Annotated in this window: 55 protein-coding genes (1 of these 55 only partly in view); 32 read left to right on the top strand and 23 right to left on the bottom strand. The window is 71.3% G+C overall.

Features of this window, described 5'->3' with window-relative positions:
• Positions 1-511: 511 nt before the first annotated feature.
• Positions 512-1,393: an LLM class F420-dependent oxidoreductase gene (locus tag Aut01nite_RS25045; protein WP_043522550.1), complete on the bottom strand. Its 882-nt coding sequence runs from the start codon at positions 1,391-1,393 to the stop codon at positions 512-514.
• Positions 1,394-1,939: 546 nt separating this feature from the next.
• Positions 1,940-2,164: a hypothetical protein gene (locus tag Aut01nite_RS25050; RefSeq protein ID WP_236642507.1), complete on the bottom strand. Its 225-nt coding sequence runs from the start codon at positions 2,162-2,164 to the stop codon at positions 1,940-1,942.
• Positions 2,165-2,577: 413 nt separating this feature from the next.
• Between Aut01nite_RS25050 and Aut01nite_RS25055 the strand changes: the two genes are divergently transcribed.
• Both Aut01nite_RS25055 and Aut01nite_RS25060 read left to right on the top strand, forming a co-directional pair.
• Positions 2,578-3,519, top strand: a complete 942-nt coding sequence (locus Aut01nite_RS25055) for a formylglycine-generating enzyme family protein (protein WP_052163180.1) — start codon at positions 2,578-2,580, stop codon at positions 3,517-3,519.
• 137 nt (positions 3,520-3,656) lie between these two features.
• Positions 3,657-4,142, top strand: coding sequence for an Hsp20/alpha crystallin family protein (locus Aut01nite_RS25060; protein ID WP_043522555.1), 486 nt, complete (start codon positions 3,657-3,659; stop codon positions 4,140-4,142).
• A 48-nt stretch (positions 4,143-4,190) separates the two neighbouring features.
• On the opposite strand, the gene Aut01nite_RS25065 is transcribed toward Aut01nite_RS25060, so the two are convergent.
• The gene (locus Aut01nite_RS25065) at positions 4,191-4,472 is read right to left on the bottom strand and encodes a hypothetical protein (protein WP_043522402.1); all 282 of its coding nucleotides are present in this window, start codon (positions 4,470-4,472) and stop codon (positions 4,191-4,193) included.
• A gap of 77 nt (positions 4,473-4,549) precedes the next feature.
• Between Aut01nite_RS25065 and Aut01nite_RS25070 the strand changes: the two genes are divergently transcribed.
• On the top strand, positions 4,550-4,738 hold the full coding sequence (locus Aut01nite_RS25070; protein ID WP_043522403.1) for a hypothetical protein: 189 nt from the start codon (positions 4,550-4,552) through the stop codon (positions 4,736-4,738).
• A gap of 146 nt (positions 4,739-4,884) precedes the next feature.
• Here the strand turns inward: Aut01nite_RS25070 and Aut01nite_RS25075 are convergent, their stop codons facing one another.
• On the bottom strand, positions 4,885-6,933 hold the full coding sequence (locus tag Aut01nite_RS25075; RefSeq protein ID WP_043522405.1) for a catalase: 2,049 nt from the start codon (positions 6,931-6,933) through the stop codon (positions 4,885-4,887).
• A 93-nt stretch (positions 6,934-7,026) separates the two neighbouring features.
• Here Aut01nite_RS25075 and Aut01nite_RS25080 point away from each other — a divergent pair, with 93 nt between their 5' ends.
• Positions 7,027-7,863, top strand: coding sequence for a P1 family peptidase (locus Aut01nite_RS25080; RefSeq protein WP_043522406.1), 837 nt, complete (start codon positions 7,027-7,029; stop codon positions 7,861-7,863).
• Here the strand turns inward: Aut01nite_RS25080 and Aut01nite_RS25085 are convergent.
• The gene (locus Aut01nite_RS25085) at positions 7,850-8,665 is read right to left on the bottom strand and encodes a MerR family transcriptional regulator (RefSeq protein WP_043522407.1); all 816 of its coding nucleotides are present in this window, start codon (positions 8,663-8,665) and stop codon (positions 7,850-7,852) included. The two genes, Aut01nite_RS25080 and Aut01nite_RS25085, sit on opposite strands and share 14 nt — an antisense overlap.
• A 57-nt stretch (positions 8,666-8,722) precedes the next feature.
• Here Aut01nite_RS25085 and Aut01nite_RS25090 point away from each other — a divergent pair, with 57 nt between their 5' ends.
• Positions 8,723-9,745, top strand: coding sequence for a TIGR03617 family F420-dependent LLM class oxidoreductase (locus Aut01nite_RS25090; protein WP_236642510.1), 1,023 nt, complete (start codon positions 8,723-8,725; stop codon positions 9,743-9,745).
• Here the strand turns inward: Aut01nite_RS25090 and Aut01nite_RS25095 are convergent.
• Positions 9,694-10,068, bottom strand: a complete 375-nt coding sequence (locus Aut01nite_RS25095) for a DUF427 domain-containing protein (protein ID WP_043522409.1) — start codon at positions 10,066-10,068, stop codon at positions 9,694-9,696. The two genes, Aut01nite_RS25090 and Aut01nite_RS25095, sit on opposite strands and share 52 nt — an antisense overlap.
• A gap of 15 nt (positions 10,069-10,083) precedes the next feature.
• Between Aut01nite_RS25095 and Aut01nite_RS25100 the strand changes: the two genes are divergently transcribed.
• Complete coding sequence (locus tag Aut01nite_RS25100) at positions 10,084-10,554, top strand: aminoacyl-tRNA deacylase (RefSeq protein WP_236642511.1); 471 nt, start codon at positions 10,084-10,086, stop codon at positions 10,552-10,554.
• 19 nt (positions 10,555-10,573) lie between these two features.
• On the opposite strand, the gene Aut01nite_RS25105 is transcribed toward Aut01nite_RS25100, so the two are convergent.
• The gene (locus Aut01nite_RS25105; protein ID WP_043522410.1) at positions 10,574-11,428 is read right to left on the bottom strand and encodes an SDR family oxidoreductase; all 855 of its coding nucleotides are present in this window, start codon (positions 11,426-11,428) and stop codon (positions 10,574-10,576) included.
• 131 nt (positions 11,429-11,559) lie between these two features.
• On the opposite strand from Aut01nite_RS25105, the gene Aut01nite_RS25110 reads away from it, so the two are divergent.
• The 5 genes from Aut01nite_RS25110 (at position 11,560) to Aut01nite_RS25130 (ending at position 16,550) form a co-directional block, all read left to right on the top strand.
• Positions 11,560-11,937: a winged helix-turn-helix transcriptional regulator gene (locus Aut01nite_RS25110; RefSeq protein ID WP_043522411.1), complete on the top strand. Its 378-nt coding sequence runs from the start codon at positions 11,560-11,562 to the stop codon at positions 11,935-11,937.
• A gap of 13 nt (positions 11,938-11,950) precedes the next feature.
• Positions 11,951-12,304 (top strand): UBP-type zinc finger domain-containing protein, encoded by a 354-nt coding sequence (locus tag Aut01nite_RS25115; protein WP_043522412.1) that lies wholly within the window; start codon positions 11,951-11,953, stop codon positions 12,302-12,304.
• Between the two features lie 101 nt (positions 12,305-12,405).
• On the top strand, positions 12,406-13,965 hold the full coding sequence (locus Aut01nite_RS25120) for a methyl-accepting chemotaxis protein (RefSeq protein WP_043522413.1): 1,560 nt from the start codon (positions 12,406-12,408) through the stop codon (positions 13,963-13,965).
• A gap of 92 nt (positions 13,966-14,057) precedes the next feature.
• Entirely contained in the window at positions 14,058-15,101 is a 1,044-nt protein-coding gene (locus Aut01nite_RS25125) for a GGDEF domain-containing protein (protein ID WP_052163182.1), read from the top strand.
• Positions 15,102-15,221: 120 nt separating this feature from the next.
• Positions 15,222-16,550: a cellulase family glycosylhydrolase gene (locus Aut01nite_RS25130; protein WP_043522415.1), complete on the top strand. Its 1,329-nt coding sequence runs from the start codon at positions 15,222-15,224 to the stop codon at positions 16,548-16,550.
• A 69-nt stretch (positions 16,551-16,619) separates the two neighbouring features.
• On the opposite strand, the gene Aut01nite_RS25135 is transcribed toward Aut01nite_RS25130, so the two are convergent.
• The 7 genes from Aut01nite_RS25135 to Aut01nite_RS25165 form a co-directional block, all read right to left on the bottom strand.
• Complete coding sequence (locus Aut01nite_RS25135) at positions 16,620-17,081, bottom strand: SRPBCC domain-containing protein (RefSeq protein WP_043522416.1); 462 nt, start codon at positions 17,079-17,081, stop codon at positions 16,620-16,622.
• A gap of 9 nt (positions 17,082-17,090) precedes the next feature.
• Positions 17,091-17,738 (bottom strand): dihydrofolate reductase family protein, encoded by a 648-nt coding sequence (locus Aut01nite_RS25140; protein WP_043522417.1) that lies wholly within the window; start codon positions 17,736-17,738, stop codon positions 17,091-17,093.
• A gap of 1 nt (position 17,739) precedes the next feature.
• Positions 17,740-18,078, bottom strand: a complete 339-nt coding sequence (locus tag Aut01nite_RS25145) for an ArsR/SmtB family transcription factor (protein WP_043522418.1) — start codon at positions 18,076-18,078, stop codon at positions 17,740-17,742.
• A 187-nt stretch (positions 18,079-18,265) separates the two neighbouring features.
• On the bottom strand, positions 18,266-18,754 hold the full coding sequence (locus Aut01nite_RS25150) for an SUKH-3 domain-containing protein (protein WP_043522419.1): 489 nt from the start codon (positions 18,752-18,754) through the stop codon (positions 18,266-18,268).
• Positions 18,754-19,422 carry an SUKH-4 family immunity protein gene (locus Aut01nite_RS25155; RefSeq protein ID WP_052163183.1) on the bottom strand — a complete coding sequence of 223 codons (669 nt, stop codon included), beginning with the start codon at positions 19,420-19,422 and terminating at the stop codon, positions 18,754-18,756. The genes Aut01nite_RS25150 and Aut01nite_RS25155 overlap by 1 nt, the downstream gene beginning before the upstream one ends.
• Before the next feature lie 258 nt (positions 19,423-19,680).
• Positions 19,681-20,751 carry a CaiB/BaiF CoA transferase family protein gene (locus Aut01nite_RS25160; RefSeq protein ID WP_043522420.1) on the bottom strand — a complete coding sequence of 357 codons (1,071 nt, stop codon included), beginning with the start codon at positions 20,749-20,751 and terminating at the stop codon, positions 19,681-19,683.
• 129 nt (positions 20,752-20,880) lie between these two features.
• Positions 20,881-22,044: an acyl-CoA dehydrogenase family protein gene (locus tag Aut01nite_RS25165; RefSeq protein ID WP_043522421.1), complete on the bottom strand. Its 1,164-nt coding sequence runs from the start codon at positions 22,042-22,044 to the stop codon at positions 20,881-20,883.
• 139 nt (positions 22,045-22,183) lie between these two features.
• Here Aut01nite_RS25165 and Aut01nite_RS25170 point away from each other — a divergent pair, with 139 nt between their 5' ends.
• The 3 genes from Aut01nite_RS25170 (at position 22,184) to Aut01nite_RS25180 (ending at position 25,119) form a co-directional block, all read left to right on the top strand.
• Entirely contained in the window at positions 22,184-22,786 is a 603-nt protein-coding gene (locus Aut01nite_RS25170) for a TetR/AcrR family transcriptional regulator (RefSeq protein ID WP_043522422.1), read from the top strand.
• A gap of 100 nt (positions 22,787-22,886) precedes the next feature.
• Positions 22,887-24,770, top strand: coding sequence for a propionyl-CoA synthetase (locus tag Aut01nite_RS25175; protein WP_043522423.1), 1,884 nt, complete (start codon positions 22,887-22,889; stop codon positions 24,768-24,770).
• A 49-nt stretch (positions 24,771-24,819) separates the two neighbouring features.
• A complete protein-coding gene (locus tag Aut01nite_RS25180; protein ID WP_052163185.1) occupies positions 24,820-25,119 on the top strand; it encodes a hypothetical protein in 300 nt (99 codons plus the stop codon).
• Positions 25,120-25,356: 237 nt separating this feature from the next.
• Here Aut01nite_RS25180 and Aut01nite_RS25185 read toward each other — a convergent pair whose 3' ends face one another.
• Complete coding sequence (locus Aut01nite_RS25185) at positions 25,357-27,150, bottom strand: alkaline phosphatase family protein (RefSeq protein WP_236642512.1); 1,794 nt, start codon at positions 27,148-27,150, stop codon at positions 25,357-25,359.
• Positions 27,151-27,277: 127 nt separating this feature from the next.
• Here Aut01nite_RS25185 and Aut01nite_RS25190 point away from each other — a divergent pair, with 127 nt between their 5' ends.
• From Aut01nite_RS25190 to Aut01nite_RS25240, 11 genes are all read left to right on the top strand, one after another.
• Entirely contained in the window at positions 27,278-28,909 is a 1,632-nt protein-coding gene (locus Aut01nite_RS25190) for an ABC transporter substrate-binding protein (protein WP_043522425.1), read from the top strand.
• A complete protein-coding gene (locus tag Aut01nite_RS25195) occupies positions 28,906-29,820 on the top strand; it encodes an ABC transporter permease (protein ID WP_043522426.1) in 915 nt (304 codons plus the stop codon). Before Aut01nite_RS25190 ends, Aut01nite_RS25195 begins: the two co-directional genes overlap by 4 nt.
• Before the next feature lie 6 nt (positions 29,821-29,826).
• On the top strand, positions 29,827-30,675 hold the full coding sequence (locus Aut01nite_RS25200) for an ABC transporter permease (RefSeq protein ID WP_043522427.1): 849 nt from the start codon (positions 29,827-29,829) through the stop codon (positions 30,673-30,675).
• A gap of 108 nt (positions 30,676-30,783) precedes the next feature.
• Positions 30,784-32,316, top strand: coding sequence for a nickel ABC transporter ATP-binding protein NikE (nikE, locus tag Aut01nite_RS25205; RefSeq protein WP_052163186.1), 1,533 nt, complete (start codon positions 30,784-30,786; stop codon positions 32,314-32,316).
• Positions 32,313-33,266 (top strand): LLM class flavin-dependent oxidoreductase, encoded by a 954-nt coding sequence (locus Aut01nite_RS25210; RefSeq protein ID WP_043522428.1) that lies wholly within the window; start codon positions 32,313-32,315, stop codon positions 33,264-33,266. The genes nikE and Aut01nite_RS25210 overlap by 4 nt, the downstream gene beginning before the upstream one ends.
• Positions 33,259-34,533: an LLM class flavin-dependent oxidoreductase gene (locus Aut01nite_RS25215; RefSeq protein WP_043522429.1), complete on the top strand. Its 1,275-nt coding sequence runs from the start codon at positions 33,259-33,261 to the stop codon at positions 34,531-34,533. The genes Aut01nite_RS25210 and Aut01nite_RS25215 overlap by 8 nt, the downstream gene beginning before the upstream one ends.
• A 25-nt stretch (positions 34,534-34,558) precedes the next feature.
• Positions 34,559-35,677: an LLM class flavin-dependent oxidoreductase gene (locus Aut01nite_RS25220; protein ID WP_043522430.1), complete on the top strand. Its 1,119-nt coding sequence runs from the start codon at positions 34,559-34,561 to the stop codon at positions 35,675-35,677.
• 121 nt (positions 35,678-35,798) lie between these two features.
• Positions 35,799-36,155 carry an effector-associated constant component EACC1 gene (locus Aut01nite_RS25225; protein ID WP_052163187.1) on the top strand — a complete coding sequence of 119 codons (357 nt, stop codon included), beginning with the start codon at positions 35,799-35,801 and terminating at the stop codon, positions 36,153-36,155.
• Positions 36,155-38,527: a caspase, EACC1-associated type gene (locus Aut01nite_RS25230; RefSeq protein WP_052163188.1), complete on the top strand. Its 2,373-nt coding sequence runs from the start codon at positions 36,155-36,157 to the stop codon at positions 38,525-38,527. The genes Aut01nite_RS25225 and Aut01nite_RS25230 overlap by 1 nt, the downstream gene beginning before the upstream one ends.
• A gap of 84 nt (positions 38,528-38,611) precedes the next feature.
• Entirely contained in the window at positions 38,612-39,583 is a 972-nt protein-coding gene (locus Aut01nite_RS25235) for an SMP-30/gluconolactonase/LRE family protein (RefSeq protein WP_043522431.1), read from the top strand.
• A 55-nt stretch (positions 39,584-39,638) separates the two neighbouring features.
• Positions 39,639-40,589: a LysR family transcriptional regulator gene (locus tag Aut01nite_RS25240; RefSeq protein ID WP_052163189.1), complete on the top strand. Its 951-nt coding sequence runs from the start codon at positions 39,639-39,641 to the stop codon at positions 40,587-40,589.
• Between the two features lie 22 nt (positions 40,590-40,611).
• On the opposite strand, the gene Aut01nite_RS25245 is transcribed toward Aut01nite_RS25240, so the two are convergent.
• The 4 genes from Aut01nite_RS25245 to Aut01nite_RS25260 are packed head-to-tail and all read right to left on the bottom strand — an operon-like array spanning position 40,612 to position 43,985.
• Positions 40,612-41,310, bottom strand: coding sequence for a GNAT family N-acetyltransferase (locus tag Aut01nite_RS25245; RefSeq protein ID WP_043522432.1), 699 nt, complete (start codon positions 41,308-41,310; stop codon positions 40,612-40,614).
• Positions 41,307-42,284, bottom strand: a complete 978-nt coding sequence (locus Aut01nite_RS25250; protein WP_043522433.1) for an ABC transporter substrate-binding protein — start codon at positions 42,282-42,284, stop codon at positions 41,307-41,309. The genes Aut01nite_RS25245 and Aut01nite_RS25250 overlap by 4 nt, the downstream gene beginning before the upstream one ends.
• A 28-nt stretch (positions 42,285-42,312) precedes the next feature.
• Positions 42,313-43,068, bottom strand: coding sequence for an amino acid ABC transporter ATP-binding protein (locus Aut01nite_RS25255; protein WP_043522434.1), 756 nt, complete (start codon positions 43,066-43,068; stop codon positions 42,313-42,315).
• A complete protein-coding gene (locus Aut01nite_RS25260; RefSeq protein WP_043522435.1) occupies positions 43,065-43,985 on the bottom strand; it encodes an amino acid ABC transporter permease in 921 nt (306 codons plus the stop codon). The genes Aut01nite_RS25255 and Aut01nite_RS25260 overlap by 4 nt, the downstream gene beginning before the upstream one ends.
• 180 nt (positions 43,986-44,165) lie before the next feature.
• Between Aut01nite_RS25260 and Aut01nite_RS25265 the strand changes: the two genes are divergently transcribed.
• The 3 genes from Aut01nite_RS25265 to Aut01nite_RS25275 all read left to right on the top strand — a co-directional run bounded on the left by Aut01nite_RS25265 (position 44,166) and on the right by Aut01nite_RS25275 (position 46,980).
• Positions 44,166-45,032, top strand: coding sequence for an ABC transporter permease (locus tag Aut01nite_RS25265; RefSeq protein ID WP_043522436.1), 867 nt, complete (start codon positions 44,166-44,168; stop codon positions 45,030-45,032).
• Positions 45,033-45,200: 168 nt separating this feature from the next.
• Complete coding sequence (locus Aut01nite_RS25270; RefSeq protein WP_043522437.1) at positions 45,201-46,235, top strand: taurine ABC transporter substrate-binding protein; 1,035 nt, start codon at positions 45,201-45,203, stop codon at positions 46,233-46,235.
• The gene (locus Aut01nite_RS25275) at positions 46,222-46,980 is read left to right on the top strand and encodes an ABC transporter ATP-binding protein (protein ID WP_043522438.1); all 759 of its coding nucleotides are present in this window, start codon (positions 46,222-46,224) and stop codon (positions 46,978-46,980) included. The genes Aut01nite_RS25270 and Aut01nite_RS25275 overlap by 14 nt, the downstream gene beginning before the upstream one ends.
• Before the next feature lie 218 nt (positions 46,981-47,198).
• On the opposite strand, the gene Aut01nite_RS25280 is transcribed toward Aut01nite_RS25275, so the two are convergent.
• Positions 47,199-48,224 carry a hypothetical protein gene (locus Aut01nite_RS25280; protein ID WP_043522439.1) on the bottom strand — a complete coding sequence of 342 codons (1,026 nt, stop codon included), beginning with the start codon at positions 48,222-48,224 and terminating at the stop codon, positions 47,199-47,201.
• Between the two features lie 277 nt (positions 48,225-48,501).
• Between Aut01nite_RS25280 and fxsT the strand changes: the two genes are divergently transcribed.
• Positions 48,502-51,879 (top strand): FxSxx-COOH system tetratricopeptide repeat protein, encoded by a 3,378-nt coding sequence (fxsT, locus tag Aut01nite_RS25285; protein WP_083998481.1) that lies wholly within the window; start codon positions 48,502-48,504, stop codon positions 51,877-51,879.
• Between the two features lie 34 nt (positions 51,880-51,913).
• Here fxsT and Aut01nite_RS25290 read toward each other — a convergent pair whose 3' ends face one another.
• Complete coding sequence (locus Aut01nite_RS25290; protein WP_161790579.1) at positions 51,914-52,090, bottom strand: hypothetical protein; 177 nt, start codon at positions 52,088-52,090, stop codon at positions 51,914-51,916.
• Positions 52,091-52,265: 175 nt separating this feature from the next.
• Between Aut01nite_RS25290 and Aut01nite_RS25295 the strand changes: the two genes are divergently transcribed.
• Positions 52,266-52,532, top strand: a complete 267-nt coding sequence (locus Aut01nite_RS25295; protein WP_043522440.1) for an effector-associated domain 2-containing protein — start codon at positions 52,266-52,268, stop codon at positions 52,530-52,532.
• Here Aut01nite_RS25295 and Aut01nite_RS25300 read toward each other — a convergent pair.
• Positions 52,485-54,275: an HEXXH motif domain-containing protein gene (locus tag Aut01nite_RS25300; protein WP_052163191.1), complete on the bottom strand. Its 1,791-nt coding sequence runs from the start codon at positions 54,273-54,275 to the stop codon at positions 52,485-52,487. The genes Aut01nite_RS25295 and Aut01nite_RS25300 overlap by 48 nt on opposite strands.
• A gap of 137 nt (positions 54,276-54,412) precedes the next feature.
• On the opposite strand from Aut01nite_RS25300, the gene Aut01nite_RS25305 reads away from it, so the two are divergent.
• Both Aut01nite_RS25305 and Aut01nite_RS25310 read left to right on the top strand, forming a co-directional pair.
• The gene (locus Aut01nite_RS25305; protein WP_043522441.1) at positions 54,413-54,706 is read left to right on the top strand and encodes a hypothetical protein; all 294 of its coding nucleotides are present in this window, start codon (positions 54,413-54,415) and stop codon (positions 54,704-54,706) included.
• 88 nt (positions 54,707-54,794) lie between these two features.
• Complete coding sequence (locus tag Aut01nite_RS25310) at positions 54,795-55,601, top strand: SAM-dependent methyltransferase (RefSeq protein WP_043522442.1); 807 nt, start codon at positions 54,795-54,797, stop codon at positions 55,599-55,601.
• A 270-nt stretch (positions 55,602-55,871) separates the two neighbouring features.
• On the opposite strand, the gene Aut01nite_RS25315 is transcribed toward Aut01nite_RS25310, so the two are convergent.
• A protein-coding gene (locus Aut01nite_RS25315) for a glycoside hydrolase family 13 protein (protein ID WP_043522443.1) crosses the window boundary here: on the bottom strand, positions 55,872-56,073 show its 3' end. It continues 1,472 nt past the right edge of the window; the window shows 202 of its 1,674 coding nt (coding positions 1,473-1,674); its start codon lies off the right edge, out of view; the stop codon is at positions 55,872-55,874.

The raw sequence follows: 56,073 nt of genomic DNA on the forward strand, positions 1-56,073 counted from the left end.
CCCGCGCGTGCCCCCGCCCCGCGCGTGCCCCCGCCCCGCGCGTGCCCCCGCCCCGCGCGTGCCCCCGCCCCGCGCGTGCCCCCGCCCCGCGCGTGAATGGGTCGGTCCTGCTGGCCGTGGATGTTGTTTGGCGGGTGGTCGGTGCTGGCTCAGCACATCCGAGCGCTGTAGGTCACCACGCAACCCCATAGCGCAGGTCCGTCGTGACTTGCGTTCAAATCGCGCCGCGCGTCACCACGCAACCCGTGCCGGTCGGTGCGTGGAGGGTCGTGGCGTGGAGGAGCGGGCGATGTCGTGAAGCGACGGGTCCGTCCGATTGCGGCGGATCTTGCCCGGCTGGTTGTCAGTGCTGGCTCCAAGGCGATCGAGACAGCACTGACAACCAGCCGGACGCGACGGTATCGAACTCGCTGGAGACGGGGGAGCCCTCGACGATCCGGCCGGATCGTCGAGGGCTCGCGTGTGCCGGGTCGCGGTTTGCGCCGTACCCCGCGAAGGGTTCGATCCCGGGTCAGGAGAACTGCGGGATGATCTCCTCGGCGAACCGCAGCAGCGGCTCGTGGTCGTAGGCGACCCGCGGGATGTAGACGATCACGTAGTTCGCGCCGGCCTCGACGAGCTTCTCCAGCTTGGCGATGTTGTCCGCGGTGGACGTCTCGAGGTCGAGGTTGAAGCTGGTCGACTTCTTGATCCGGTCGTAGTCGCGGCCCAGGTTGTCACAGTGGTCGCGCAGGATGGCGGCCTTCTGCCGGAAGATCTCCGGGTCGCCGTTGCCGAAGTTGGAGCCGTCGGCGTACTGCGCGACCAGCTTGAGGGTGACCTTCTCGCCGCCGCCGCCGAGCCAGAACGACGGGTGCGGCTTACGGACGCCCTTCGGCTCGTTGATCGGCTGGTCGATGTGGTAGTGCTTGCCCTCGAAGACCGGGCGCTCCTCGGTCCACATCTTGTGGACGATCTGGACGGCCTCCCGGAAGGCGCGCATCCGCTCCGGCACCTCGGCCCACTCGTAACCGTAGGCCTTCCACTCGTGCTCGTACCATCCGGCGCCCAGGCCGGCGTAGAGGCGCCCGTGACTGGCCACGTCCACCGTCGACGCGATCTTGGCGTAGAGGGCGGGATGCCGGTAGCCGTTGCAGCCGACCATCTGGCCGATGTTCACCCGGCTGGTGTCCCGGGCCAGGGTGGAGCTGACCGTCCAGGCCTCGAAGGTGGTGTTGATGGTGGGCTCGGGGACGGTGTGGAAGTGGTCGTAGACCCATACCGAATCCCACGGCCCGGCGTCGGCTAGCTTCGCCACCGCCGTCATCGCCTCGTACTGCTCGACCGGGTCGGCGATCTCGACCAGGTCCATCCGCCATCCCTGCGGCACGAAAACCCCGAAACCAATGCTCATGGCCATAACCTACCGATCGAGTGGGAGGAGCGCGCGCGGGCGCTCGCATCCGGGTCTGTGGACGTCGTCACGCCGGCTGCCCCGACGCGGCCCCTCTTCACCTCGGATGGGTGGCTCGTCACAGCCGGAACCGCTTTGACGGGCCGTGTCTCGGGCACTACAGAACCGCCATGAGCTCGCTGTACGGCAGGGAGGCCTTGCGATGAACATGAAGATGGTCCATCACGCCGGTGCGGTGGTCCCGGAGACGGCCGGTGTCCGCGTATGCGGCTCCTGTGGCCGGCCGGTGGCCGCGCGCGACCGGGCGGAGTACACGGCGGCCCGCGCCAGGCTCCTGCTCGACCGAGGTTTCTGCCTCTGTCCGCAGCCGCCGGCCGCTGCGGAATCCCTGGCGCGGGCGTCCGCTCCGGGTATCTGAGCGGATTCCGCCGGCGCTGAGCCGCACCACCCGGCGGTGAGGCCACCGGCCCGGCCGGAACACGTGATCCGCGGCCGGGCCGGGACACCGGCCGGCGCCGGGGCGGTGGGCGCTCGCGTCCGTGGACGTCAGGCGTTCGCGGCTGTCGGCGCGCGCAGAGAGAGGGTGGCGTGCACCTGAGCGAGCTGGGTGGTGGCGGTGAGCATCGCCAGGTCAGCGCTCGGGACGTGCGGTTCGTCCGAATGGTCGTCCTCGTTGATGTTGGTCTGGTAGTCGACCAGGCAGATCTGGTACAGGCGTTCGGCTTCAGCGGCGAGTTCCGCGGCGCGAACCGCATGCTGATCAGGTGTCATGCCGGCCACCTTCGCACACCGCCCGCGCCGGCTGTCACGGGCGTGCGGATCCACCGTGTGGCTTCTCCGGTCGTCGGCGTGCCGCGACTTCCGTCGGCGGGGTGGGGGTGTGGCGATGAGCCGGGTGGGTAGACCAGTGGCGTGCGTATCGGCAATATGGAAGTCCGGTTTCTCGGCGGCGGCGCGGGTTGCCTCGGCATGCTGCTCATCTCGATCCTGGCGTCGGTCGTGCTGACCGTCGTCGTCAACATGCTGCTCTGACCGAAGCCGGCCGCTCGCTGCCCGCGACGTGCCGGGGCGAGCCGGCGCCGCATTCCGTGGCCACGGCCGGGCCCTCCATGATCATGCGACGTGGTGGCTGCCGGGCGCACCCCGGCCGGGACCGGCGGCAAATCCTAGTTACCCTATGGGCCATGAGTTGCTGTACGCCGTCGTCCGGCCGATCGTCCGCCGTGTCGCCCATGCCGGCCCCCGGCGTGGGCGTGCACGCGATCGAGCAGGTCGCGGTGCCCGCCCAGACCTATGCGATGGGTGACGCGCACGGCGACGGCGTGCCGGGCGACGGCGAGCGACCCGTTCACGAGGTACGCGTCCCCGCGTTCACGATCGACGCCACCTCGGTGACCGTCGCCGACTTCCGCGCGTTCGTGGACGCCACCGGCTTCCGCACCGACGCCGAGCGCTACGGCTGGTCCGCCGTCTTCCATCTCGCCCTCACCGACCCGGACCGGGTCGCCGGCCGGCTGCACGGCACCCCGTGGTGGCTCGGTGTCGAGGGCGCGGACTGGGCGCACCCCGGCGGCCCGTCCGACACCGCCGCCGACGATCATCCGGTCGTGCACGTGAGCTGGGACGACGCGCGGGCCTACTGTGCCTGGGCGAACCGGCGCCTGCCGTCGGAGGCCGAGTGGGAGGCCGCCGCCCGTGGCGGCCTGCCCTCGCGGCGTTATCCGTGGGGTGACGAGCTGCCGGCCGAGAGGCATGCGCTGAACATCTGGCAGGGCGAGTTCCCGCTGGCCAACACCGGTGCCGACGGCTGGATCACCACGGCGCCGGTCCGTTCCTTCGAGCCGAACGGGTACGGCCTGTGGCAGCCGGTCGGCAACGTGTGGGAGTGGGTCGCCGACTGGTTCTCGCCCACCTACTACGCCCAGTCGCCCGTGGAGGACCCGCGCGGGCCCGCCGAGGGCGCGGCGAAGGTGATCCGTGGTGGCTCTTACCTCTGCCACGACTCATACTGCAACCGCTACCGCAACGCCGCCCGCTCGTCCAACACGCCCGATTCGTCGACCGGCAACACCGGCTTCCGTACGGTCGCTGAAAATCTTGGCGAGGGGCTGGCACTCGGTCGGTGACAGTGCTAAAAAATAACTCGTAGGCGCTGGTCAGAGATCTGGTGCAGATCGATCCGACCTAGCCACCTCGGCGAGAATTGTCAGCCGAGCGCCACGTGCCGCCGGAGAGCCCGGCGGCCGCATCGAGGAGGTTGATCGTGGTGCTGACTTTCGATCCTTTCCGCGAGTTCGACCGCCTGGCCGGTCAGATGCTGGGCACCCCCGGCGTCAGCGGCGCCGCCGCCGTGGCGATGCCGATGGACCTGTACCGGTCCGGTGACCACTTCGTCCTGCACTGCGACCTCGCCGGCATCGACCCGGGCTCGGTCTCCGTGGACGTGGACGGACGGGTCCTCACCATCAAGGCCGAGCGCACCGCCCGCACCGACGCGGACGTCCAGTGGGTGCGCCGCGAGCGGCTGACCGGCGCCTTCGAGCGCCGCATCACCCTCGGCGACGGCCTGGACCTGGCGAAGATCGACGCCACCTGGCAGGACGGCGTGCTGACCGTGACGATTCCGGTCGCCGAGGCCGCCCGGCCGCGCCGCATCGAGATCGCCACCGGCCGCGCCCCGGCGCTCACCACGTCCGAGCCGGCCACCATCGAGGGCGACACGACGGAGTCGGCAAGCGTCGTGAAGTGACGTGCACGTCGTGGCGCGGTGGGTGCCGCCGCGCCACGACGCCGTGACTCAGGCGTAACCGCAGCCGCTGATGGCGCCGTACTCCATGGGGTAGGGGTTGAACTTCAGGTAGCGGCCGTTGCTCGGATGGCGGTACCAGGAGATCGCGCGGTTGCCGCCGTAGGACTGGTAGGTGACCCAGTTGTCCGCCAGGGTGAGGTTCACGCCCGCCTTCGCGAAGGTGTTCGGCCCGCGAATGCCGGAGAAAGACGTCCATGAATCTTCATGGTGATCATTGACACGGAGATCATCGATGGAGGGAATGATCGTCGGCCGGACGGTGGAGATCATCGGCCGATGCGGCTGTTGCCGCGGATCGCGGGGACGAGGCATGGTTGCGGCTCCCTCTGAACTCTCCGGAGCCCGCCTTGCCCAGCCGCACCTTCCTCCAGGTGGCCGCCGTCGCCGTGCTCGTCTTCATCGGCGCCGCTCTGCTGGCCCTTAACGTTTCGCCGGCCGGAATCCTCGGCATCGCCGTGTTCGCCGTGCTGCCGCTCGCCTGGCTCACCGCGTTCTGCAGCCTCGCCGGGCTGGCCCTGGCCCGCATCCGGCACTGAGGCAGCCGCCGGGCTGGCCCTGGCGCGCATCCGGCACTGAGGCAGCCGCCGAGCTGGCCCTGGCCCGCATCCGGCACTGAGACAGCCGACAGGGCGGTGCTCAGCCGGCGTCCGGCTGAGCACCGCCCTGGTCGAAACGCCGGGTATCAGGAACCGGCGGACGATGCGGCCGGCTTGAGCAGCGGCACCCGCTCCCACACCCGGTGCCGGCCGAGCGCGGCGGCCAGGGTCTCCGCGTCCGGGTCCGGCAGGATGCCCGGGGCCTTCAGGTCGATGCCGGCGTTGGCCAGCAGCTGCTCGCCCTTGCCCCACACGCCGATCGGCTTGAGGTGGCGGAACGCCTCCTGCAGCAGCACCGTCATCTGGAGGTCGGTGGTGGCGGTCGCGGCGATCACCGCGTCGAACTCCACGGACCGGGCGGTCTGGAACGTGCGTTCCACACCGGGGCCGCCGACCGGCGCGATCACCCGTACCACCACGCCCTGGGCTTTCAGCGCCTTCTGCAGCGCCTCCGCCTGCTTGTCCGGCGTGCCGATGATGCCGACGACCCGGCCGGCGATCGGCCACACCCGGTCGGTGATCTGCGCCAGCGCCGGCGACGGCGTCACCGTGACCGGCGGCTTCCCTTCGGGAGCCGGCAGACCCAGGCCCGCGGCGACCTTCGCGGTCAGCTCACTGTTCACGTTCGCCAGGACGGACAGCATGCGTACGCGGATCGCCTGCTCGTAGCACTTGCTCAGCTCGAACGTGAACGCCTCCGCGATGTGGTCCTGCTCGATCGGGCTGAGGCTGGCGTAGAAGAGCGCCGCCTGCGTGTAGTGATCGGCGAAGGAGACCGGGTTGGCCCGCACCTTGTCGCCGAGGACCGGCTTGGGCAGGTGGACGTACCCGCCCTTCTCCGGCCCGGCCGGGACCGGGCCCTCCTCGCCGGCGAGGCTGTTCGGCAGGTACGGCGCGATGCCCCGGTGCACGACGCTCTGGTGCAGGCCGTCCCGGAAGTTGTCGTTCACCGGCGCGTGCGGCCGGTTGATCGGCAGCTGGGTGAAGTTCGGCCCGCCCAGGCGGCTGAGCTGGGTGTCCAGGTAGGAGAAGAGCCGGCCCTGCAGCAGTGGGTCGTTGGTGACCTCGATGCCCGGCACCAGGTTTCCCATGTGGAACGCGATCTGCTCGGTCTCGGCGTGGAAGTTGTCCGGGTTCCGGTTCAGCACCAGCTTGCCGATCGGCTGCACCGGCGCCAGCTCCTCCGGCACGATCTTCGTCGCGTCGAGCAGGTCGATGCCCTCGAACGTCTCGTCGCCGCTGTCCGGCATCACCTGGATGCCCAGCTCGTACTCGTAGAACAGCCCCGCGTCGATCGAGTCGGCCAGGTCGCGGCGGTGGAAGTCCGGGTCGACGCCGCCGGTGATCTGGGTCTCCTCCCAGGCCTGCGAGTGCACCCCGGCGACCGGCTTCCAGTGGAACTTCACCAGCACCGTCTCGTTCTCGGCGTTGACCAGCCGGAACGTGTGGACGCCGAAGCCCTCCATGGTCCGGTACGAGCGCGGGATGCCGCGGTCCGACATCGCCCACATCACGTGGTGGGTGGCCTCGGTGTGCAGCGACACGAAGTCCCAGAACGTGTCGTGCGCGGTCTGCGCCTGCGGGATCTCCCGGTCCGGGTGCCACTTCGCGGCGTGGATCAGGTCCGGGAACTTGATCGCGTCCTGGATGAAGAACACCGGCATGTTGTTGCCGACCAGGTCGAACGTGCCCTCGGGGGTGTAGAACTTGGTCGCGAAGCCGCGGGTGTCACGCACCGTGTCGGCGGATCCGCGCGAGCCGAGCACGGTGGAGAACCGGACGAAGACCTCGGTCTCCCGGTCCTTCTCGGCCAGGAACGGCGCCTTGGTCACGGACGCCGCGGTCCCGTACGAGGTGAACGTGCCGTACGCGCCGGAGCCCCGGGCGTGGACCACTCGTTCCGGGATCCGCTCGTGGTCGAAGTGGGTGATCTTCTCGCGCAGGTGGAAGTCCTCCAGCAGCGCCGGCCCGCGCGGCCCGGCCTTCAGGGAGTGATCGGTGTCCGGGAGACGGACGCCCTGGCCGGAGGTCAGATGGTCGCCGGTCTGGAGTCCGCGGACCGTTGCCAGCGACTCCTTCACCGGGCTGCTCTCGGCGTCCTGCTTCACCTTCGGGCTGGGAACGGTCGGCTCCATATGGTTTTCCGTTCTGTGTGACATCGGGATCAACCCGAGTGCTTACCCAGACATCCCCCGGCAGAACGTGGGACACGGGTACGGTTTTCCTCGATGAGCGCGCCGCAACTGCTGTCCGCCTGGGCCGGCCATTGGACCGGCGACGGGACGGGCGTCACCGTGATCCTGCCGCCGCCGGGCACCGTCGCGTCCGGAGAGGTGCGCGGCGGCGCCCCGGCCACCCGCGAGTTCGCCCTGCTCGAGCCGGGCCGCCTGGTCGACCGGGTGGACGCGGTGGTGCTGTCCGGCGGCTCGGCGTTCGGCCTGGCCGCCGGCGACGGGGTGATGCGACTGCTACGCGAACGCGGCCAGGGCTTCCCGACCGACCTCGGGCCGGTCCCGATCGTCGTCGGCATGTCCCTCTTCGACGGATCGGTGGCGACCGAACCGCCCGGCGCCGCCGAGGGCCGTGCCGCGGCGCTCGCGGCCCTGAGCGGGGAGCCGTTCCGCACCGGCGCGGTCGGCGCGGGCACCGGCGCCACCGTCGGCAAGTGGCGCGGCGTCCTGTCACCGGGCGGGGTGGGCCGGGCCACCGGCCGGGTCGGCGCCGCGACCGTCGAGGCGATCGCCGTGGTCAACGCGTGGGGTGACGTGCTGACCGGGGACAGCGTCCCGGTGGAGTCGGTGCGGGCGCCGTTCCCGGTGCAGAACACCACGATCGCCGTGGTGCTCACCGACGCCCGGCTGAGCAAGGCCGACTGCCACCTGCTCGCGCAGAGCGGCCACACCGGATTCGCCCGGGCCCTGCACCCGGCGCACTCCCGTTACGACGGTGACGCGGTGGTCGCCCTGGCCACCGGCGAGGTGGACGGCGCCGACCTCGACCTGCTGCGGGCGGTGACCGCCGAGGTCATGGCCGACGCCATCCGGGCCGCGGTCAGACCTTCCTGACCGGCAGCTGCAGCTCGGTCACCCAGTCCTCCTTCCGCTCCGGGCACTCCAGGTTGACCTCGCGGGCGTACCCCAGGGCGGTGTACCCGTTCGCTTCGACCCAGCGGGCCAGACCCTGCTCCACCGGGACGATCGCCTCCATCGGGCCGTGGTGCACGATCGTCGCCGCCTCCTCGATCACCGGGAGGTCCCGTACCTCGAGATCGCCTGAACCCCGGTCGGCGGCGACCTCGATCGCGGCATGCACGGTGACCCCGCCCTCCGGCGCGTCCACGTAGTAGGCGATTCCCGGACCGGACGGTGTGACGCCTGCCGACTCCATCCGCCGGCACAGCTCGTCGTAGAGCGGGCCGATCACCGGCCCGATGTCCTCCGGCTCGTAACTGGCCGCGACCGCGGTGATCTCCGCGACCCGGACCGGCGGGATGCGCTTGATGACGACCTCGTTGGTGGGCATGTGTCCCTCACTCTCGATGGCCCGGAGCCGCGCCTCGACCTGCGCCAGCCGGGCCTCCGACGCGGTCACCGCCGCCGCCAGCTCGGCCCGGCGCAGCCGCAGCATGCCCCGCAGCTCCTCGGTGCTCAGCGTGCCGGCGACGATGTCGTGCACCTGCTGCAGCGTGAACCCGAGGTTCTTCAGGGCGATGATCCGGTTGAGCCGGGCCAGCTGGGCGGCGCTGTAACGGCGGTATCCAGTGACCGGGTCGACGTGGGCCGGCCGCAGCAGCCCGATGGCGTCGTAGTGACGCAGCATGCGGACCGACACGCGGCCGTGACGGGCGAAGTCTCCGATGGCGAACATGTTGGCTCCGAGTTCACTGCCTGACACGGTGTCAGAGTCAAGATCTGGTATTCGTGGATGATGCTTGTCGACTTCGCCGCGCCGGTCGCGGCCACACCGCTGGCGGCCGAGGCCGCGGCCGTGTCGGCGGAACAGGTCGGATATGACGGCTTCAACGCGGCGGAGACCAGGCACGACGTCTTCACCACGCTCGCCCTGGTCGCCCGGGCCACCACCCGGATCTCGCTGCAGTCGGCGATCGCCGTGGCGTTCGCCCGCAACCCGATGACCGTCGCGGTGCTCGCCAACGACCTGCAACTGATCTCCGAGGGCAGGTTCCGGCTCGGGCTCGGCTCGCAGGTGCGGCCGCACATCGAACGCCGTTTCGCGATGCCGTGGAGCCGGCCCGCCGCCCGGATGGAGGAGTTCGTGGCCGCGCTGCGGGCGATCTGGCACGCCTGGGCCACCGGGGAGCGGCTGATGTTCCGGGGGACGTTCTACCGGCACACGCTGATGACCGAGTTCTTCGACCCGGGCCCCAACCCGTTCGGCAGCCCCGCGGTGCACCTCGCCGCGGTGGGGGAGCGGATGGTGGCGGCCGCCGGGCGGGCCGCCGACGGTCTGCTCGTGCACCCGCTGACCAGCCCGACCTATCTCCGGGAGCGCATAGTCCCGGCGCTGCGCGAGGCGCGCGGCGGTGACCTGGACGGATTCCGGATCGAGATGAGCCCGATGGTGGTGCTCGGCGCCACCGCGGAGGACCGGGCCCGGGCCGAACGGGCGGTCCGGGGGCAGATCGCGTTCTACGCGTCGACGCCCGCTTACCGGCCGGTGCTGGAGCTGCACGGGTGGGGTGAGCTGGCGGACCGGCTCAATCTGCTGTCGCGGCGCGGATCGTGGGACGAGATGGCCGCCGCGATCACCGACGACGTGCTGGAGTGCTTCGCGGTGGCCGGTGACCCGGCGGCCGTGGCCGCCGGGCTGCGGGATCGATTCGCGGGCACGATTGATCGCATTTCGCTCTATACGCCGTACGAGGTGGATCGGTATCAGCCGGCGGCCGTGCGATCCGCGATCCGCAGTTCCACCTTGTCGGGGTAGAAGGCGACATGTCCGCGGATGCCGGCGACGGCGTCGTACGGATCGGTGTATTCCCAGACCGCGTCCGCGGCGCCCGGCAGGGAGTAGTAACCGGCGTCGCCCTTGTAGGGGCAGTAGGTCTGCTTGTCGCTGCGGGTGAGCAGGCTCCGGTCCACGTCGGCGAGCGGGATGTACTGCACCGGGGGGTAGCTCGCCTCCTGCAGGGTGAGCGCGTTCGCCGTGTCGGCCACCACCGTCCCGCCGGCGGTGACCGTCACCCTTCCGCCGGTCGGGGTGATCGTGATCGGATGGTCCGGGCCGGGCTGCAATCGAGGCTTGGACATATCAGGGAGCCTACTGTGACGACCGCCGTCGACGCCGTCGAAGCCAGCGGGATCGAGCACGACGTGATCCGGCACGGCCCGGTGAGCAGCGTGGCCGAGGCCGCCGCCGCCCGCCGGGTCGAGATCCGCGATCTGGTGAAGACCCTGGTGGTCCGCCGGGCCGAGGACGACTACCTGTTCGTGCTCGTCCCCGGCGACCGGGCGATCTCCTGGCCGAAACTGCGGGCCCTGCTCGGGGTGAACCGGCTGTCGATGCCGGATGCGGCTACCGCCCGCGACGCCACCGGGTACGAGCGGGGCACCATCACGCCGTTCGGGTCACGCCGGCCGTGGCCGGTGATCGCCGACGAGACGCTGCGCGGCCGGACGGTCAGTCTCGGCGCGGGCGAGCACGGGGTGGCGCTGCGGGTCGGCGCCGACGCGGCGGTCGCCGCCCTGGACGGTTCCTTCGCCGACGTGACCGAGCCCGCCGGCGTCAAGCCCTGAGTGGTCGGCCCCGCGGGAGCTAGTTCTTGAGGGCGGCGGCCACCGCGTCGGCCAGCGGGGTGGTCGGGCGGCCGATCAGGCGGGCCAGGGTGCCGGTCGCGTCGTCCAGGTGCCCGTCGCGGATCTTGACGTCGGTGTCGGCCAGCAGCGCCGCGAAGCCCTCCGGCACCCCGGCGCCGGCCAGCGCCGCCTGGTAGTCGGCGCCCGGCAGATCCTGGTAGGCCACCGGGTTGCCGGACTGCCGGGCCACCTCGGCGGCCAGGCCGGCCAGGGTGAACCGCTCGTCGCCGGCCAGCTCGTACACCCCGGTCTCGCCGCTGATCAGGACGACCGCGGCGGCCTCGGCGAAGTCGGCGCGGGTCGCCGCGGCGATCCGGCCGTCCCCGGCGGCGCCGTAGAGCGTGCCGCTGCTGATCGCCGGGCCGAACGAGCCCGCGTAGTTCTCCACGTACCAGCCGTTGCGCAGCAGCGCGAACGGGATCCCGGACGCCCGGATCAGCTCCTCGGTGGCCGAGTGCTCCGGCGCGAGCCCGATCGGTGAGGTGTCGGCCCGCAGGATGCTGGTGTAGGCCAGGAAGCCCACGCCCGCGGCCTTGGCGGCCTCGATCACGGCGGTGTGCTGCGGGATCCGCTGGCCGACCGCGTTGCCGGAGATCAGCAGCAGCCGGTCCACCCCGGCGAACGCGGCGGCCAGGGTCTCCGGGCGGTCGTAGTCGGCCTCGCGCACCTGCACGCCCTGGGCGATCAGGCCGGCGGCCTTCGCGGTGTCCCGGACGGCGGCGACGATCTCGCCGGGCGCGGTGCCGCGGGCGATCAGCGCGTCCACGACGAGGCGGCCCAGGTGTCCGGTGGCTCCGGTGACGGCGATGGTCATGGTGACTCCCTGTTTCAGACTTCTTAGAGCGGGCTCGGACTTCTTCGAGCTGGCTCGGGCTTCTTCAAGCGGTTACCGAAAGGATGGCACTAACTTTTAGAAAGCGCAAACTTTCTCGCAGCGCTGCTAGGATGCGTGGTGTGGACGACGACCTCATCGCCAGCGTCTTCGCGCGGGACTGCGCCTCCCGCGGCGTGCTCGCCGACATCACCGGCCGCTGGGGCACCCTGGCGCTGGCCGCGCTGCACGAGGGCTCGCTGCGGTTCAACGCGCTGCGCCGCCGGGTCGACGGGGTCAGCGAGAAGATGCTGGCCCAGACGTTGCAGGCGCTCGAGCGCGACGGGCTGGTCCGGCGTGAGGTGCAGGCCACCATCCCACCCCGGGTGGAGTACAGCCTGACCGATCTCGGTGCCCGCGTCGCCGCCAAACTCGTCGAGCTGATCGAGCTGGTCGAGGGCGAGATCGGCACGGCCCGCCAGGCGCAGGAAGCCTACGACCGCGCCCGTTGATAGGTTCTCCGGCGTGACGACCAGCGACGCACCCATCCAGACCGACGTCCCGCCGTCCGGCCCCGGCTGCCAGGAGTGCACCGCCGGCGGCGGCTGGTGGTTCCACCTGCGCCGCTGCGCCCGGTGCGGCCACGTCGGCTGCTGCGACAGCTCGCCCTCCCAGCACGCCACCGCGCACTGGAAGGAGACCGGCCACCCGGTGATCCAGTCGTTCGAGCCCGGCGAGGACTGGTTCTGGGACTACCGTAGTGAGCAGGCCGGCTCCGGCCCGGTGCTGGCCCCGCCGGCCAGCCACCCCGCCGACCAGCCCGCGCCCGGCCCGGCCGGTTCCGTCCCGGCCGACTGGACCCGGCGTCTGCACCGGTAGCGGTCGAACCGGCAAAGGTCGGACATGAGGGCTTGTACTCCAGCCCTCAGGTGAGCCGCGCCACGCCCGATGGTCCGTACGTCGGATGCTAAGGAGGGCAGATGCGCGGGTTACAGAACATAGGCACCGCCAAACGGCTGGGCGCCATCGTCGCGACCGGAGCGGTCGCGCTCGGTGCCATGGCCACGATCACCCTGATCGGCCAGTCGAGCATCCGCGACCAGGCCGAGGAGATGCGGGCCCTGGAGGCGTGCCGAGCCGCCATCAACCACCTGAACAACCGGCAGAGCGAACTCAAGGTCGACGCCTACCGGTCGGCCCTCGGCCACGACGTGAGCGGCGACGCCGTCGACGACGTGCAGTCGTCGGTCGACGCCGCCGACGCGATCGTCGCCTGCGGCCTGCCGACCGCGCTGCTGCAGGAGTTCCAGAGCAGCCGGCCGGACTTCGAGGACTTCAACACGTTCATCACCGACTTCGTCGCGGCCGGGGTGGCCGACCCCAAATCGGTGATCAACCGGACCGACGAGATCGCCGAGCGCAACAACAAGACCGACGACGCGCTCGACGCGCTCGGCGAGAAGGTGGACGCCGCCGTCGCCGCGGAGAAGGACCACATGGCGAGCACGGTCAGCTCGACCCGCAACACGGCGATCATCGTCGCGGTGCTCGGCATGACCCTGCTGATCGGCATGGCCGTACCGATGGTCCGCTCGATCCTCGGGCCGATCCGCAAGCTCGGCGCCGTCATCGACGCCCTCGCCAAGGGTGACCTCACCGTGCGCAGCGGCATCACCAGCCGCGACGAGCTCGGCGTCATGGCCACCGGCCTGGACAGCTCGCTGGACAAGCTCCGGGAGTCGATGCAGACCATCGCCCACGACGCCGACAGCCTGGCCGCCGCCTCCACCGAGCTGGCCGCCGTCTCCGGCGAGATCGCCTCCGCCGTCGACAACACCGACCGGCAGAGCACCTCCGCCTCGATCGAGGCCGACGAGATCTCCCGCAACGTGCAGACCGTCGCCGCCGGCAGCGAGGAGATGGGCCTGTCCATCCGCGAGATCTCCCGGAACGCGGCCGACGCGGCGCAGGTCGCCTCGATCGCGGTGGCCGAGGCCGCCCGCGCCACCGACACCATCCGCCAGCTCGGCGAGTCGTCCGCCGAGATCGGCAACGTCATCAAGCTGATCACGTCGATCGCCGAGCAGACCAACCTGCTCGCCCTCAACGCCACCATCGAGGCCGCGCGCGCCGGGGACGCCGGCAAGGGCTTCGCCGTCGTCGCCTCCGAGGTCAAGGACCTCGCCCAGGAGACCGCCCGCGCCACCGAGGACATCGGCAGCCGGGTCAACGCGATCCAGCAGGACACCGGCGGCGCGGTCGAGGTCATCAACCGCATCTCCGAGGTCATCGCCCAGATCAACGACTTCCAGACCACCATCGCCTCGGCGGTGGAGGAGCAGACCGCGACCACCGGCGAGATGAGCCGCAGCATCGCCGAGGTCGCCGCCGGTTCGCAGCGCATCGCCACCAACATCAGCGACGTCTCGTCGGCCAGCGCCGCCACCGTCGGCGGGGTCAACCAGACCCGCGAGGCCAGCACCGAGGTGTCGCGTACCGCCGAGGAGCTGCGCACCCTGGTCGGCGCGTTCAAGTTCTGAGACGTCCATGGGAGGGGGTCGGCCGAGTCTCTCGGCCGGCCCCCTCCGCCGTTTCCGCTCAAGACTCGCGGACTACTGCCGATGGAGGACTCATGCGTACGCTGCTGATCCGGCGCGGGGCCGCTCCGGTCGACGACGACGCGCTGCTCAAACGGCGGCGCACGATCGAGACCGCGTCCCTGATCTCCCGGAGCCTCGGGATGGTCTTCACCGGTATGGCTGTCGCCGGCGACGGCATGGCCTCCGCCGGCGGCTTGCGTGCGGCCTGCTACGCGGGGATCGCCGCGATGGCCGTCGCCAACGTCTTCTCGCTCGTCAGCCGCCGCAAGCCGGGCGCGCAGTGGTACAAGCGGCTCAGCGCGGCCCAGGTCACCCTCGACACCGCGACGATGCTGGGCACCGTGGTGCTCGCCTCCGGGGTCGGCGCCACGGCGGCCTGGCCCCTCTTCGCCCTGGCCGTGGCGGTGGCCGCGCTGCGGCACCAGCTCCTCGGCGCCATGCTGGTCTTCATCGCCACCTCGCTCGGCTTCGCTCTGCTCGTGCCGGATTCGCACGACCTGACGTTCGTGGCCGGCGTCAACTTCATGATCGCGATCATCACCGGGACCCAGTCGTCGTCGCTGGACCGGCACCTCAAGGACCTCAACCGGACCCGGCGGGCGCTGCAGCACCAGGCCACTCACGACGGGCTCACCGGACTGCCGAACCGGGCACAGCTCGCGACCTACGCCGACGAGCGCGCCGGCCGGCCTCTCGGCGTGCTGCTGCTCGACCTCAACGGGTTCAAACAGGTGAACGACACGTACGGGCATGCCGCCGGCGACCGTCTGCTGCACGAGGTCGGCGCCCGCCTCACCGCCGTCCTCGGCCCGGACGAGCTGGCCGGGCGGATCGGCGGAGACGAATTCCTGGTGCTCCTGCCGGAGACCGCCGCGGACGCGCTCGACCCGGTCGCCGACCGGATCCGCGCCGCCGTCCGCCGGCCGATCGACATCGGCGGCCGTGAGGTGACCGTCGGTGTCAGCGTCGGCACGGCACACCGGGAAGCCGGGAGCGGGGCCACCCTCGACACGCTGAGCGCCGAGGCCGACGCGGGCATGTACCGCGACAAGCGGGGGCGATCGGTGGCCGCCTGAGCTCGCGAGCCGATCGATTGCCATGATTGCCGCGGAGGGGTAGGTTTCGCGGAAGGGGCTGCCCGGGCGGGGTGGAACGCGTCGATGCACGCTGTCCATCTCCCCTTGAAGAGGCAGGTCATGAAGAGAAGACTGGCCACGATCGCCGCCGTCCTCATCACCCTCACCGCATCCGCGCTGATGTTCGTCCGTCCCGCGTACGCCGCCGCCGGCCTGCACATCGAGGGCCGCAACATCGTCGAGGCCAACGGCAACACCCTGATCATGCGCGGCATCAACCACATGCACACCTGGTACGCCGGGCAGACCGGCTCGTTCGCCGACATCAAGGCGACCGGCGCCAACACGGTCCGGGTGGTGCTCAGCGGCGGGCGCTGGACCGCCAACACCGCCGCCGACGTGACGAACGTGATCGCCCTCTGCAAGCAGAACCGGCTCATCTGCGTCCTGGAGAACCACGACACCACCGGGTACGGGGAGGACGCCGCCGCCTACAGCCTGGACCAGGCCGCCGACTACTGGATCGGCCTGAAGAGCGTGCTCACCGGCCAGGAGAACCACGTCGTCATCAACATCGGCAACGAGCCGATCGGCAACACGAACGCCGGCCAGTGGACCGCCGCGACCGTCGCCGCCATCCAGAAGATGCGCGCCAACGGCTTCGAGCACCTGCTGATGATCGACGCGCCGAACTGGGGCCAGGACTGGCAGTACGTGATGCGCGACAACGCGCAGACCGTGCTCGACGCCGACACGCAGGACAACACCGTGCTGTCGATCCACATGTACTCGGTGTTCAACACGGCCGCGTCGATCCGCTCGTACCTGGACACCTTCCAGGCCAACGGCTGGCCGCTGGTGATCGGCGAGTTCGGTTGGCGGTTCGACGCGAGCCAGGTCGACGACCAGACCATCCTGGCCGAGGCGCAGGCCCGCGGCATCGGGTACCTCGGCTGGTCCTGGGCCGGCAACACCGACCCGATCCTGGACATGACGAACAACTTCGACGCCGCGTCGCTGACCACCTGGGGCGAGCGGATCATCAACGGCCCCAACGGCATCCGCGCCACCAGCCGGGAGGCCACCATCTTCGGCGCCCAGCCCAGCGGGTCGCCCAGCTCGCCCTCGACGAGCCCGTCCACTCCGGCCGGCGCCTGCACGGCCACCTACGCGGTCACCGGCCAGTGGCCGGGCGGCTTCCAGGGCGACGTGAAGGTCACCGCCGGCTCCTCGGCGGTCAAGAACTGGACCGTGACCTGGACCTACGCCAACGGCCAGACCGTCTCCAACGCCTGGGGCGCCACCGTCACCAGCGGCGGAACCACGGTCACCGCCCGCAACGCCGCCTGGAACGGCACCCTGGCCGCCGGCGCCTCCACCAGCTTCGGTTTCCTCGGTTCCTGGACCGGCGCCAACAGCATCCCCACCCCGACCTGCACCGCCGGCTGACCGTTCTTCTCGCGTGGTGAGTCGCGGCGGACCGTCCCGCCGCGACTCACCACGCTCGGCGGCCGTGCGTCACGCGAGATAGGTGCCCAGAGCATCGAGCAGGCCCCGGCTGCCCTTCTCGCGGTTCGGCCCGTCGGCCCAGAACCGGTCGAAGAAGACGCCGTGCTCGACGTGCGTGAACCGGGTGCCCTCGTCGATCGGCTCGAACTCGAGCGACGCCACCGAGGTCGACATGTGGATCCCGTCGAGCCACATGTCGTACGTCGTGACGATGCGGACGTGTTCGACGATGTCGGTGTAGGTGGCCTCGTAGCGCGAGACCGGGCCGCCGTGGAATCTGCCCTCGGCGATGTCGCGTCCGCCGACGCGGAAGTCGGAGGCCCACTCGCTGGGCTCGACGGCGTCACCGGCGCCCCACCAGGCCCGCTTCTGCCGCTCCTCGGCGAACGAATCCCAGACGCGCTCGAGTGGATGGGGGTAGTCGCGGGTCAGAGTGAACCCGGCGTGGGCGAGTCGGCGTTCGATCGTCATCGGTGCGTCCTATCGCGTGAAGGTGACGTGGATCGTGCCGCTCTCGGCCACTTCCGTCGTCACCTTGTGGGTGTGCTCGAGGCCGCGCAGGTCGTCCCACAGCCGGGTGCCCCGGCCGAGCAGGATGGGGGCGATCATGACGTGCAGGTGGTCCACCAGGCCGGCGCGCAGGAAGGCCCGGGCGGTGCTGACGCCGCCGCCGACGCGTACGTCCGAGCCGCCGGCGGCCTCGGTCGCCTCCGCGAGCACGTCCTCGACCGTGGTGTCACGGAAGTGGAACGTCGTTCCGCCCTGCATCGGGATCGGCGGGCGCGGTGCGGTGTGGGTGAGGACGTAGACCGGGGTCCCGAACGGCGGCTGGTCACCCCACCAGCCCTTCCAATCCGGGTCGTCAGGGAACGCGTGCAGGCCGAACATGGCCGCGCCCATGATCTCGGCGCCGATGCCGTCGAAGTGCGCGGCGGCGTGAGAGTCGTCGATGCCGGTCGTGCCGGCGCCGGTGGTGTCGCCGAGGACACGCTCGTGGAACGTACGAGTCGCGGCGTAGGCAGCCGTGAGGCGTCCCCAGTCCTCTCCCATCGGATTGTCGGCGGTGCCGCCGGTCGTCGAGGCGTAGCCGTCCAGCGAGGCGAACATGTCGATGCGAACGCGGGTCATGTCAGGTGTCCTTCGGTGTGGTCCGGGTCAGGTGGATGCCGAGCCGATCGGCATGGCGTTCCGCGGGGGTTCGTTGCTCGTCGAGCCACAGGTGCAGGACGTCGAAGGCGCCGGGTCGCAAGCTCACGGTGCGGACGCGTCCCTGCTTCTGCGACGTGACCAGTCCCGCGTTCTCGAGGACGCGCAGGTGCTGCATGAGCGACGGCAGGGCCATCGAGAACGGCGCCGCGAGTTCGGACACGACGGCCGGGGATCTCGCCAGCCGTTCCACGACGGCCCTGCGCGTCGGATCCGCGAGTGCGCGGAGCACGGCGTCGATCTCGTCGTGATACTTAGGCACACGCCTTACTATTCTAGCCGGGCGGCTTCCGGTCAACCGGCTCACTCGATAGCGATCTCTGCGGGCGAGGTCCGCACCCTGGGCCGGGTGGCCGCGTCGCGTGGGACGGCGCGGATCCGGCGAGTGGCCGGTTACGCGTACCGGGGAAAGGGCGGAAGCTGAATGCGGAGCCCGGCCACAGGTGGGTTCAGAGCCGCCAGGTGCCGTCGTCGCCGACGCGCGGTGGCGCGGCGCCGGTGATCAGCGTGGTGAGGGCCGCGTCGAGGTTGTCGCCCAGGTGCCACTCGCCGCCGGCGTCGAGTGCGAAGACGCGGCCCTGTTCGTCGATCGCCAGGATGGCGTCGTCGGCGCCCTCCACACCGAGTGGGAAGAGGGGTGCGCCGAGTGCCCGGGCGAAGGCGGCGAGGGTCTCGGCGGTCGGCATCGCCATCACCGGGTCCAGCGCGAAAGGGCTTCGCCGCAGCGCGACACCCGCACCGTCCTGATCGACGTAGAGGCCCGCGAATTCGTTGAGCGCCCGCTCGGCTGCGGGAAACGGCGTGTGCCGCGTGCCGTCGGCTGCGGTGTGGGCGCACACCGTCCGGATCGCCGCAGCCGCCAGTTCCGGAACGTGGCGGCCCTCGGTCCAGCCGGCGTCACGCAGCACGGCCGCCACCCGGTCGGGGAATCGCTGCATCACTCTCCTCCCGGTGGCAGACCGAGATAGTCCAGGAACAGCAGGACCGGCAGACCGGGGCGTACGGTCGTGCCGCTGAGCGGGTCACCGTCCTCGCGGATCCGGAAGGTCTCCAGCCGGGCGCCCCGGACCAGCTTCCGCATCTCGGCCGGCGTCGGCGGAGGCTCGCCGTTCTCGACGCGGGCGGTCTCCTCGGCCCAGAAGAACTCCGAGAAGACCGCCGCCTCGGCGCTGCGCTCACCGCCACGCTCGCGGTAGTGAGCCGGAATCGCCTGGAAGAACGTGGACACCGCCGGGTGCAGCGGCCGGCCGGTGTCCGAGCGCCGGCTCCGCGCCACCCAGTAGCGGTCGCCGATCGTCAGCCGGCTCATCGTGGCGGGGAACGATCGGGGCTCCGGCACCTGCGGGGTGGGCCGGGGCGGCGGCCGGAAGTCCCGCGAATACCATGCGGCGATGTCGGGCGGCGGCAGCGTGCCACCGACGACCAGCTCGCCCGTCCGCCGGTCGAGCACCATGCCGGCCACCCAGTGGCGCTCGGCGGCGGGGAAGCGGGCGGAGATCACCCAGCCCAGCTCGAACTCGAACAGGACGGGCTCCGCGCCGGGCGCCGCCGCCGCGACCCAGCGCCGGGCGCGTTCCTCGGCGTCGGATCGGGTGAGCGTCGACATGATCTCACTTTAACGAGGCTCATCCACCGCCCCTTCGATCGATCGCGATGCACTTCGACGTAGCAGGTCCCATTGTGTTGGGAGCGCTCCCATGGCAACATCGGTGACGACGCGCCCCGCCCATCCCCGCGTTGTTCGCAGCCCTCGGCCGGTGAAGTCGAGAGCGCCACCGCATCCCGACTTCACCGGCCCGCCATTCCATCCCGCCCTCGACGGGCGGCTCCGTCCGCATGGGCGAGAGCTGCCCGTCGACGGAGGTCAGGACCAGGTGTCGAGGACCTCGGCGACCGTCGCGCGCCGGACGGCCGTGGGCGTGGCGGCGGGGGTTCGCTGCAGGCGCGGGGCCGGGGCGGGCTGAGTCACGCCGTCCACCTCGATGAAGGCGCCGCGGGCCTGGTTGTGCGGGTGCGACGGGGCTTCCGCGAGGGAGAGGACCGGGCTCACGCAGGCGTCGAGGCCGTCGAAGATCGAGGCCCATTCGTCGCGGGTACGGAGGGCGAAGCGCTCGGCGAAACGGCGGCGCAGTTCCGGCCACCCGGCGGCGTCGAACTGGCCGGGCAGGTCCGGGTCGTCGTCCAGGCCGAGACCCTTGAGCAGTGCGGCGTAGAACTGCGGCTCCAGGGAGCCGACGGCCAGATAGCCGCCGTCGGAGGCCTGATAGGTGTCGTAGAACGGGGCGCCGCCGTCGAGCAGGTTCTGGCCGCGGCCGCCCGGCCATCTCCCGTCGGCGAGGAAGCCGTGCAGGAAGGTCATCAGCAGGGACGAGCCGTCGACCATGGCGGCGTCGACGACCTGGCCGCGGCCGGACGTCGCGCGTTCGAGGAGGGCGGCCAGGACGCCGACGGCGAGGAGCATGCCGCCGCCGGCGAAGTCGCCGAGCAGGTTGATCGGGGCGTGTGGGCGTTCGCCGGGGCGGCCCAGGGGTTCCAGGGCGCCGGCGATGGCGATGTAGTCGATGTCGTGTCCGGCGGCGGCGGCCAGGGGGCCGTCCTGACCCCAGCCGGTCATCCGGGCGTACACCAGACGGGGGTTGATCCTCTCGCAGTCGGCGGGGCCGAAGCCGAGACGTTCGGCGACGCCGGGGCGGTAACCCTCGACCAGGACGTCGGCCCGGGTGATCAGGCTGAGCAGGTCGGCCTTGCCGGACTCCGACTTGAGGTCGAGGGTGACCCGGCGGCGGCCGCGCTGCAGCGGACCGGTCGGTCCGGTGCCGCCGGGGCGGTCCACCAGGACGACGTCGGCGCCCAGGTCGGCGAGGACCATGCAGCCGAACGGGGCCGGGGCGAGTCCGGCGAGCTCGACGACCCGGATCCCGGCGAGCGCGCTCATGCGCCACCCCGGCCATCGGCGCGGCCGGCCGCCCGTCCACCGGCAGGCTCGCCCGCCCGCTCTTGCGCGATCTTGGGGGATCGACCATCGGAAACGGGGGTGAATCGTCCAAGATCGCGGGCGAGAACGTCAGAGGACACGGGAGATCAACTCCTTCATGATCTCGTTGGTGCCGCCGTAGATCTTCTGGACCCGGGCGTCCGCGTACATCTTCGAGATCGGGTACTCGGTGGTGTAGCCGTAGCCGCCGAAGATCTGCAGGCAGCGGTCGACGACCTCGCACTGGCCCTCGGTGAGGTAGAGCTTGGCCATCGCGGCGGTGGCCACGTCCAGCTCACCACGGGCGTGCCGCTGGATGCAGTCGTCCAGGAAGATCCGGGACGCCCGGGTCCGGGTGGCGACGTCGGCCAGGACCATGCGGGTGTTCTGGTGGCCGAGCAGGGGCTTGCCGAAGGCGGTGCGCTCCTTGGCGTACGACACGGCCATCTCGAGGGCCCGCTGCATGGCGGCGACCGCGCCGACGCCGATGACCAGGCGCTCCTGGGGCAGCTGCCGCATCATCTGGATGAATCCGGCGCCCTCGGCGCCGAGCAGGTTGGCGGCCGGCACCCGGAAGTCGTCGAAGAACAACTCGGCGGTGTCGTTGGAGTGCAGGCCGATCTTCTCGATCCGGCGGCCACGGCGGAACCCGGCGGGGTCGCCGGCCAGCTCGCAGACGATCAGTGACATGCCGTGGGCGCGTGCGGACGCGTCGGTCTTGACGGCGAGGACCAACAGGTCCGCAAGGATTCCGTTGGTGATGAACGTCTTCGAACCGTTGATCACGTAGTCGTCGCCGTCGCGGACGGCTTTCGTGCGGATCGACTGGAGGTCGGAGCCGCCGTCCGGCTCGGTCATCGCGATCGCGCCGATCAGCTCGCCGCCGACCAGGCCGGGCAGCCAGCGCCGCTTCTGCTCCTCGGTGCCGTACTCGTTGAGGTAGCCGGTGACGATGCCGCTGTGCACGGCGATCCCGAGGCTACCCTCGCCGGCCAGCGTCTGTTCGTGCAACAGCACGGCTTCGTGGGTGAAGTCGCCGCCGCCTCCGCCGTACTCCTCGGGGATGGAGAGGCCGAGCAGGCCGAGCTCGCCGGCCCGGCGGTAGTGCGCCCGATCGGGGTGGCCCTGCCGTTCCAGACGCTCGGCGTGCGGCAGCACCTCCTTGGTGAAGAAGGTGCGGGCGAGCTCGGCCAGGTCGTCGTGTTCCGGCTTGCGCCACGGTTCGACGTAACCGTCCAGTCCAGGGGTCGGCATCGACACACCATCGAACACTATTGGCGATGTGTCAACAAGCGCGTTATGAATTGCCGCGATTCATCTGTCCACGCGATGGACGTATCGACAAATGCCCATCTCGTCGGCCGATGGATCGACGTGCCGTAAGGTTTCGCAGGTGAGTGTCGAGTCCGTGCGCCGGCGCCGACTGGAACCGGACGCCCGGCGCGAGCAGATCCTGTCGGTGGCGATCCGCCTGTTCGGGGCGAAACCGTACGCCGAGGTGTCCACCACGGACGTGGCCCGGGACGCGGGGGTGGCGCGCGGCCTGGTGAACCACTATTTCGGTACGAAGAAGGATCTGTACCTCGAAGTCGTCCGCGTGATGCTCACCGTGCCCGAAGTCGCGTATGAGCAGCTGGACCAGGGCGAACTGCCCGAACGTGCCGACTCCATCGTCGGTTACTTCCTCGACGTGGTGTCCCGCCACAGCACCTCCTGGCTGGCGGCGATCGGGGCCGGCGGGATGGCCGGTGATGCGGATGTGGACCGGGTGATCGCTGAGGCGGTCGACGGCGCGGCGGACGGGATTCTGCGCGCGGTGGGGATGCGGGAATCGGCGACTCCCGCGTTGCGAGGCATGGCCCGGTCATACGTGGGGCTGGCGATCTACACGGCGCAGGAGTGGCTGCAACGTGGCGTGCTGACCCGCGACCAGGTGCACGCCCTGCTGGCGACCACCCTGGTGACGATGGTGGAACGAGTGTTCCCGCAAGCCTGACCGGGACCGGACCGTCCGGCACGTGGACGGTCCGGTCCCGGATTGGCCCTAGCCTCCTAGGATGCTGGACAAGGTGTGAACGCGGGGGCAGCGTCGGACCATGGGTGCATACCGGGAGGCGTACGAGCGCAGTGTCACCGACCCCGCCGGCTTCTGGCGGGACGCGGCCGGGGCCGTCGACTGGATCAGGCCGCCGGACCGGATCCTCGACGACTCCGAGGCCCCGATCTTCCGGTGGTTTCCCGGCGCCACCCTCAACACCTGTCACAACGCCCTGGACCGGCATGTCCACAGTGGTCGCGGCGACCAGCCCGCGCTGATCCACGACAGCCCGGTGACCGGCACCGCCCGCACCTGGACCTACCGCGAACTGCGCGACGAGGTGGCCGTCTTCGCCGGGGCGCTGCGCCGCCTCGGGGTGGAACGCGGCGACCGGGTGGTGATCTACATGGCGATGGTTCCGGAGGCGGTCGTCGCGATGCTGGCGTGCGCACGGCTCGGCGCGGTCCACTCGGTGGTGTTCGGCGGGTTCGGCCCGCGGGAGCTGGCGGCGCGCATCGACGACGCGCGACCCCGGGTGATCGTGGCCGGCTCCTGCGGCATCGAGGCCGGCCGGGTCGTGCCGTACCAGCCGATGCTGGCGGCCGCGCTCGCCGAATCGGCCCACGCGCCGTCGCACTGCGTGATCCTGCAACGGCCGCAAGCGCCCGCCGAACTGGTGCCCGGCCGGGACCTGAGCTGGGCGGACGCGATCGACGGCGCGCAACCGGCGGACTGCGTGCCGGTGGCGGCGACCGACCCGCTCTACATCCTGTACACGTCCGGGACGACCGGCCGGCCCAAGGGCGTGGTCCGCGACAACGGCGGGCATGCGGTCGCCTTGCGATGGTCGATGGAGAACATCTTCGGGGTACGGGCGGGCGAGGTCTTCTGGGCCGCCTCCGACGTGGGATGGGTGGTCGGGCATTCGTACATCGTGTACGGTCCGCTGCTCACCGGCGCCACCACGATCCTGTACGAGGGCAAACCGGTCGGCACCCCGGACGCCGGGGCGTTCTGGCGGGTCGTCGCCGAGCACCGGGTGGCCGCGATGTTCACCGCGCCGACCGCGATCCGGGCGATCCGCAAGGAGGACCCGGACGGCCACCTCCTGGCCGGGTACGACGTGAGCGGCCTGCGGACCCTGTTCCTGGCGGGGGAGCGGCTCGACACGCAGACGTACCTGTGGGCGCAGAACCTGCTCGGCGTCCCGGTGGTCGACAACTGGTGGCAGACCGAGACCGGCTGGCCGATCGCGGCCAGCCCACGCGGCCTGGAGCCGCTGCCCACCCGCCCCGGCTCGCCGTCGGTGCCGATGCCCGGCTACCGGGTCCGGGTCGTCGCCCCGGACGGCACCGACGTGGCCCCCGAGGCGGAGGGCGCGATCGTGCTCGGCCTGCCGTTGCCGCCGGGCTGTCTGCCGACGCTGTGGCGTGACGACGAGCGGTACGTGCGTTCCTACCTGTCGCAGTTCCCGGGCAACTATCTGACCGGTGACGGCGGGGCGTTCGACGCCGACGGCTATCTGTACGTGCTGGGCCGCACCGACGACGTGATCAACGTGGCCGGGCACCGGCTGTCGACAGGGGCGATGGAGGAGGTTCTGGCCGCCCATCCGGCCGTCGCCGAATGCGCGGTCATCGGGGTGGACGACCCGCTCAAGGGACAGGTGCCGCGCGGTTTCGTGGTGCTGAGGAACGACGTCGCGGACGATCCGGTCCGGTTGCGGTCGGAGCTGGTGGCGTGGGTACGCGACCGGATCGGCCCGGTCGCCTCGCTGCGCCGCGTCGACGTGATCGACGCCCTGCCGAAGACCCGGTCCGGCAAGATCCTGCGCGGCACGATGCGCGGCATCGCCGACGGCCGTGCGGAGCCGGTGCCCGCCACCATCGAGAACCCGGCCGTCCTGGAGGCTCTGCGCCCGGTGCTTCGCTCACCGCGCTGACCGCGTGTCCACAGCGGAGTGACGTGTCGGGGTAGGGCAGGATGCGCCCATGAATCCACGGTCGCGATTCCTCGGGACGGCGGTGGTCCTCGGGGCCGTGCTGCTGGCGATCATGGCGTTTCTCGCTCGTTCGGCGGAGTCGCAGGACCTGCTGGACAAGGGCGCCGGCGTGGTCGGCGCCCTGGTCGCGCCGGCCGCCCTGCCGTTCGCGGTCTGGACGCGCGGCGATCAGGCGCCGGCCGGCCGGGCGGAGGACGACACCCTGGAGGGGTTCGCCCGGCCGCTGCGTGAGCGGTGGACCCGGGAGGCGGCCCGGCGCGGCTGCTCGCCGGGGATCCGCTGGGGCTGACGTGGCGGGAGGCGGACCGGTCGGTCCGGGTGCCGCTGACCGCGGTGACCGTGGCGGGGGAGGAGCCGCCGGCCGAGCAGGGGCGGGTCGGCGGCGGAGCGGGGGGTGCTGCGGGGCAACGGGGCGGTCTATCAGTTCCGGCATCAGCGGCTGCAGGCTTACCTGGCGGGGGAGGGCGGTGTGCGGCGCCAGAAATGACCGGGACCGCGCCGCACACCGCGTCTGGGGATGGCGCCGTCAGGGGGTGCCGGGGGTGGAGCCGAAGGCCTGGAAGAACCGGTCGCGGAAGGAGTCCATCGGCCAGACCGGGGTGGTGGCGGTGGGTTTGAGGCCGTCGGCCCAGTTCCACGAGTCGATCCGGTCGAGGACGGCCGGGTCCTTGGCGACGATGGTGATGGGCACGTCGTGGCTGGCGTTGTCGCCGGTGACGACGCTGGCCGGCTGGTGGTCGCCGAGGAAGACCAGGACCAGGTCGTCGTCGCCGTACTCGCGTACCCAGTCGATCAGGGTGGTGAGGGTGTATCGGATGGATTTGCCGTACTCGGTGCGGACCTTGTCGGCGCTGGTCCAGATGTCGGCCTTCTTCGTGCCGGCGGCGGCCATGCCGCGGTAGATCGAGCCGTCGCCGACCTTGTCCCAGTCCATGAAGGTGGGGATCGGCGCCCACGGGGTGTGGCTGGAGATCAGCGGCATCTCGACCATGAGCGGCCGGCGGTCCTTCTTGCCGTATTCGAGTTCGGTGAACTTCTTCAGCGTGTACTGGTCGGGCATCTGCGCCCAGCTGAACTTGGGGCCCTGGTAGCCGAGGTTGCGGGAGTCCCAGATCCGGTTGTACCCGTAGAAGGCGCCTTCCGGCCAGGCCCGGGTGGCGCCCGGCATGACGCTGACGGTGTCCCACTCGGCGTCCCGGAAGGCGCTGGTGAGGGTGAGCCGGTCGCTGGCGGTGAGGCTGCGGTACCGGTACTGGTTGTTGATCCACAGTCCGGACAGGAGGGTGGAGTGGGCCAGCCAGCTGTTGCCGCCGAACGTCGGCGAGGTGAGCCAGCCGGATTTGGCGCTGAAGCCGGCGGCCTTGAGTTTGGCGTCGCCGTCGGCCAGGACCGCGGCGGTGCCGGGGGCGAGTTCCGGCGCCTCGAGGGCGTTGCGGCCGTAACTCTCCACGAACGTGAGGATGACGTCCTTGCCCTGAAGGCCGCTGACGAGCTGCCGGCGGGGGGTGTTCTGGTAGGCGTCGACCTTCACCTCGTCGGCGAACCGGGCCTTGTTGACGATGCCCCGGCCGGCCTGCCGGGCCCGGTCGTAGGCGTAGGTGACCGAGGTGCGGGCGGCGACCGGGACGGTGGGGACGACCTGGACGCCGAGCGCCAGGGTGAGCATCCAGGCCGTGGCGACACCGGCGGCGGTGAACATCGACCGGCGGCGGTTCCGGGCCAGCATGTCGGACATGCGCCGGACCGCCCAGGCCATCAGGGCCATCACGGCGAGCCCGCCGAGGACCAGCCCGGCGGCGGCCGCGTAGGCGCCGGCCTGGCCGTAGGAGTCGCGGATGTAGCTGTACGTGTCGTCGAACAGTTCCCAGTCGAGGACGATGTCGAAGGGCCGGGCCAGGGTCTTGAACCAGCCCATGTCGAGGCTCTTCTGGATCAGCAGCCAGCCGAGGCCGGCGCCGAGGACGGTGCCGAGCACGACGCGGGGGCGGCGCGGCAGCAGGGCCATCACCAGGATGCCGGCCGCGAACTCGATCGGGATGCGGGCGAAGCTGCCGAGGGTGAGCCGGCGCAGCACGTTCGGCCAGAGCAGGGCGACGTAGACCAGGACGCAGGCCAGGGCGGTCAGGCTGTACGAGGTCCACCGGGAGCGCGCGATCCGGCGTACCAGGCCAGGGGTTCGTTCTTCTTCGGTTCCGGCCGTGTCAGCCGTCTCGGGGGTGTCGGCGGTGACCGGCTCGGAGACCTCGGCCTCGGGGGGTGTCTTGTCCTCCGGCGGCGAGGACGGGTCCTGCGGCTGGTCGGCGAGGTCTGTCGGCTGCACGTCATGGGGAACGTTGGGCGGGCCGGGATGGTTCATCGGGCGGGCCCGGAAAGTGGGTGTCGGAAGTCATAGCCTCTTGCCAATTTCCTATCGGAACTATAGGAAAGGTGGAGAGGAGGAACCATTCATGCGCCGTACCCGTCCCGCCGCCGCCGTCCTGGCTCTCGCTCTCGCCCTCACCGCCGCCTGTTCGTCCGGTACCACGGGAGCTGCCGATGCCGGTCAGCCGGTCAGCGGCGGGTCGCTGACCTGGGCGATCGAGACCGAGCCGATCACCTTCAACCCGCATCAGTACGCCCAGGCCAAGGCCCGGCTGCTGGTGTGGAACTCGTTCGAGGCCCTGCTCACCCACGACGCCCAGGGTGGTTACGTGCCCTGGCTGGCCACCGGTTACGAGGTCTCACCCGATGGGAAGACCTACACGTTCAAGCTGCGTACGGACGTCACGTTCAGTGACGGCACGAAGTTCGACGCCGCGGCCGTGAAGGCGAACGTCGACCAGTTCCAGGTCGAGGGCTACAACCCCCAGGTGCTGGCCGTGCAGCTGCGCAACCTGGCGTCCGTCGAGGTCGCCGACGCGTCCACGGTCGTCTTCAAACTGACGCAGCCGGACGTGCTTCTGCTGGACTTCCTGTCGTCGCCGCAGGGCGCGCAGGTGTCGCCGAAGTCGCTGAAGGAGGCCCGGAACCTCAAAGCGGGCGGGCCCGAGCTGGCCGGAACCGGGCCGTTCATCCTGGACCGGTACACCGCCGGGCAGGAGGTGCACTTCACCAGGAACCCCGCCTACAACTGGGCGCCGGCCACCGCGGGGCACTCCGGGCCCGCCTACCTGGACGAGGTCACCTACCGGTTCCTGAAGGAGTCGTCGGTGCGCGTCGGCGCGCTCACCTCCGGCCAGGTGCAGGTGATCGAGGGCGTGCCGGCCACCGACGAGGCGCTGATCACCGCGAACAAGCAGCTCACCCTCGGCCGGGGGCTGAACTCCGGGTCGGCGTTCTCCTACTACTTCAACACCGCGCACGCGCCGTTCGACGACATCAGGGTGCGGCGGGCGTTCCGGGAGGCGGTCGACGTGGACGCGGTGCTCACCGGCGTCTACCGGGGCAGCGCCACCCGGGCGTGGAGCGTGATCGGGCCGACCAGCCCGTTCTACGACAAGACCCTGGAGAAGACGTACGGCGGCGACGCCGCCGAGGCCAACAGGCTCCTCGACGAGGCGGGCTGGTCGGCGCGGGACGCCGAGGGCTTCCGGACCAAGGACGGCAAACGCCTGACGGTACGCCTGGTGCAGTCCGCCCCGTTCATCCGCGACCGCCGCGACGTCCTCGCCCAGGCCGTGCAGGCGCAGGTCAAGCAGAGCGCCGGCATCGACCTCACCGTGACCGTCGCCGACCAGGGCACCGCCGCCAAGGCCCTCGCCGACGGCGCGTACGAGGTGTTCGAGAACTCCCGCGCCGACACCGATGCCGGCGCCGCCCTCAGCCTGCTGCTGACCTCCACCGGGTCGATCAACCGGACCGGGTTCAAGGACGCCGGGCTGGACCGGCTCCTCCAGGACGGCCAGGCCTCCACCGATCAGGCGAAGCGGCTCGCCGCGTACCAGCAGGTGCAGAAGCTCGTCATCACCGACCAGGCGCTCATCCTGCCGCTGTACGCCCCGGCCGACCAGATCGCCTTCGGCAACACCGTCGGCGGGGTGGGCTTCGAGCCGACCGCCGGGGTGCCGGGCAGCGCGTACAACGTCTGGCTCAGCAAGTGATCAGGGCGGTCACGCGGCGCGTCGTCACCGGTGTGGCGGTGCTGTGGGCGGCGGCCACGGCGGCGTACCTCGCGCTGCTGGCCGCCCCCGGCGACATCGTCGACTCGATCATCGGCGACGGCGCCGACACCCCGCAGATCCGCGCCGAGATCATCTCGGAATGGAACCTGGACCGGCCCGCCGTCGTGCAGTACCTCGACTACCTGTGGCGGGCCGCCCAGGGCGACCTGGGCCGCTCCTACCTGCTGCACCGGCCGGTCCACGACGTGATCGGCGGCCAGATCCTGCCGACGCTGAAGCTCGCCGCCGCGGCCGCCGTGTTCGGGGTGCTGCTGGCCCTGATCCTGGCCGTCACCACCCGGCACCGGTGGGTGCGCCGGGCCAGCTCGACCGCCGAGTTGTTCCTCGTCTCCACCCCGCCGTTCCTGATCGGGATCGTGCTGCTCAGCGTGTTCTCGTTCCGCTTCGGGATCTTCCCGGTCTCCGGCGACCGCGGCGGGGCGGCGCTGGTGCTGCCGGCGATCACCCTCGGGCTGCCGATCGCCGGAGTGCTCGCCCAGGTGCTGCGCGACGGCCTGGACCGGGCCCTGGACGAGCCGTTCGCGGTCACCGCACGAGCCCGTGGCCTGCGGGAACGAGCGGTCCTGATCCGGCACGCGCTGCGGCACGCGCTGATGCCGGCGGTCACCATGCTCGGCTGGCTCTCCGGTGTCCTGCTCGGCGGCGTGGTGATCATCGAACAGGTCTTCGGCCGGCCCGGGCTGGGCCAGGTCACCCTCCAGGCGGTCGGTAACGGCGACATGCCGGTGGTGCTCGCCGTGGTCGTCCTCGCGGCCGTCGTCTTCGTCGTGATCAGCACCCTGGCCGATCTCGCCTACCTGCTCATCGACCCGCGTCTGCGAAGGAGCTGAGCGACCGTGACCCTCGCCCTGCCCCGGCCGGTGGCCCGCCGGCTGATCCTGCGACCGCCCCGGCCCGGCATCGCCGCCGCCGCCGTCGTCCTCGCCCTGACCCTGACCGCGGTGGTGTGGCCGTCGCTGTTCGCCGGCGACCCGCTCGCCGCGGACCCGCTGCACGTCCTCGAAGGACCGTCGGCGCAACACTGGTTCGGCACCGACCAGCTCGGCCGGGACGTGTTCGACCGGGTCGTGCACGGGGCCCGGCACTCTCTGAGCATCGGGGTGGCCGCCACCGTCATCGCGGTCGGCGCGGGCATCCTGCTCGGGCTGTGCGCCGGGCTCACCCACAAGTACGCCGACGAGGTGATCAGCCGCGGCTTCGACGCGCTCGCCGCGTTCCCGCTGGTGCTCCTCGCGCTGCTGTTCATCGCGATCGCCGGGACCGGCACCACCAGCCTGATCGTGGCGATCGGCGTCGCCACCCTGCCGCACTACGCCCGGGTGGTACGGGCACAGACCCTGATCGTGCGGCAGGCGCCGTACGTCACCCACGCCGTCGCGTTCGGTGCGTCCCGGGGCCGGCTGGTGCTGCGGCACGTGCTGCCGAACGTGCTCGGCCCGATCCCGGTCCTGGCGATGATCGGGCTCGGTGAGGCGATCCTCGTCGCGGCCGGCCTCAGCTTCCTCGGCCTCGGGCCGCAACCGCCGTCCCCGGAATGGGGCGCGATGCTCTCCGAGAGCCGCGGCTACCTGCACATCGCCTGGTGGGCGTCGGTGCTGCCGGGAGCAGCCGTCACGGCCACCGTCATCTCTCTCACCGTGATCGGCCGGCATCTGCAGAGCCGATTCGAAGGGCGGCACCAGTGATCGAGTGCACCGCAGCGGAGCAAGGGCCGCGAGAGCGCTGGAGGTTGGCACAGTGATCGAGTGCACCGCAGCGGAGCAAGGGCCGCGAGAGCGCTGGGAGATGGCACAGTGATCGAGGTCGACAACCTGCGGGTGACCTTCGCTCTCGGGAAGAAGCGGGTGGAGGCCGTCCGCGGGGTCAGCTTCGAGATTCGCGAGGGTGAGTGCGTCGCCCTCGTCGGGGAGAGCGGATCGGGCAAGAGCGTCACCGCCCGCAGCCTGGTCGGACTGGCCGGTCCGGGCGCCGGCGTCGAGACCGACACGTTCACCGTCGCGGGCCGCGACGTGCGCGGGTTCGCCGCCCGGGACTGGCGGCGACTGCGCGGCCGGTTCGCCGGGCTCATCCTGCAGGACGCGCTGGTCTCCCTCGACCCGCTGCGTACCGTCGGCGCCGAGATCGGCGAGGTGCTGCGGGTGCACGACATCGGCGACCGGCGGGACCGGCCGCACCGCGTCCAGCGGCTGCTCACCGACGTGCACGTGCCGGAACCGGAACGCCGGGCCCGGCAGTACCCGCACCAGCTCTCCGGCGGGCTGCGGCAGCGGGCGCTGATCGCCTCCGCCATCGCCGGCGGGCCGCGGCTGCTGATCGCCGACGAGCCGACCACCGCCCTCGACGCGACGGTGCAGGCGCAGATCCTGCGACTGCTCGCCGAACGCCACGAGGCCGGTGAGACGCTGCTGCTGATCAGCCACGACCTGGCGGTGGTGTCCCGGCTCGCCGACCGGGTGCTGGTGATGAAGGACGGGCGGATCGCCGAGGCCGGCAGCACCCGCACCATCCTGACCGGGGCGGGTCACCCGTACACCAGGGAACTGGTCGCGGCCGCGAGCGGGCGACGGCGCGCCACCACCGTCGAACCCGGCGACGTCGTCGCCGAGGCCACCGCGCTGCGCAAGGTGTACGGCGACCGCACCGTCGTGAAGGATTTCGGTCTCACGATCCGGCGGGGGGAGATCGTGGGGCTGGTCGGTGAGTCCGGTTCCGGCAAGACCACCGTCGCGCAGCTGCTGTTCGGCCTGGCCGAGGCCACCTCCGGGCACGTCCGGTTCGAGGGCCGCGACTTCAGCGGCGTCCCGGAACGCGCCCGTCGCCCGATCCGCCGCCGGCTCCAGCTGATCGCCCAGGATCCGCTGTCGGCGTTCGACCCGCGCTGGACGGTGCGCCGCATCCTCGGCGAGGCCCTCGGCGCGGGCGAGTCGCCGGAGCCGATCCTGGAACGCGTCGGTCTCGGCGCCGACGTGCTCGACCGCTATCCGCGGCAGCTGTCCGGCGGGCAGCGGCAGCGCGTCGCCGTGGCCCGGGCCATCGCGCCGCGCCCCAGCCTGATCATCTGCGACGAGCCGGTCTCCGCCCTCGACGTGTCGGTGCAGGCCCAGGTCCTGGACCTGCTCGCCCAGATCCGCGAGGACGACGGCACCGCTCTGCTGTTCATCTCCCACGACCTCGGCGTGATCCGCGACATCGCGGACCGGGTCCTGGTCATGCACGACGGCCGGGTGGTGGAGCAGGGCCCGGTTCAGGCCGTCTTCGACCATGCCGGGCACGAGTACACCCGGGCACTGCTCGCCGCGGTGCCCACATTGGAGGTTGCCCCATGACACTGCACCTGGCGGTCGCCCTCGCGGGCGACTCGTTCGCCGCGGACCACTGGATCGATCAGGTCGGACAGGCCGACGAGGCGGGACTCGACTTCGTCACGTTCGACGACACGTTCGGGCGGCACGGGCCGGACGCGGTGCTGCTGGCGTCCCGGCTCGCCCCGCTGACCCGGCACGTCGGCCTGGTCCCGGTGGCCACCACCACCCACACCGAGCCGTTCCACCTGTCCACCGCCCTGGCCACCCTCGACCACGTCAGCCGGGGCCGGGCCGGCTGGCAGGTGCGGGTGTCGCACGATCCGGCCGAGGCGGCGCTGCTGGGCCGCCGCGGTCCCCTCGAGATCGGGGAAACGCTCGCCGAGGCGTCCGACGCCGTCGAGGTGGTGCGGCGGCTCTGGGACAGCTGGGAGGACGACGCGATCATCAAGGACGTGGCCACCGGCCGGTTCATCGACCGGGAGAAACTGCACTACATCGACTTCGCCGGGGCGTACTTCTCGGTCAAGGGCCCGTCGATCGTGCCGCGGCCGCCGCAGGGCCAGCCGGTGGTGGCGGCGCTGGCGCACGGCCCGGACATCTGGGAGCGGCTCGACGCCGACGTCTTCTTCGTGACCCCCGCCGACGCCGACCACGCCGCCAAGCTCGTGCGGCGCATCGCGCCGGAGAAGAAGGTCTTCGCGGACCTCACGGTGGGCGGCCACGCTCCGGGTGACGCCGCGACCTTCAACGGTACGGCCACCCAGCTCGCCGACCTGATCCAGAACTGGTGGGCCGTCTCCGGCATCGACGGTTTCCGCCTGCGGGTGACCGACGTCGCCCAGGTCACCGACGAACTCGTCCCCGAACTGCGCCGCCGCGGCCTCTTCCAGCCGTCGGCGAAGACGACGCTGCGCGAACGGCTGAGCCTGCCCGTCGCCGTCAACCGCTACCAGGAGGCGACCCGTGCCTAAGCAGATCATCCTCGCCGCGCACTTCCCCGGCGTGAACAACACGACCGTCTGGAGCGACCCGCGCGCCGGCAGCCAGATCGACTTCGACTCCTTCGAATACCTGGCCCGGACCGCCGAACGCGGGAAGTTCGACTTCTTCTTCCTCGCCGAGGGGCTGCGGCTGCGCGAGCAGCGCGGCCTCATCCACGACCTGGACGTGGTCGGCCGGCCCGACACGCTCACCGTGCTCAGCGCCCTCGCCGCCGTCACCACCCACCTCGGGCTGGCCGGCACCCTCAACGCCACCTACCACGAGCCGTACGAGCTGGCCCGTCAGCTCGCCACCCTCGACCACCTGTCCGGCGGCCGGGCCGCGTGGAACGTGGTCACCTCGCCGGGGGCCTTCTTCGGCGAGAACTTCCGCCGCGGCGGCTTCCTCGACCATGCGGACCGCTACGTCCGCGCCGGGGAGTTCATCGAGACGGCCCGGGCACTGTGGGACTCCGACGGCGGCGAGTTCGCGATCCGCAACAGCCAGTTCGACATCAAGGGCCGGTTCGGGGTGCCGCGCAGCCCGCAGGGCCATCCGGTGATCCTGCAGGCCGGCGACTCCGACGGCGGCCGGGAGCTGGCGGCCCGGCACTCCGACGCGATCTTCTCCCGGCACCACCAGCTGGAGGACGCCCGGCTGTTCTACCGCGACGTCAAGGACCGGCTCGCCGGGTACGGCCGTACCGAGGACAGCCTGAAGATCATCCCCGGGGTGTCCTATGTGCTCGGCGACAGCGACGCCGACGCGCAGGAGAAGGCGCACCACATCCGGCGCCAGCAGGTCAGCCCGCAGACCGCGATCCTGCTGCTGGAACAGCTGTGGAACACCGACCTGTCCGGCTACGACGCCGAGGGCCCGCTGCCGGACATCGATCCGGTGCTCGACGAGGACGACACGATCATCAAGGGCCGGGCCGGCATGTACCCGGACCGGCTGAAGACGGCGCGGGAATGGCGGGCCCGGGCCGAGGCCAAGAACCTGTCGATCCGGGACCTGATCATCGAGGTGACCGGGCGGCAGAACTTCATCGGCACCCCGGCACGGGTCGCCGAGCAACTGAACGAGTACGTGCAGACCGACGCCTGCGACGGCTTCATCCTGGTCTCGCACCTGACCCCGGCCGGACTCGACGACTTCGTGGACCAGGTGGTCCCGCTGCTGCAGGAACGCGGCGTGTTCCGGACCGAGTATTCCGAAACCACCCTGCGCGGCAACCTGGGCCTGGGGCCGGCATGACGTTCCCACTGAAAGGGCGGTAGCCATGTCCGTACCCCTCTCGATCCTCGACCTGTCCCCGCTGGTCTCCGGAGGCGACGCCGGCGACGCCCTGCGCCGCACCCTCGATCTGGCCCGCCGGGCCGAACAGTTCGGCTACCACCGCTACTGGGTGGCCGAACACCATTTCACCCCCGGTGTCGCCAGCTCCCAGCCCGCGCTGCTGCTCGGCCAGATCGCCGCCGTCACCGACCACATCCGGCTCGGCTCCGGGGCGGTGCAGACCGGCTTCCAGACCGCGCTGTCCATCGTGGAACAGTTCGGGCTGCTCGACGCCCTGTACCCGGGCCGGTTCGACCTCGGGCTGGGCCGTTCCGGGCAGGCCAGGAAGGAGGCCGTCCGGGAGGCGGCCGAGCACGCGCAACCGCAGGAGGAACGGGTCGTCGACGGCCTGCTGATCCCGAAACCGTTCTCCTGGGCGCCGATCTTCGCCTCCCAACGGACCGCGCTGGCCGGCAGCTTCCTCACCCAGCCCGGCGCCGAACCCCTCGGCCTCACCGACGTCCTCGACCAGATCTTCGCCCTGCTCGCCGGGCCGGTCGCCGACGAGGAGGGCAACGAGGTCGTCGCCACCCCCGGCGCCGGCGCCGACCTCGACGTGTGGCTGCTCGGCAGCTCCGGCGGGGAGAGCGCCCGGACCGCCGGCGCGCGGGGCCTGCCGTTCGCGGCGAACTACCACGTCGCCCCGGCGAAGATCCTGGAAGCCGTCGCGGCGTACCGGGAATCGTTCGTGCCGTCCGCGGCCAACCCGCGGCCGCGCCTGATGGTCTCCGCCGACGTGCTCGTCGCCGAGGACGACGAGACCGCCCGCCGGCTGGCGCAACCGTTCGCCGTCTGGGTCCACAGCATCCGTACCGGCCTCGGCGCCGTCCCGTTCCCGAGCATCGACGAAGCCGCCGCCTTCACCTGGACCGACCACGCCCGCGACCTGGTCGCGGATCGGGTCGCCACCCAGTTCGCCGGCTCACCCCAGACGGTCGCCGCCCAACTGCGCACCCTGCAGCGCGTCACCGGCGCCGACGAACTGCTGATCACCACGATCGCCCACGACCACGCCGACCGGCTCCGCTCCTACGAGCTCCTGGCCAAGGAGTGGTCCGCCTGACGGGGGACACCTGCCGTCGAATCAAGGACAACGCCGGCCGGAAACGGTCGCGCGGCTCGTAGCATCCATCGTCCGGCCGTCCCACAGGCGGCGCCGACGAGTGCTTCGGCAGGTGCTTGACGTGAACGTACGACTCACCCTGGGCCACAGCGACACCGACGCCATGGTGTCGCTGTGGCAGTGGCTCGACGACCAGCCGGCCGTCCACCGGCACGGACGGCCGCAGTGGGCGCAGGACCCCGGCGAAGGGCGGATGGGCGGCGCGTTCGAGACCATCCTGGTGCTGGTGGAGAACGGGCTGACGATCGCGCAACTGGTGGTCGCGGTGCTGGAATGGCGCGCGTCTCGTCCCGGCCCCGAACCGGAGATCGTCATCGAACGGGGCCCGGTGACCTTCACGGTGTCCGGCGCCGTCGACGACGAGACCTTACGGAAGATCATCGAGGCTCTCGGCGACGAACCGCCCCACGACGAGTAGTGGCGGAGTTACCGGACCCGGCCCAGTCCCGGGCGCTCCTCATCGGGGTCAGCGACTTCAAGTGCCTGGACGCCCTGCCCGCCGTCGCCGGCAACCTCGACGGTCTGGCCGCGGCGCTGCAGGACCGGCTGCTGTGGGGCCTGCCACCGGAACGCTGCACGATCATCAGCAGCGCGGGGGACGAGCCCATCACCGTCCCCCGGGTGCTGCGCGTGCTGAACGAGACCGCCCAGGACGTCGGCAGCGGTGGGCTGTTGCTGGTCTACTACGCCGGGCACGGGCTCGTCGAGACCGACACCGGCCGCCTGCACCTCGCGGTCACCGCCAGCGAGCGAGGGGAGGAGGACGCGACGGCGATTCCGTACGAGTCGGTCCGCCGCCGGGTGTGGCGCAGCGGATCCACCCACCGGCTCGTCATCCTCGACTGCTGTTACGCCGGGCGGGCGCTGGTCGGCGAGATGTCGGCGCTCGACTCGGTGGAGGATCTGGAGATCGAACAGTCGGTCATCCTGGCCGCCGCGAGCCGGACCGTGGCGGCGCTCGCCCCGCCCGGCGAGCCGTACACCGCGTTCACCGGCGACCTGATCCGGCTGCTCAGCGACGGCATCCCGGACGGGCCGGACTTCCTCGACGCCCAGCTCATCTGGAAGGACCTGGTCCGGTCCCAGCGGGCCAAGAGCCGGCCGCAACCGGAGTTCCGGACCCGCAACGCCGGCGGCGACGTGCCACTGGTCCGCAACGCCTGGCGGCAGCGGGGCCTGCCGAAGGCCGTGCACGAGCAGATCCTGGCCGGCGTCGCCGAGGTCGCGGTGGTGGCCGACGTCATCGACCACTACGGACCGGACGAACTGGACGAGCACGTCTCCCTGGCGTGCGTCGTCTACCTCGCCGAGGCGGCGCTGCGAGCCACCGAGCCGCATCAGGGCGCGGCCGCGACCCTGCACCGGCACTGGTCGCCGCGGGTGTCCCGGATCCTGGCCGGGCAGGCGCCCCGCCTCCAGCACGGCCTGTTCGCACTGGCCGCCGGCGCCGGCGCCGATGCGCCGACCGGTCTCCTCGACGACCTGCTGGCGGCGGACACCGACCCGGACCTCCTGGTGTCCATGATCGAGGATGCTTCCGGCGTGGACCGCCAGGACCTCGTCCGGCGTGCCGCGACGACCCGGCCCGCCGTCCGGGTCGCTCTCGTCCGCTCGACCGTCGACGGCGCCCGCATCCTTGTCGAACGCCGCGGGCACAGCGAGGACATCACGGATCGGCTGCGGTGCAACCTCGGCTGGATCGCCGGTCTGGAGCCGAAGCGGCAGGCGTGGCTGGAACCGCTGCTGACGGTGGCCGGCGGGGGAACGCTCGAACCCGGCGACATCCCGCCGCTGACCGAGGTGTGCCCCGACGGGCCGCTGCTGATCTATCAGGTCGCCCATGTCACCGATCGCGCCGACGAGACGCTGCCCGCTGTCTGGCCGAGTCTCGTGGCGTCGCTGGGCGACCCGGGCCGCGACAGGGTGCTCGCCGAGTTGCTGCTCCGCCCCACGCCGAACGGGATCGAGAACCGAGCCCGGCAGGACCTGCTGCTGCTGTTGATGGGCGTCCGGTGGGACCGGACGCCGACGCTCACGAAGGACTACCTGGCCGTGCTGGCGGAACTCTGGCGTTCACCGCCCGTGGCGCCGTCGCGTGGCCGGCTCGCGGCGCCGCTGGTCGACATCCTCGGGAAAGGCGGCGTCGGCGACGGGAGGTCGGGGAGCCTGCTACCGGCCGCCGACCCGTTCGGCGACGAGGTCCGCATCGCCGCCGCCGCCGTGATCGGGGAGCGCTGGTCCCGGGCGCGCGGGCTTCTCGACCCGCTGGCCGTGCCGGCCCACTGGGTCCCGTTGATCGCCGGGCACGACGGCATGGGGTGGCTCGTGCCGGTCATCGTTCTCACCCGGCTCGCGCGGAAGGGGGCCGGGGTGTCGCCGGAGCGTCTCGGCGAGGCGTTCTGCGCCGCCGCCGGCGCGGGAGCGGACCCGCGGCAGTTGGCGGTCGCGGTGCGGCCGTGGCTCCACCTCAGCCGGCCGGAGATGATCGATGTGTTCCACGCCTATCTGGACGCGGTGGCCGCCCGCCGTGACGGCGGGGTCACCGCGCATCAGGTGTGGGCCCTCTTCCAGGACGTCGCCGGGGGGATGGGCCCGGAGATCGCCCGCAAGTGGCAGGTCCATCTGGAGAACGAGCGCCGTCGGCTGCAACGAGAGCTTCAGCGGATCCGCAAGCTGCAGAACTCCGGCGGGCCGCGGTCGCCCTCGGCGCAGCGGAACGAGCCACCTCGGGTACGCGATTCGGTCGTCCGGATGTTCCGCGAGGTGTGGCACGGACCGGAACGGCCGTGAATCACCGTGCGAAGTGGTGGTGGGGCGGAGGAAGGAGCATGATCGGCCGGGACAGCGCGATCGCTGGTCCCCCGGGAGGTCGTCATGGTCCGTCGCCGCATCCACCCACGCCGCTGGACGCCGCCGCGCCTGGCCGACCCCGGGGCGACCGGCACGCTGCGGGTCGCCCGGCGGCTGCCGACCGGCGGGCACGGGCCTGAGGACGTGGTCTTCGACCGTCGGGGGCGGATCCTCTGCGGGCTCGCCGACGGGCGGATCGTGCGTCTCGACCCGGCCGGCGGGGAGCCGACCGTGCTGGCGGACACCGGCGGCCGGCCGCTCGGGCTGCATCCCTGCGCCGACGGTTCGGTGCTCGTCTGCGACCACGACCGCGGGCTGCTGAAGGCGCACCCGGACGGCACGGTGGAGCAGCTGGCCGCGGTGCCGTTCGCCAGCAACGTCGTGCAGGCGGCCGACGGGACGATCTGGTTCACCGCCTCGACCACCGCCTGGACCCTCGACGACCACCTCGGCGACGTCTTCGAGCACTCGTGCACCGGCCGGCTGTTCCGGCGGGACACCGACGGCGCCGTCACCACCGTGCTGGACGGCCTCAAGTTCGCCAACGGCCTCGTCCTCGCCCCCGACGAGTCGCACCTGCTGATCGCCGAGACCACCGGCTACCGGATCCGGCGCCACTGGCTCACCGGGCCGCGCGCGGGGAGCACCGAGATCCTCGTCGAGAATCTGGCCGGATTCCCCGACAACATGTCGCTGGGTGGCGACGGGCTGCTCTGGGTGGGGATCGCCGCGCCCCGCGACGCGCTGCTGGACCGGCTGCTGCCGCTGCCCGGCGTGCTGCGCACCCTGCTGTGGAACCTGCCCGCGGCGATCCGCCCGAAAGCCGTCCCGATCGCCTGGGCCATGGCGTTCACCCTGGACGGCGCCCCGGTCCACGACCTGCGCGCCGCCGACGGCTCGTACGGCTTCGTCACCTCGGCCGCGTCGCACGACGGAACGGTCGTCCTCGGCAGCCTCACCGAATCCGACGTGGCGATCGTACACATCAGTCTTTAAGGTGATCTCGGGGTTAAAGGGAGTGCGGCGGTGGCCGGGCGCGCACCATCGCAGGGTGGAGTTGCGGCAGCTCAGCTACGTCGAGGCGGTGGCGCGCTACGGGGGGTTCACCCGCGCCGCCGAGCGGCTGCACGTCGCGCAGTCGGCGGTGTCGGCGCAGATCCGAGCGCTGGAGATCGAGCTCGGGGTGACGCTGTTCGCGCGGACCACCCGCAAGGTGGCGCTGACCCCGGCGGGGGAGATGTTCGTGGCGCGGGCCCGGCGGATCCTCGCCGAACTGGACGGCGCCCGCGCCGAGATGAACGAGATCACCGCCGTGGTCAGCGGCCGGGTCACCGTCGGGGTGACCGCGGTGCTGGGCGCCTACGACCTGCCGCGCGCCCTGGCCCGGTTCCGGGAACAGTTCCCGAGGATCGCGTTGCGGCAGCGGTCCGGGCTGATCACCGGGCTGCTCGGCGCGCTCGACGGCGGCGAGCTGGACCTGGTCGTCGGGCCGTTGCACGCCGACCTGCCGGTCCGGTTCGACGCCCTGCCGCTGGTCGACGAATACCTGTCGCTGGCCCTGCCGGTCGGGCATCCGCTGACCAGGGTGGGCCGGCTGACCCTGGCCGAGGCGCGCGACGAGCCGTTCGTGAGCCTGCCCCGCGGCAGCGGCCTGCGCTGGATCCTCGACGACGCGGCCCGCTCGGCCGGGTTCACCGCGCGGGTGCAGTTCGAGACCGACGGGCCGGCGGGGGTCCGCGACCTGGTCGCGGCCGGCCTCGGCGTGGGCCTGCTGCCCCGGTCGGCGGCCCGGGCGCCGAGCGGCTCCGCGGTGGAGATCCGGCAGCTGCATCCGCCGCCCGTCCACCCGCCGATCGGTGTGGTCCACCACCGGGACCGGCCGCTGAGCCCGGCCGCCCAGTCGCTGCGGCATCACCTCGCCGAGTTCGCCGGCCCCCGTCCCGATCCGGCCCCGCCGGTGGAGGCGGAACCGGAGGACGACCTCGTCGAGGTGCCGGACTGACGCGGGGCCGCACCCACCGCCCTCAGATGCGGCGGTAGTGGGTGAAGTCGGTACGCCTGCGCAGCTCGAAACCGATCGACTCGTACAGCCGGATGGCGTGGACGTTGCCGGCCGACGTGTGCAGGAACGGCGTCTCGCCGCGGTCGCGGATGCCCGCCGCCACCGCCTGGACCAGGCGGGTGGCCAGGCCCTGCTTGCGGAACGCCGGATCGGTGCAGACCGCGCTGATCTCCGTCCACCCGGGCGGGTGCAGCCGCTCCCCGGCCATCGCGACCAGCCGCCCGCCCGGTGCGCGCAGCCCCAGATAGGTGCCCAGCTCCACGGTCCGCCGCCGGAACGGGCCCGGCTGGGTACGGTCGATCAGGTCGAGGATCTCCGGGACGTCGGCCGGGCCGAGCCGGACCGCGTCCACAGCGGGCGCCCCGGCCGGCGCGGACGTGGCGACCAACTGCACCCCGCCGACGCTGCCGGCCACCTCCCACCCCGGGTGGACCACCCCACCGGCCCCCGCGATCGCGACCGTCGAGCCGGCCGGGACGAGCGCCTTCAGGTCGGCCCAGGCTTGCGGGTCGGCCGGGTCGGCGAGGGCGTGGAACGGCGCGACCTCGTGGTCGTACCGGGCGGCCCGGCCGTGGGTCACCGCGAACCGGGCGTGCGCCCCGGACAGCGAGCTCCAGACCACCGTGTCCAGCACGTCCGTCGCGGCGAGCGAGCGGGTCACTTGCCCTCGATCGGCAGGCCCGGCGGGTTGACCTCGGCCTTGGTGACGGCCTCGTTGGAGAGGTTCCAGCGCTCGAGGATCTTCGCGTAGTCACCGCTGGCGATCAGCTTGTCGAGTGCCGCCGCGTACGCCTTGACCAGGCCGTTGTCCTTCTTGGTGGTGAGCGCGATCAGGCCCTGGAGGTCCTTGCCGGCGCCGGAGTAGGTGCCGACGACCTCGGTCTCGCCGGTGGTGGCGACGTGGTAGGCGGCCGACGGGCTGGGGCCGAGGTGCAGGTCGATCTGGCCGGCGCCGAGGGCCAGGTAGACGGCCTGGTTGGTCTGGTAGTACCTGATGTCGACCTTGGGCAGGCCCGCCTTCTCGACCTCCTCGGCCCACTCGACCAGGATCTTCTCCTGGTTGGTTCCGGAGCTGACCGACACCTTCTTACCGGCGATGTCGGCGGGCGTGGTGACCTTCTTGCCGTAGCCCTTCTTCGCCAGCCACGCCAGGTTGTCCAGGCGGTAGGTGACGAAGTCGTACTTCTGCTTGCGCTCCTCGGTGACGGTGATGTTCGACGCGCCGAGCTGGAACTTCCCGCTGTCCAGGCCGATGAACAGGTTCTCCCAGGAGGTGTTCTCCAGGACCGGCTCCAGGCCGAGGACCCCGGCGATGGCGACCGCGACGTCCGGCTCGTTGCCGATCAGGGTCTTGTTGTCGGTGGCGGCGAAGGCGAGCGGCGGGAACCCGGACCCGGCGGCGCCGATGCCGATCACCAGCTTGCCGGACGCCTTCACGTCGGCCGGCAGCAGCGCGGCGGCGGCCTCGTCCCTGGCCGGCACGATCCGGTTCTGCTCCGGGCTCAGGTTGAGCTTCACCGCGGCGGCCGCCGACGGGTTCGCCGCCGCCTGCACCGGCGCGGTCTCCTCCGGCGCGGCGCAGGCGGTCAGGCTGAGGGTGACCGCCGCAAGAACTGACATCCATCGTGTACGCATGAGCTCGCTTCTTCTCGTCAACGGGTGATCAGACGAGGACCTTGGACAGGAACGCCCGGGTCCTCTCGTGTCTCGGGTGGTCCAGAACCTGGGCGGGGGTGCCCTGCTCGACGATCCGGCCGGAGTCCATGAACACGACGGTGTCGGCGACCTCGCGGGCGAAACCGATCTCGTGCGTCACCACGATCATCGTGGTGCCGGCGCGGGCCAGGTCGCGGAGCACGTCCAGCACCTCGCCGACCAGTTCCGGGTCCAGTGCCGACGTCGGCTCGTCGAAGAGGATCAACTTCGGTTCCAGCGCGAGCGCCCGGGCGATGGCGACGCGCTGCTGCTGCCCGCCGGACAACTGACGGGGGTACGCCCCGGCCCGGTCCCACAGGTCGACCAGGGCCAGCAGTTCGTGCGCCTTCTCGTACGCCTGGCTCTTGGTCTTGCGCAGTGCCGAGTGCCGGGCCTCCGCGACGTTCTGCAGGGCGGTGAGGTGCGGGAAGAGGTTGAAGTTCTGGAAGACGAAGCCGATCCCGACGCGCTGCTGGAGGATCCGCCGCTCGCTGAGCTCGTGCAGCCGGTTGCCCCGCTGCTCGTAACCGATCAGCTCGCCGTCGACCCGGACCGTGCCGCTGTTCACCTTCTCCAGGCGGTTGATGCAGCGCAGCAGCGTGGACTTGCCGGAGCCGGAAGGTCCGAGGATCACGGTGACGGTGCCGGCCTCCACGGTCAGGTCGATGCCCTTGAGCACCTCGATCGGGCCGAACGACTTGTGCACTCCGGAGATCTCGATCATTTGCGGAGCGCCGCCTTGAGTCGCTGGAACGGGGTGGGCGGCAGGGTGCGGACCGCGCCGCGGGCGAAGTGCCGCTCGACGTAGAACTGCAGGATCGACAGCAACGCGGTGAGGATCACGTACCAGACGGTGGCGACCATCAGCAGCGGCACCACCCGCCCGTTGCGGCCGTAGATCACCTGCACCTGGTAGAACAGCTCGCCGATGGCCAGCACGTACACCATCGACGTGCTCTTCAGCAGCATGATCAGCAGGTTCGCGGCGTTCGGCAGGATGGCGCGCATCGCCTGGGGCAGCACGATCCGGTAGAACTGCCGCCACCGTGGGATGCCGAGCGCCGTTGCGGCCTCGTGCTGGCCCTGATCCACCGAGAGCAGGCCGGCCCGGATCACCTCACCGGCGTACGCGGCCTCGTGCAGGGCCAGGCCCAGCAGCGCCGCGCCGAAGCTGCCGATCAGGCTCACCGTCGGGAACGAGAAGCCGGGCCCGAACGGGATGCCGATCTGCAGGCTCTCGTACAGGTAGCCGAGGTTGGCCCAGAACAGCAACTGCACCAGCAGCGGCACGGACCGGAACACCCAGATGAACGTCCAGGCCACCCCGGACAGCACCGGGTTCGCGGACAGGCGCATCGCGGCCAGCGGGATGCCGCCGAGAAAGCCCAGGACCGCGCCGGCGACGGTCAGCCCGACGGTGAGCAGCAGCGCGTCGACGACCGACTTCTCCAGGAAGTAACCGGCGAACGTCCCCCAGTCCCAGCCGGGGTTGGTGACCAGCCCGTGCACCAGCTGGGCCAGCAGGACCAGGACCAGCGCGGTGCCGGCCCAGCGCCACGGATGGCGGGCCGGGACGACGACGAGATCGCCGTCGGTGTCGCCGGCGGCGGCCGCCTGTCGCGGCGGGGTGAGGACGCTCATGGCCGAAACGCTAGGCAGCCGCGGCCATCTCCTTCAATACCTACTGGGAATATATGTTTAACGAACCTGTTGCGGCCCCGGCCGCGCGCGGCCGGGCCGGTGGGGCAGGTATTGCCATTAACTCCATAGATGCGATAGGAATAGCGGGCATTCGTCGCGTACCCCTGCCAGGAGTTTTCTTTGACCACGTCCGTCGCCCCCGCGCCGCCGGCCGAGCAGGCCGCGAACCCCGCGGCCGGCCGTCCCGCGGCGCTCGCGCCCGGCGGCGGCCTTCGCCGCCGGCTCGCGCTGCGGTTGCTCGCGCTCCTCGTGCTCTACGTGCTGTGGGAGATCACCGCCCGCGTCATGCGCAACCCCACCTTCATCCCGTCACCCGGCGCGGTCTGGGACCAGCTGATCACCACCTCCACCACCCACGACGGGGTACGCGGCTACAGCGGCCACCTGCTCATCGAGCACCTCGGCATCAGCCTCCGGCGCATCGTCGTCGGCTCCGCCATCGGCATCGCCGGCGGCCTGCTCATCGGCGTGCTCCTGGGCACCGTCAGCTGGCTGCGAGTGGTCGCCGAACCGGTCATCACCTTCGTCCGCGCGCTGCCGCCACTGGCCTACTTCAGCCTGTTCATCATCTGGTTCGGCATCGACGAGACACCCAAACTGTGGCTGCTCGCCATCGCCGCGCTGCCCCCCGTCGCGGTCGCCACCGCCGCCGCCGTCCACAACGCCCCCACCCACCTCGTCGAGGCAGCCCGCGCACTCGGTGCCGGACGCCGGCAGAGCATCCGGGACGTGGTGCTGCCCAACGCCCTCCCGGAGATCTTCACCGGTGTCCGGCTGGCGGTCGGGGTGGCGTACTCCTCGGTGGTCGCCGCCGAGACCATCAACGGCGTCCCGGGCATCGGCGGCATGATCCGCGACGCCCAGCGCTACTCGCAGACCGACGTGGTCGTCCTCGGCCTCTTCGCCATCGGCCTGTCCGGCCTGCTCATCGACGCCCTGCTGCTCACCGCCGAGAACAGGCTCATCCCGTGGCGCGGCCGTGCCTGAGCAGTGCCCGCGCTGGACAGTGCGCTCCCGAGCAGTTGGCGCCTGAATGGCGCGCCACCGACCAGCGCGCCACGGAACAGCGCGCCACCGAACAGTGCAAATCCGAATAGTTCGACTGCGAATAGTTCGATGCTGAATAGTTCGCGATCAGATAGTTAGGGATCTCCGTTGAAGAAACTCCTCGCCACCGTCATCTCCGTCGCGCTCGCCGGCTCCCTCGCGGCCTGCGGCAGCGGCGGCGCCGCCAGCGGCGGCCCGAACCCGGAGCGGAAGACCATCCGGCTGGCCTATCAGGCGTTCCCGTCCGGCGACCTGATCGTCAAGAACCAGGGGCTGCTGGAGAAGGCGCTGCCCGACTACAAGATCACCTGGACCAAGTTCGACTCCGGCGCCAGCATCAACACCGCGTTCGTCGCCAAGAGCGTCGACATCGCCGCGATCGGTTCCAGCCCGGTCGCCCGTGGCCTGTCCGCCCCGCTCGACATCCCCTATCAGGTCGCGTTCGTGCTGGACGTGGCAGGCGACAACGAGGCCCTGGTGGCCCGCAACGGCAGCAACGTCACCGACGTGGCGTCGCTGCGCGGCAAGAAGGTCGCCACCCCGTTCGCCTCCACCGCCCACTACAGCCTTCTCGCCGCGCTCGACAAGGCCGGCGTCAAGGAGTCCGAGCTGACCATCGTGGACCTGGAGCCGCAGGACATCCTGGCCGCCTGGACCCGCGGCGACATCGACGCGGCGTACAGCTGGCTGCCGTCGCTCGACGAGCTGAAGAAGACCGGCAAGGTCCTGATCACCAGCCGGGAGCTGGCCGCCGGGGGCAAGCCCACTCTCGACCTGGGCGTCGTGTCCACCGCGTTCGCCGAGGCCCACCCGGACGCCGTCGACGCGTGGCGCAAGGTCGAGGCCCAGGCCCTGACCATCATCGCGAACGACCCGGACGCCGCGGCCAAGGCGGTCGGCGCCGAACTCAACATCTCCGCCGGCGAGGCCGAGGGCCAGCTGTCGCAGGGTGTCTTCCTCAAGCCGGCCGACCTGTCGTCGCCGGAGTGGCTGGGCACCGAGGGCGCGCCCGGCAAGCTCGCCGACAACCTGCTCAGCGCCGCCGAGTTCCTCAAGTCGCAGCAGAAGATCGACGCCGTGCCTGCGCTGGCCGACGTGCAGAAGGCCATCTACGTCAAGGGCCTGCCCAGTGTCCTCGGCTGACGCGATCGTCGTCGAGGGCGTCGAGCACTCCTACGGCGACGTCACCGCGGTCGGCCCGATCGACCTGACCGTTCCGCAGGGCGAGTTCCTGGTCCTGGTCGGCGCGTCCGGCTGCGGCAAGAGCACCCTGCTGCGGCTGATCGCCGGTTTCGAGCAGCCCACCACCGGGACCGTCCGCACCGACGGGACGGCCCCGGAGCCCGGCCGCGGCGCCGGTCTGGTCTTCCAGCAGCCGAGGCTGTTCCCGTGGAAGACCGTCGGTGGCAACGTGGCGCTCGCTCTGAAGTACGCCGGACTGGACGCGTCGGCGGACCGGGTCGACGAACTGCTCGCCCGGGTCGGCCTGCACGACGTCGCGAAACGCCGTACCTGGCAGATCTCCGGCGGCCAGCAGCAGCGTGTCGCCATCGCCCGCGCCCTCGCGGTCGAGAACCCTCTGCTGCTGCTCGACGAGCCGTTCGCCGCCCTGGACGCGCTGACCCGCGAGAAGCTGCAGGACGATCTGCGGCAGGTCAGCGCCTCCACCGGCCGGACCAGCGTGTTCGTCACGCACAGCGTCGACGAGGCGGTCTTCCTCGGCAGCCGGGTCGTGGTCCTCACCCCGCGGCCCGGCCGGATCGCCCTCGACCTGCGCATCGACCTGCCACGTACCGGCATCGCCGCCGCCGAGCTGCGCGGCCTGCCCGAGTTCGCCGCCCTCCGCGCCGAGATCGGTCACGCCATCCGCGACCGCGTCACCGTCTGACCCGTGGGGCGGGAGCTCCCCGGCTGGTCGTGGGTGCTGTCTCGGGCCTGTCGAGACAGCACCCACGACCAGCCGGGGAGCACTTCGGCGTGACGCCGCCGACACCTGCCCCGGGGCGTTCCGGATCCGACCGGCCGGCCCGTCACCGGATCGAGGAACTCGCCCGGGTGACCCGGTCGATGGGCTGATCGCGGTAGACATGACCGCAACGGCCCGGTTCAGACGGCCTTGACGATCACCTGCCGGCCGGAGGCCTTGACGGTGTAGGCGACGGTCTTCTTCGTCCACGGGTTCACGGCGGACACCCGTACCCCGCCGGTGATGTCCTTGACCTGGACCATCGCCACACCCGCCGCCTTGCCGGCGGACACCGCGCCGGCGCGGGCGAGTCTGCGCAGCGAAGCGACCGTGACCGTGCGGCCCTTGGCGGCCTTGCGGGTGTCCGCCGCGCCCTTGGTGACGGCCCTCTTCACCACGGCGGCCATGTCGAGGTACGCGACGCCCTTCGCCAGGGTGCGACTGTCGACCGTGGCGGCGGCGGCCGGCAGGGTGACGGTCTGCGCGCCGTAGGTGAAGGCGATCGACGCCTCGCCGGCCTCGGTGGCGTCGGCGGGCACCGCGTCCACCCCGGTCAGCACGGACGACGCGTTCACGTGCAGGGTGACGGTGTACGGGTCGTCGCCCTCGTCGGCGAGGACGGTGAAATCGGTCGTCCCGTCCTCGTCGACCGTCTTCGTGCCGGCCAGGGCGTAGTACCGGGCCATGTCGTCCGGGGCGGGCGCGTTGTCGGCGACCAGGAAGGCGGCCAGCTCGAGACCCTTGTCCGCGGTGAACACGTACTTCACCGCGGGCCTGCCCATCATCCGCAGCGCGGCCGTCTGCGCGCCGACCTCGACGGTACGGTGGACGCCTTCCCCCGCGGCCGCGTAGGTCTCCTCGCGGCCGTACCTGCCCAGGTCGACCACGTCGGAGTACCGCCCGTGCACCGGGTCGACGACGGTGGTGTCCACCATCGTGATCGGCCCGGCCGACGGCACGTCCAGGCTGAAGTCCGTGACGGCCCGCCAGCCACCGGCCCCGGCGAGCGCCGACGCCTCGGCGACCGGCTTCAGTGCCGCCTTCATCTCGGCGGCGGTGAGTGTCGGGGCCGGGCCGGCGGCGAACGCGGCGCCGGGCGCGACGAGCAGGCCGGCCGCGACCGAGGCGGTGGCGAGCAGGACGGTGGGCCGGGACAGAACGGACATGCGGAGACCTCGGGATTCGCGTCGGGGAGGGGCACCGCTTGCGATCGGCTGTCAACCCGGCGTCACCACTGTCCGCTGGTAGCGATCGGGGAGCAGTCATGCGAATCCCGGATCTCTCACCCGTAAGTAGTGACGAGTATGGACCCGGTGCAGTGTTCTTCACTATGGTTCACGAGTTCCTCCATCATTTGCGAGTGGATCGACGACACTCAGCAGTGATATCGCTGTGCATGATGGAGTCTGGAGGCGGGTGCACGGAGGCGATGGGAGTGGTCCGGTGCCGCAGGGCTCGAGCAAGAAGGATCCTGCAACCGACCTGAGGGATGCGCTGATCAAATCGCTCATCGAGATTCCGTTCATGAGCGCGCTTCCTGATCGCCGCCTATTGCTGCAACTCGTTCGCCGCGACGTGGTCAATTTCCCGGACGTTCAGGAACACAACGAGGTCCGGATCCACGTCGTGCAGATCGTGCTGGCCTGTCTGGGCCATCCCGGCGGGCTGCGCGCGCTGACCGCCGCGCTGTCGACGATGGCGCCCGACTCGCCCGGGACCAAACGGGCGGTCGAGTTGATCGACACGGCCTCGTTGCTGAGCCTGCTGCCGGAGAGCGAGAGCAAGCGGATCCACGACCTGCTGCGCCGGGCGGAGACCGGGCCGGGGGAGCAGGGCTGGTGGCGTGCGGGGGCGATGGAGTCGGGCGTGGGCGTGCCGGTCGACGCGACCACGCTGATCGTCGCGTTCGACCGGCTCGCCGCGCGCCCGACCGGCCCGGGGACGGAGCCGTCCGCGCTGGCCCTGGTCCGGCACGTCGCCGATCGGGTGACCGGGTCCCTGGCGATCGAGCTCTCGCACTGGGCGGCGGATCAGTCCGACCGGCTGGAGATCCCGGACCCGTCCCCACCGGCCGTTCCGCCGGAGCCCGGGGGCGATCGTCGCGTCACCGGCGTTGCGGGAACCACCCCTGCTGTTCCTGATGACCCGGGCGATGACACGGAAGTGCCAGAGCCTAGTATTACCCCGGATAGTCCGGACAACTCGGGCGAATCGTCTGTAGTTTATCCGGCGGAGGAGGGCATCGAACCGGTCCGAGCGGGCGACAGCGATTCGACTTCACTGCGAGGAGATAGTGCGATGCCTCCCGTCGGCACCACCCCGCCACTGGTGAGACTGCCCCAGGTGTGGGGTGAGATTCCGCAGCGTAACCCGAACTTCACGGGGCGTGAGGATCTGCTCAGAGTCATCCACGACGAGCTCAATCGCAGCCAGGAGACGGCGGTGCTCCCGCAGGCTCTGCATGGCATGGGTGGCGTTGGGAAATCCCAGGTCGCCATCGAGTACGTGTACCGCCACAGCGCCGAATACGACCTCATCTGGTGGGTTCCGGCCGAGCAGGAGGGCCAGATCCTCGCCTCCTTCACCCAGCTGGCGCAGCAGCTGAAACTGGACGTGGGGCCCGAGGTGAACACGGCCGTGCCGGCCGTGCGGGACGCGCTCAGCACGGGCCGTACCCCGTACAAGAACTGGCTCCTGGTCTTCGACAACGCCGAGGCGCCGCAGTCGGTCAAGAAGTTCTTCCCGACCGTCGGCTCCGGTAAGATCCTGGTGACCTCCCGCGACCGGGACTGGACCAGGTTCACCCGATCGGTGGAAGTCGACGTCTTCACCCGCGAGGAGAGCCGGGACTTCCTGCTCGGCCGGGAGCTCGGTCTCGACGGCGAGGACGCGGAACGGCTCGCCGACGCCCTCGGCGACCTGCCGCTGGCGATCGAGCAGGCGGCGGCCTGGCGCGCCACCACCGGCATGCCCATCGAGGAGTACCTGGACCTGCTCGAGCAGAAGCGCATCGACGTGCTGGAGACCAGCCCGTCACCGGACTACCCGGACTCGGTGGCGGCCGCGTTCGAGCTGTCGCTGGAGAAACTGCGGGAGAAGAACCCGGCCGCGCTGCAGCTGCTGCAGATCTGCTCGTTCTTCGCCCCCGAGCCGATCTCCCGTGACCTCTTCGCCGGCTCCCCGGTCGCGCCGATCAGCGAGGAGCTGGACCCCGTCCTCAGCGACCGGTTCCGGTTGAGCCGCGCGATCCGCGACATCCAGAAGTACGCCCTCGCCAAGATCGACCACGCCCGCGACGCGCTGCAGATCCACCGGCTCGTCCAGGCCGTGCTCGTCGGCCGGATGACCGACGAGGAGCGGGTGCACATGCGGCGGGGCGCGCACACCCTGCTGGCCAACGGCAACCCGAACAACCCGAGCCGGCCCGAGGAATGGCGACGCTACCAGGGGCTGCGCCCGCACGTCGCGGTGTCGCGCGCCGTCGAGTCGGCCGACCCGCGGGTGCAGGACCTGGTGTTCGGCATCGTCCAGTTCCTCTACTACTGGGGCGACCATCCCGGCAGCGAGCAGCTGGCCGAGGAGGCGCACGGCTGGTGGGCGAAGACCCGCGGAGCCTTCCACCCGGAGACACTGCGGCTGGCCAAGTGGCTGGGCTGGATGAGGTGGGTCAACGGCGACTTCGCCGGGGCCAAGCAGCTCAACCAGCGGACTCTCGACCTGTACCAGGAGCACATCGGTGATCGTGACGAGGGCACCCTCGACGCGATGTACATGGTCTCGATCGACCTGCGGACCGCCGGTGAATTCGTCGCGGCCCGCGATCTCGACGAGCGCATCCTGACGATCGCCCGGCAGGAGTTCGGCAGGGACGACCCGGCGACCCTGATCTTCGCCCACAGCCTCGGCGTCAGCCTGCGCCTCACCGGCGAGTTCAAGCGGGCCGCCGAACTCGACGAGGACACCCACCGCCGACGTCAGATGATCCTCGGTGTCCACGACGAGCAGACCCTGAACACCCTGAACGCCCTGCTCATCGACCGGCGTGAACTCGGGCACTACCTGGAGGCCGCCCGCCGGCAGGACGAGCTGTACCACCAGCATCTCGAGCTCTTCGGCAACGACAAGCCGTCGACCCTGCAAGCCGCGCGCTATCTGGCGATCGCGCGGCGCAAGGCCGGCGACCACCCCGGCGCCCGCGCGCTCGCCCAGGACACCCTGGACCGCTACACCCGCCGCTACGGCCCCGACTATCCGCGGACCATCGCCATGGCGGTGAACTACGCCGTCGACCTGAGGCACGCGGGAGAACTCGACAGGTCGCTGGCCTACACCGTCGACACGTTCGAGCGTTACCAGCGCATGTTCGGGGCCAACCACCTCTACACCCTGTCGGTGCGGACGAACCTGGCCGTGGTGCTGCGGCTCATGGGCGATCGCGAGGAGGCCCGGCAGCACGACGCCGCCGCCCTGGCGGAACTGGAGCGGACCCTCGGCCCGGACCACGCGGTCAGCCTGATCTGCGCCACCAACCTGGCCAGCGACCTGTACGCTCTCGGACGGTTCCAGGAGGCGTACGAACGGGACACCGACACCCTGGCCCGGTCGTCGCGTGTGCTCGGTGACGAACACCCGTCGACGCTGGCCGTCGGGGTGAACCTGGCGCTCGATCTGCGGGCGCTCGGTCGCGCCAACGAGGGCGACAAGATCCTGGCTGACACGATGCTCCGGCTCCGTGCCACGCTGGGTGACCGGCATCCGGCCACGCTCAACGCCCTGCAGAGTCTCCGCGCTGACTGTGACGTCGACCCGACGCCGATCTGACGACACTCCGGGATCCCGTCCCCGGGCGCACGGCTCAGTCGACGCGCCCGGGAGGCCCGGTGCCGAGATTGGCGCGTGGGTTGTCGACCTGGGCGAGTATTTTTCTCACCGACGCGCTCAGCACCGATGGATCACAACGGTGCAAGGTCGCGAGAGAAATCTCGGAAAGGTCGATCAGATCGGTCTCCACCTCAACCGGAGAAAGATCCACAGGACGATCCTCCCTTGATTTCGAATGCGGGCACGCGCATCCATGGCCTCCACTATCGCATACGCCTCTTGATCGACCTGGCCGAGTTATTTCTGTACTTCCCCACCCCGGCGTGCCACGCTAGCGGGCGTCAATGTCCGCGGCAGTGATCGGATGCCGGGTGAACGTTCGTTCCATGAGAGCCGTCGTCGACGCGCTGGAGAACATCCCCCTGATGCGCGACGACTACCAGCGCCGCCTGGTGCTGGACCTGTTACCGGTCCGGATTCGTTCCGGGATCGCCGACAGCACCCTGCCACGGGTGCACCTCGTCGCCATCGTGCGCGGCTGTGAACAGGACCCGGCGGGCCGGCAGGCGCTCGTCGAGGCCCTCCGGCTGGTGCTCGGCGACGACTCACCCGACTTCCGGAACTTCGACGGGGTCGTCCGCGCCCACTGGTAACACCCGGTCCAGCCACCCGGCCGTGGTCAGCGGATCGGCGTGGACGCCACGGTCGCGGAGCGCGGCGTGCAGTGCGCACACCAGCTCGGGGCAGGTGGCCAGGGGTGATCTCGGAGGGGCGGTGCTCGCCAGGGCCGCCCAGGCGCGGGGGTCGGCGGGACTGGCCGCGATCCCCTCCACCGCGGCCGCACGGGCGGCGTCATCGTCGCCGGTCACCACCGCGACGTCGATGCCCGTCCGCTCTCCGGCACGGGCGGTGACGTGCGCCCAGGCGGCCGACTGCCAGCCGCTGGACCAGCGAAGCTCCGGATGCGGCCGGACGATCCGGGCGAACGGCCCGAGATCCACCGGCGACGCGGCGGGCCAGTCCGCGGCCAGGCGCCGGACCAGGTCCGGATCCGGCACCACATGCCGGATCCGCCATTCCAGGCGGTGCACCGTGCAGAGCCGTGCGGCGACCGTGGCCGCCACCGGATCCGCCTGCTCGTCCGGCCAGGACTCGACCGTCTTCGCCAAGCCGTCGACCAGACGGCGGCCGGCCTCGGTGAGGCCGTCGGCCGCGGACAGTTCCCGCAGCGCGGTCTCCACCTGATCACGGGCGTACCGGAACGCGAAATCCGCGACGGTACGCCGCCGGCCCTCGGTGTGGAGCCGGCGGACGCGCCAGAAGTCGGCGATGCCGAAGAACGCGTAGACGCCCTGCACCAGCCCGGGCAGAGGGCGGGGATCATCGCGCCAGGGCGCGTACCGCACCGGCGGGGCGGGGCCGGTGGTCAGCGCGGTCAGGTGGATGAGACCGCCGAGCTTGATGTGCTGGAACTCGTGGACCAGGCTGACCGCCAGGTCGACCTCGTCGGACGGTGGCGAGATCATCACGCTGCCGAACGCCTCCCCGGTGGAGGCGCTCCGGGTGATGCCGGTCCGGTCGTCGGGCAACGGCACGAGGCTCACCACCCCCGCCGCGAGGGCCTCCGCGGTCGCCGGATGGTCCCGGCACAGCACCGACCAGGCGCCGTCCAGCAGGTCCGTCCAGCGGGACACGGCGCCGGCGTCGAGGCGCTCGGGCGCGACCGGGTCGGCGAGTTCCCGGAACGGGTCGATGTCGTCGAGGAACACCGACAGGCGGGGCTCGTCACCGGAGCGGATCCGGCGCAGCGGCCACCATCCGGGTGACTCCGGCGCCGGGCCGTCCGGCACGAGCAGGTCGCGGCCGCCGGCCCGTAAATGGATCACGCCGTCCTCGCACCCCGCCTCCACCGTGTCCCATCGGCGCAGTCCCGGGAAACTCGCCATCCCGAGAGCCGGCAGCATCACGCGGCCGTCCCGGGCCGGCACCCGGGTCCGCCAGCTGATCCCGGCGCGGGCGGCCAGGATCAGGGCGATCGTGTGCAACGTCCCGACGTCGATCCAGAACGGGGCCTCGGACGTCGCCCGATTCCGGCTGCGCCGCACCACGTAGGCCGCCCAGGAACCGACCTGCGGGTGCAGCAGCAGATCGCCGGGGTCGACGGCGCCGATGATCGTCCAGGCCTCGTCCACCGGCGGCAGCGGGCCCATCCGCGCCGGGTCGCCGGCCGCCGCACGGAGCACGGCGTCGAGCAGGAGGATGCGGCGGCTGCGCTGCCCGGCCCAGAGGGTCCGGATGGCGCTGACGCTGCCGCCGCCGGCGTTCAGCTCGGCCAGCTGGGCGACCGGGATGCGGTGATTGTGCAGCGTGTGTTCGTGGCCGGCAGTCTGTCCCACAGATACGCCCCCCGCTCAAGCCGATCGACGACGGTCGCTGTCTGACCTCAGGGTGATCGTACGCACACGGTCGGCAGCCGTTCGAGGGCGCGGCGGGCGGGGTTGAGCAGGATCGGCCGACGTGATGGGGTGGGGCGATGGTGAACGGGGAGGTCGAGGCGGACCGGCGGCCGTGGCTCGGCGGGGTGTGGGCGCTCGCGCCGCACCTGATGCTGCTGGTGTGGATGCTCTGGTCGGCGGCGACCGCCGACGGTGATGACCGGGCGCTGTCCGGGATGCTGGTGCTGCTGGAGATCTGGCTGGTGCCCGGCGGGCTGACCGCCGCGGCCCTGATGTGGCGTTCCGACCGGTTCCAGGGGCGGACGCCGTGGGTGATCGGCGGGACCGTGCTGGGCGCGGCGATCATGTGGATCGGCGCCATGTCGCTCTGACGGTCCGCTGTGGACCCCGCCGGTCCGGCCGGTGCGGGCGGCGTATGCTCGGCGCCGATCATGACGCTCGCCGACGGGAGCCGCCGCCATGACCGAGCACCACACCGCCGCCAAACTGGACACCAGCGTGCCGCATTCGGCCCGGGTGTGGAACCACTGGCTCGGCGGCAAGGACAACTTCCCGGTGGACCGGGCGGTCGGCGACGACTTCGCGAAGCTCTACCCCGACATCGAGGTGGTGGCCCGGCACTCGCGGGCGTTCCTCAAGCGGGCCGTCACCCTCCTGGTGACCGAGCGGGGCATCCGCCAGTTCCTGGACATCGGCACCGGCATGCCGACCGCGGAGAACACGCACCAGGTCGCGCAGGCCGCCGCGCCGGACGCCCGGATCGTCTACGTCGACAACGACCCGCTCGTCCTGGTGCACGCGCGGGCGCTGCTCACCAGCACCCCCGAGGGCCGCACCGACTACATCGACGCGGACCTGCACGAGCCCGCCTCGATCATCGCGGCGGCCCGGGCGACGCTCGACCTCACGCAGCCCGTCGGGCTGATCCTGATGAACATCCTCGGACACGTGCCCGACCTGGAGCGGGCGGTGACGATCGTCCGAGAGCTGCTGGCCGAGCTGCCGTCCGGCAGCTACCTGCTGACCGCCGACGGCACCAACGTCATCGACGGCCCGGCGTTCGAGGAGGCGATCGCGGTGTGGAACGCGAACGCCCCGCTCGGCTACCACCTGCGCCACCCCGACCAGATCGCCCGTTTCCTCGACGGCCTGGAGGTCCTCGAGCCGGGCCTGGTCCCGTGCTCGAGATGGCGCCCGTCGCCGGCCGCCACCGGCGAGGACCTGCGCGAGGTCGACGAGTTCGGCGCGGTCGCCCGCAAACCCTAGGCTGCCGCCGGTCGTCCCGATGAGCGGCCGCGCGACGAGTCCTTCTCCGCCGAGCGGGGCATGCGTGGCCGTACCGGAAAAGAAAACGGCGGAGCGCGAGTCGCGCTCGCCGCCGTGGTCAGGGAATATAAGGCGGGCGTGACACCCCCCGTGAAGTGTCACGCCCATGATGACCGGCCGCCCCCAACCGTCCTGGGGGCGGTCGGCCACCGGTCTGCGGATCGGGCGCCCGTCCTGGCGGGGACGGGCGCCCGGGTCAGCGGGACGTGCTCAGAGGGACCACCACACGGTGGTGTCCGGCGGCAGGACCACCCGGTCGGGGCCGATCTCGACCGGGCTGCTGGCCAGCAGCAACTCGCCGGGACGGGCCAGGTCGACCGGCTCGTCGCTCATGTTGACCGTGCAGCGGAAGACCGGGGCGCCCTCGACCGCGCGCTCGAAGGCGAGCACGCCGGCGGGAGCGGTGATCCAG

The sequence above is a fragment of the Actinoplanes utahensis genome, from assembly GCF_016862455.1.
Lineage (GTDB): Bacteria > Actinomycetota > Actinomycetes > Mycobacteriales > Micromonosporaceae > Actinoplanes > Actinoplanes utahensis.

Bases quoted from the DNA above. Each gene is read 5' to 3' on its own strand.
- Aut01nite_RS25045 (WP_043522550.1), bottom strand. From the start codon at position 1,393: ATGAGCATTGGTTTCGGGGTTTTCGTGCCGCAGGGATGGCGGATGGAC.
- Aut01nite_RS25050 (WP_236642507.1), bottom strand. From the start codon at position 2,164: ATGACACCTGATCAGCATGCGGTTCGCGCCGCGGAACTCGCCGCTGAA.
- Aut01nite_RS25055 (WP_052163180.1), top strand. From the start codon at position 2,578: ATGAGTTGCTGTACGCCGTCGTCCGGCCGATCGTCCGCCGTGTCGCCC.
- Aut01nite_RS25065 (WP_043522402.1), bottom strand. From the start codon at position 4,472: ATGATCTCCACCGTCCGGCCGACGATCATTCCCTCCATCGATGATCTC.
- Aut01nite_RS25075 (WP_043522405.1), bottom strand. From the start codon at position 6,933: ATGGAGCCGACCGTTCCCAGCCCGAAGGTGAAGCAGGACGCCGAGAGC.
- Aut01nite_RS25080 (WP_043522406.1), top strand. From the start codon at position 7,027: ATGAGCGCGCCGCAACTGCTGTCCGCCTGGGCCGGCCATTGGACCGGC.
- Aut01nite_RS25085 (WP_043522407.1), bottom strand. From the start codon at position 8,665: ATGTTCGCCATCGGAGACTTCGCCCGTCACGGCCGCGTGTCGGTCCGC.
- Aut01nite_RS25090 (WP_236642510.1), top strand. From the start codon at position 8,723: ATGATGCTTGTCGACTTCGCCGCGCCGGTCGCGGCCACACCGCTGGCG.
- Aut01nite_RS25095 (WP_043522409.1), bottom strand. From the start codon at position 10,068: ATGTCCAAGCCTCGATTGCAGCCCGGCCCGGACCATCCGATCACGATC.
- Aut01nite_RS25105 (WP_043522410.1), bottom strand. From the start codon at position 11,428: ATGACCATCGCCGTCACCGGAGCCACCGGACACCTGGGCCGCCTCGTC.
- Aut01nite_RS25110 (WP_043522411.1), top strand. From the start codon at position 11,560: ATGCGTGGTGTGGACGACGACCTCATCGCCAGCGTCTTCGCGCGGGAC.
- Aut01nite_RS25120 (WP_043522413.1), top strand. From the start codon at position 12,406: ATGCGCGGGTTACAGAACATAGGCACCGCCAAACGGCTGGGCGCCATC.
- Aut01nite_RS25125 (WP_052163182.1), top strand. From the start codon at position 14,058: ATGCGTACGCTGCTGATCCGGCGCGGGGCCGCTCCGGTCGACGACGAC.
- Aut01nite_RS25130 (WP_043522415.1), top strand. From the start codon at position 15,222: ATGAAGAGAAGACTGGCCACGATCGCCGCCGTCCTCATCACCCTCACC.
- Aut01nite_RS25135 (WP_043522416.1), bottom strand. From the start codon at position 17,081: ATGACGATCGAACGCCGACTCGCCCACGCCGGGTTCACTCTGACCCGC.
- Aut01nite_RS25140 (WP_043522417.1), bottom strand. From the start codon at position 17,738: ATGACCCGCGTTCGCATCGACATGTTCGCCTCGCTGGACGGCTACGCC.
- Aut01nite_RS25150 (WP_043522419.1), bottom strand. From the start codon at position 18,754: ATGCAGCGATTCCCCGACCGGGTGGCGGCCGTGCTGCGTGACGCCGGC.
- Aut01nite_RS25155 (WP_052163183.1), bottom strand. From the start codon at position 19,422: ATGTCGACGCTCACCCGATCCGACGCCGAGGAACGCGCCCGGCGCTGG.
- Aut01nite_RS25160 (WP_043522420.1), bottom strand. From the start codon at position 20,751: ATGAGCGCGCTCGCCGGGATCCGGGTCGTCGAGCTCGCCGGACTCGCC.
- Aut01nite_RS25165 (WP_043522421.1), bottom strand. From the start codon at position 22,044: ATGCCGACCCCTGGACTGGACGGTTACGTCGAACCGTGGCGCAAGCCG.
- Aut01nite_RS25175 (WP_043522423.1), top strand. From the start codon at position 22,887: ATGGGTGCATACCGGGAGGCGTACGAGCGCAGTGTCACCGACCCCGCC.
- Aut01nite_RS25180 (WP_052163185.1), top strand. From the start codon at position 24,820: ATGAATCCACGGTCGCGATTCCTCGGGACGGCGGTGGTCCTCGGGGCC.
- Aut01nite_RS25190 (WP_043522425.1), top strand. From the start codon at position 27,278: ATGCGCCGTACCCGTCCCGCCGCCGCCGTCCTGGCTCTCGCTCTCGCC.
- Aut01nite_RS25210 (WP_043522428.1), top strand. From the start codon at position 32,313: ATGACACTGCACCTGGCGGTCGCCCTCGCGGGCGACTCGTTCGCCGCG.
- Aut01nite_RS25220 (WP_043522430.1), top strand. From the start codon at position 34,559: ATGTCCGTACCCCTCTCGATCCTCGACCTGTCCCCGCTGGTCTCCGGA.
- Aut01nite_RS25235 (WP_043522431.1), top strand. From the start codon at position 38,612: ATGGTCCGTCGCCGCATCCACCCACGCCGCTGGACGCCGCCGCGCCTG.
- Aut01nite_RS25250 (WP_043522433.1), bottom strand. From the start codon at position 42,284: ATGCGTACACGATGGATGTCAGTTCTTGCGGCGGTCACCCTCAGCCTG.
- Aut01nite_RS25255 (WP_043522434.1), bottom strand. From the start codon at position 43,068: ATGATCGAGATCTCCGGAGTGCACAAGTCGTTCGGCCCGATCGAGGTG.
- Aut01nite_RS25260 (WP_043522435.1), bottom strand. From the start codon at position 43,985: ATGAGCGTCCTCACCCCGCCGCGACAGGCGGCCGCCGCCGGCGACACC.
- Aut01nite_RS25280 (WP_043522439.1), bottom strand. From the start codon at position 48,224: ATGTCCGTTCTGTCCCGGCCCACCGTCCTGCTCGCCACCGCCTCGGTC.
- Aut01nite_RS25295 (WP_043522440.1), top strand. From the start codon at position 52,266: ATGAGAGCCGTCGTCGACGCGCTGGAGAACATCCCCCTGATGCGCGAC.
- Aut01nite_RS25305 (WP_043522441.1), top strand. From the start codon at position 54,413: ATGGTGAACGGGGAGGTCGAGGCGGACCGGCGGCCGTGGCTCGGCGGG.
- Aut01nite_RS25310 (WP_043522442.1), top strand. From the start codon at position 54,795: ATGACCGAGCACCACACCGCCGCCAAACTGGACACCAGCGTGCCGCAT.